We start from the raw sequence: 54,575 nt of genomic DNA on the forward strand, positions 1-54,575 counted from the left end.
CCGGAGGTGGCGCCGAAGGTGGCGATGGCGACGGCGATGGCCAGCTCGAAGTTGTTGCCCGCTGCGGTGAACGCCAGCGTCGCCGACCGCGCGTACCCGAGGCCGAGCGCCTTGCCGGTGAAGAGCCCGACGAACCACATCACGGCGAAGTAGACCAGCAGGGGCAGCGCGATGCGCCCCACATCCCAGGGGCGCGAGGTGACCTGTTCGCCCTGCAGGGCGAACAGCAGCGCGATCGTGAAGAGCAATCCATACAGCGCCCACGGCCCCACCCTCGGCAGGAAGCGCTCCTCGTACCAGGTGCGGCCACGGCGGCGCTCGCCGATGAAGCGGGAGGCGAAGCCGGCCAGCAGCGGGATGCCGAGGAAGATTGCGACGTTCAGGGCGATCTGCCCGATCGACACGTCCACCCCCTGGCTGTCGAGCCCGAGCCAGCCGGGGAGCACGGTGAGGTAGAACCAGCCCAGCAGCGAGAAGGCGACGACCTGGAAGACGGAGTTGATCGCCACGAGCACGGCGGCCGCCTCGCGGTCGCCGCAGGCCAGGTCGTTCCAGATCACGACCATCGCGATGCATCGCGCCAGCCCCACGATGATGAGCCCGGTGCGGTACTCCGGCAGGTCGGGCAGGAACACCCACGCCAGCGCGAACATGAGGGCGGGTCCGGCGACCCAGTTCAGCGCCAGGGAGGCGACCAGCAGCTTCGTGTCGCCGGCCACCGCGCCGACGCGGTCGTAGCGCACCTTCGCGAGAACCGGGTACATCATCACCAGCAGGCCGAGGGCGATGGGCACCGAGATGCCCCCGAGCTCGAGGCTCGCGAGCAGGGTGGACACCCCGGGGACGAACCGGCCGATCAGCAGCCCGGCGGCCATCGCCAGCGCGATCCACGCGGGCAGCCAGCGGTCCAGCGGCGACAGGCGCGGCCCAGCGGCCGTCGTCGGCCGGGCGGCGGTGGAGGCCCTCATGCGGACCGCAGGGCTGCCGCGGCCGACTCCAGTGCGTCGCCGGCCACCGCGAAGTACGCCCACTTCCCGCGCTGCTCGCGGGTCACCAGTCCGGCGTCGGCGAGCAGCTTCATGTGGTGGGAGACCGTGCCCTGGGAGAGCCCGATCGGATCGGTGAGATCGCAGATGCATGCCTCTCCGTCCGCGCCGGCGGCGATGAGCGACAGCAGCTTCACCCGCGCGGGGTCACCCAGCGCCTTGAACACCTTCGCCAGGCTCCGCGCCTCGTCGTCGCTCAAGGTCGAGGTGATGCGCGGACCGCAGCACGCGGCCCCGGCATCGATCGTCGCGGGAAGACTCATGCCCCGATCCTCTCACGTATCGACGTTCATCGATAGGTGAGAGGGGCTGCGGGTGCGGGGCGGGACGGCGTGCGCGACGCGGGAGGATAACGCGCCGCCGCAGGAAGGGGAACCGGCTGAACCGGATCGCGGCGGTGCGGCACGCTCGTTGCACCGGGACACGTCCCGGACCCGACGACGAGAGGAGTTCGGCATGGCCGACCACGACGACCAGAACGCCCAGGGTGGCAGCACCAGCGCCCAGGAGACCGACACGCTCGCCGGTGGCGAGTACTCCGAGGAGCTCGGCGCGGCGACGCAGGACGCTGACGCGGAGGTCACCGAGCCCGACGACCGGTTCGCCGGTGGCGTCGACGACGGGCCCGGCACGGCCGCGCAGGCCGACGAGCGGTTCGGCGACCCCGGGCCGCAGGCGGCGGCTGCGGCAGCCGCCGATGACGTCGGCGCTCCCGCGGTGCTGCAGCCCGAGACCCAGGGGGAGGACCCCGTCGTCGCCGAGCTCGGCGAGGACGGCGAGGGCGATCTCAGCCCTGAAGACCTCTGACCTCGCCCGACGACGACGGCGCCGCACCCCCGCAGGGGCCGGCGCCGTCGTGGTGCGGGTGAGGGGATGACGTCGGGGGTCCGCTCAAGCCTCGCCGAGGATGCTGCGCATGACCTCCACCGAGATCTCGCTGCGCTCGCCGTCGACGCTCTCGTGCAACAAGAAGGGCACGCCGTTGTCCGTGAGGAACGCGACCGCCTTCTCCAACCGGGGCACGGCATGGATGTGGTCGGCGCCGAAGAGACCGCAGGTGTACAGCGGCTCGCCCGCCCCCGCAGCCAGGCGCATCTCGACCGTGGAGCGGCCGGTGATGCGGTACAGCGCCTGCAGGGCGGGCGGGGAGAGCACGCTCACGCCGTCGAGGGTGATCGAGATCGACACGGGGGAATCGGTCATGCTCTCATCGAACCACGTCGGTCGACCGGCTCACGCCGCGCTGCGGCGCACCGCCCGTGCCAGCGGCTCGGTGGCGCGCATCGCAAGGCTCACCGCGGCGAAGCCAGCCACGAAGGTGAGCACCACCACGAGGATGGGAACGGGCGCGATGATCCCTGTCGCCCCCACGATCGGCAGGCTGAGTGCGGTGCCGGCGGCGGCTCCGCCCAGCGCCGCCCAGCGCAGTGGCACCATGACCACGAGACTCCGCGAGCGGCGCAGCTGCTCCTCGGGCATGCCGAGCCGGTCCAGCCCGACGATGAGCTCACGGTCTTCGAGCACCGATGCCGCCTGCGTCACGCCCACCGAGCAGGCCAGCAGCACGAACGCCGCACCGAGCGTCACCAGCACACCGACGCGGATGTCGGACAGCAGCGTGCCCTGCTCGTTCTCGCCGACCGCTTCGAGCAGGCCGATGCCCCCACCGGCCACGACGGCGATGAACGCGATCATCGCGATGCCCGCGACCCGGCGCCATGCCTGCGGTGCGTGTGCGGCGAGTTCGCGACCGGCGATGAGGTTCGCCGCCGATGTCGCGCGGCGCGCCATGATGCGGCCGCTCAGCGCCACCAGCGGCGCCCCGATGAGGTTGACCAGCCCCATCGCGCCGGCGAACATGCCGATGAGGATCATGACCCCGAGGGTGTCGGCGAGCGAGCCGAAGCTGCCCGCCACCACGATGAGGGCGATGAGGAGGACCAGCCCGACGACCAGCAGCACGGTGCGGCGCGGTGCGGCATCCGTGCGTCGGCGCACCCCGAGGGGGCCGAGACGCACCGCGCGCAGGCTGAGCGCGGCGCTGATGGTCGCGAGGGCGGTCACGCCGATGACCGCCCAGAAGACCGCGGGAAGCCCGGCCCACACCGCGCCCATGCCCACCGGCCCGCCGAAGAACGGCAGCAGACCCACGAGCGGCAGCAGCACCAGGTAGAGCACCACGCCCCCGACGGCACCGGCCAGTGCCGTCAGCGCCGCCTCGGCGACCGTCATCGCCGAGACCTCGCCGCTGGTGGCCCCGAGCAGCCGCAGGGTGGCCAGGCGGTCGTTGCGACGGCGGCTCGACAGCCGCGCCGCCGCGGCGCCGAGGGTGAACACCGGCACCGCCAGCAGCACCAGGGCGAGCATGCTCAGCATGGGATAGACCGGGTCGCCTGCCACGCGCGGGTCGGTGTGGAACATCACCGTGCCGCCCACGACCACCAGCAGCAGGGCCGTAGTGACGGCGAAGGCGACGACCGGCAGCAGCAGGGCAGCCCGCCCCTGGCGGGACGGTCGTGACAGCAGCGTGGTGAGGGTGACGATGCGGCGGGCCGAGCCGGCCGTGCCACGGGGTGGGGACTGCGGAGCGCGCAGCACGGCGGTGGCGGCGCTCATCGGGCGGCCCCGTTCGCGTCGGCGCGCGCGGCGGTGCCTGCGGTCTCGCCGACGATGCGGCCGTCGCGCATGTGCAGCACGCGGTCGCAGCGTGCCGCGACGTCGGAGTCGTGCGTGACGACGACGAGGCTGCGGCTCTGGCCGGTGGTGGCCTGCAGCAGCGCCGTCATCACCTCGGTCGAGGTCGCCGAATCGAGGGCGCCGGTCGGCTCGTCGGCGAACACGACGGGTGCGCCCGTGGCCTGGGCGCGCGCGATCGCGACGCGCTGGGCCTGACCTCCCGACAGCTGGCCGATGCGTCGGTCCTCCATGCCCGCGAGCCCCAGAGCGGCCAGCCAGCCGGCGGCGTGCGCCTCTGCCTGGCGCCGGGCCACGCCCGTGACGATCAGCGGCAGCGCGGCGTTCTCGACGGCGGTGAGCTCGGGCAGCAGCAGGTGCTCCTGGAAGACGAACCCCACGTGCGAACGGCGCACCGCCGAGCGCTCCGACTCGGTCATGCCCACGAGCTCCAGCGGGGCGCCGCCGTCGACGGCGAGACGCACGGAGCCGCCGTCGGGGGCCAGCACCGCGGCGAGGCAGTGCAGCAGGGTCGTCTTGCCCGAGCCCGAGGCGCCCATCACCGCGACCGACTGCCCCCGCTCGATCGTGACATCGACGCCGGCGAGGGCGGTGAGGGGGCCGTAGCGCTTGACGAGGCCGGTGGCGGCCAGGGCGGGGGAGATCGGAGAGACGTTCATGGCTCCAGTCTTCGCGCCGGTCGTGCACGTGTCGTCGCCCCCGCGGGGGACACGGGTCCGTCGCGAGGATGATCCGCGCCCCATCGCGACCACCCGAGGTTCTCAGCCGCGCGCGAAGCGCGCGGCGTGATCGGCCCAGCCCCCCTCGGTCGGAAGCGCGCGCAGGCCGCGGCTGGCGACGGCCATCGCGGTGGCCACCCCGCACAGGGCGGCGCAGACGAGCAGGGTGCCCTCGCGCCCGACCCACGTCAGGCCGAAGCCCGCGATCAGCGGCCCGAGCGGCATCGCTCCGATCGCCAGCACGGTGCTGACGCTGTTCACCCGCCCGAGCAGCTCGCTCGGAACGGCGACCATCGTGTACCCCATCAATGCGGCGTTGAGCGCGGGAAGCAGCAGCACGGAGGCCGCGAGCACACCGACGATCGCCCACACCGTCTCCAGCTGGGACAGCGCCAGCACCCCGGCTGTCGCCACGCCGAGCCCCGCGATCGCGATCACCCCGGCCTTCACCCGGGGAATCAGTGCGGGCGCGGCGACCGCTCCGACGAGCATCGCCACGCCCGCCCCCGCCGACAGCCAGCCGATGACGGCGGGAGAGTGGCCCGCCTGCTGCATCGCGTAGAGCACGGTCGTGAGGCCGGCGTTGAACCCGAGGTTGATGATCGTGGCGATGAACAGCACCGCGCGCAGATCGTCGCGGGCCCACAGCCAGAGGAAGGCCGTGCGCATCTCGCCGGCTGCGCTGCTCTTCGTCCGCGCGGTCGGGGCGTCGGACGTCGCCGCCGGCGCCGGCGCGCTCTCGGTCGCGCCGGATCCTCCGCCCCGCAGCAGCCACGCCGAGACCGCGGCGATCAGCTGGGCGAGCGTCATCGCGGCGCCGATCAGCCAGCCGCCGACGGCCAGCAGCGCCCCGCCGAGCGGTCCGCCGGCCAGCTGCAGCGCGGCATCCCTGGCCTGGTTCGCCGCCTGCGCGCGCCCCATCGCCGCGTCGGGCACGACCTGCTTGATCGCGCTCTCGCCGGCCACGTCGAACAGACCGGCACGCGCCCCCAGCAGCAGCGTCAGCACCAGCAGTCCGGCGAAGGTGAGGGAGCCGCCGAACGCCAGCACGGTGAATCCCAGCGACAGCACCACGCCGATGGTGGAGCCGAGGATCATGAGCCCGATGCGCGGATGCCGGTCGGCGAGCACCCCGCCGTAGAGCGTCGTGACCGCGAGCACCGCGCCGCCCACCGCGCCGACGATCCCGGCCTGAGCGGGGTCGTCTGTGACGATCAGCGTCAGCAGCGGCAGGGCGAAGGCATACAGCCCGTCGGCCAGACCCCTGCTCGTGTCGCTGACGAGCCAGGTGAGGTAGCGGCGGTTACGCCAGAGCCGGTGCGGCGCAGAAGTCGTCGTGGTCATGCCGCCAGACTAGATGCACAGGAACTATTGCGCAATAACCATTGCGCAACGTCTCCTGCGGAACAGCATGGATACACTCGGACCATGGTCGACGGCGGTGAGGCTAAGCGCAGCGGGGTGATGACGTCCGCGATGCTCAAGGCGATGTCGCATCCCCTGCGGCGCCGCATCATGCGGATCCTCGCCTCGCGCGACTTCGCCCGGGCCGCGGACATCGCCGCCGAGCTCGACGTGCCGGCGAACAGCGTGAGCTTCCACCTGCGGTCGCTCGCCGATGCCGGGCTCGTGGTCGAGGCTCCCGAGCAGGCACGCGACCGCCGAGACCGGGTGTGGACGGCCGTGGAGGGAGGCTTCGACCTCGGCAGCCCCGATCACCCCGTCGAGGATGAAGCGCTGGGCGGGACGCTTCTCGCCGCGCTGGCCCAGGAGCACACCGACATGCTGCGACGCGTGGTCGTCTGGGCGCCGGAGTACACCGCCGGTCGCAGCCCGGGAGTTCACGGCACGTTCGCCCGCACCATGATCCGGCTGAGCGAGCCGGAGTTCGTCGACCTCATGGAGCGGATCGGCGCGGTGATCGATCAGGCGCGCGAGGCACACGACGCGACCGTCGCCGAGGCACGGGTCTGGGAGCTCGACATCGTCGCGGCAGACGACGTCATCTGAGCCGGCGCCGCGAAGGGCCTGCGATCAGCCGGCGGCGGCGGCGTCCACGGCCTCGCGGAGGCGTGCGGCATCCGAGCCGTCGCCGCGCAGCTCGAACGTCTCGCCGTTGACGACGAGCAGGGGCACGTGGTCGACGGGGGTCTCCGAGCCGACGACCTCGCCGATCCAGTGGTCGTTGCTCTCCTGCACCCACTCGGCCATCGTCAGGTTCTCGACACCGGCGGTGAGGTCTGCGGCGACGCCCGCCTCGGTGGCGTAGGCCAGCAGGTCGGCGTCGGTCGGTGCGCCGTCGGCATCGACCTGGTTCTCCTGCAGCAGGGCGTACAGCGGCAGGACGGCATCGGTCTCGCCCGCGTCGGCGACCAGGCCCAGCAGGTTGGCCGCGCGCGTGGAGTAGTCGGTGGTGTCGCCGCGCTTCTCGCTCACGTAGTTCATCGGGTGCAGCGACAGCGTGATCGTGCCGTCGGCGACCCACTGCTCCAGGTCGCTTCCCGTGGCCTCCTCGAGGACGGCGCAGTATGGGCATGACAGGTCGGTCCACAGCTCCACGGCGACCGGACCGTCGCCGACGACGATGCCGTCGGCTGCCGACAGCGACGTGGTCGCCGCGGAGGGCTCGGGGCTGGTGGCGGGTGCCGCATCCGTGTCGGAGGCGGTGCAGCCGGTGAGTGCGACCAGGGTGGCCGCGAGGACGGCGAGAGGGAGGAGTCGCTGACGGGTCATCCTTCCGTACTACCGCGCGGGCGACGCCCGCGCACATCCGTCGTAGGCCGTCCACGAATCCCTCGGGCATTGTGGTCAGACCACGTGTGGAATCCCTACGAACGGCCATCGAGCGGAGCGGCGGCGATAGCGTGGAGCGCATGCCCACGACACCCTTCCACTCGCTCGACGACTACATCGCCCTCGCCCGCACGGAAGGGCTGACCCTCTCACCGGACGGCACGCGGGTCGTGCTGACCGTCGCGACGCCGACGAAGGATGCCACGGGCTACGAGCGCTCGCTCTGGCAGGTGCCGGCCCACGGCGATGGTGCCCCGCGCCGGCTCACGCGCTCGGCCAAGGGCGAGGCGGGGGCGGCGTTCCTCCCCGGTGGCGACCTGCTGTTCGTCTCGGCGCGGCCCGACACCGAAGCCGCCGACGGCGAGGAGGCGGGTCAGCTGTGGCTCCTGCCCGCCGAGGGCGGGGAGGCCCGCCCGGTGACGCGGCTGCCCGGCGGCGTCTCGGGCATCGCCGCCGTCGCCGGAGCCGCGGAGCGCCTCGTGCTCGCCGCCGGACTGCTGCCGTCGGCCGACACCCTCGAGGACGAGGCGCGGCTGCGGGCCGAGCGCACGAAGCGCAAAGTGTCGGCGATCCTGCACGACACCTATCCGGTGCGCCACTGGGACCACGACCTCGGCCCCGACGAGCCGCACCTGCTCTCGCTCGACCTCGACGGCCTCGTCGACACCCTGGCTGCCGTCGTCGACGAAGAGGCCGCCGAGGCGGACGCCGCCAACGCCGCCGCGGATGCCGACCGGCCGCAGCCCTACCCGGCCTCGCTCCCGCGGCCGCGCGATCTCACCCCCCGGCCCGGGCGCACCGGAGAGAGCGCCGGTGCCGCCCTCACCCCCGACGGCGCGACCCTGATCGCCTCGCTGCTCGTGCCCACGGGCCTCGACGGCCGCTACCGCCTCGTGTCGATCGACGTCGCCACCGGCGCGCACACCCTGCTGCGCGACGAGCCGGGCGTCGACAGCACCGGCCCGGCGATCAGCCACGACGGCCGCACGCTCGCCTACGTGCGCTCGGTCAAGTCCACGCCCGCGGGCCCCACCGAACAGGAACTGTGGATCAGCGGCGTCGACGGCTCATCGCCCCGGCGCATCGCCGCCGAGTGGGATCGCTGGCCGAGCAGCATCCAGTTCGACCACGACGACCGTGCGCTGATCGTGACCGCCGACTCCGACGGGCGCGGCCCCGTCTTCCGCATCGGCCTGGACGGCGGCGCGGTGACGCAGGTCACCGGTGACGACTTCACCTACACCGACGTGCACGTCGACCGGGGCACCGGCGACCTCGTCGCCCTGCGCTCGTCGTGGGTGGCCCCCGCCCACCCCGTGCGCATCGCGCGCGACGGCACGGTCACGGTGCTCGCCACCCCCGCCGCGGCGCCCGAGGTGCCCGGCACGATCACCGAGGTCGAGACCACCGCGGCCGATGGCGCGCGCGTGCGCGGGTGGCTGCTGCTGCCCGAGGGCGCGTCGGCCGAGAAGCCGGCGCCGCTGCTGCTGTGGATCCACGGCGGCCCCCTCAACAGCTGGAACGCATGGAGCTGGCGCTGGAACCCGAACCTCGCGGTCGCCCGCGGTTACGCCGTGCTGCTGCCCGACCCTGCGCTGTCGACGGGCTACGGCCTCGACTTCATCGCGCGCGGCTGGAACAGCTGGGGTGAGGCGCCCTTCACCGACCTCATGTCGATCACGGATGCCGTCGAGGCGCGCCCCGACATCGACGAGACCCGCACAGCGGCGATGGGCGGGTCGTTCGGCGGATACATGGCCAACTGGGTCGCCGGTCACACCGACCGGTTCCGGGCGATCGTGACGCACGCGAGCCTGTGGGCGCTGGACCAGTTCGCCGGCACGACCGACCACGCCGGGTACTGGCAGAGCATCTTCACCCCGGAGGCGATGCTCGAGAACTCGCCGCACCTGTCGGTCGCCGAGATCCGCACCCCGCTGCTGGTCATCCACGGCGACCGTGACTACCGCGTGCCGATCGGCGAGAGCCTGCGGCTGTGGGCCGAGCTCATGGAGCACCACGGCAACGACGACGGCACGACCGTGCACCGGTTCCTGTACTTCCCGGACGAGAACCACTGGGTGCTCAAGCCCCAGCACGCCGTGGTCTGGTACGAGACGGTGTTCGCGTTCCTCGCCGAGCACCTGCGGGGCGAGGCACCCACCCGGCCCGCCGGCCTCGGCTGACCGGCCGGCCGGCCGGGCGCGCGCCGCAGGTCAGCTGCGGCGGTGCGCCCGGTAGTACTCCAGGAGCCCGCGCGTCGAGGCATCCTGCGCCTCGAGCGCGTCCTGGTCGCCTTCCAGCGCCGGCGCGATCTGCAGGGCGAGCTGCTTGCCCAGCTCCACACCCCACTGGTCGAACGAGTTGATGCCCCAGATCACGCCCTGGGTGAAGGTGATGTGCTCGTAGAGCGCGATCAGCTGGCCGAGCACCGCGGGGGTGAGGGCGGGCGCGAAGATCGACGTCGTCGGGCGGTTGCCGGGGAACGTGCGCGCCGCCACGAGCGGGCCGGTGGTGCCCTCGGCCTCGACCTCCGCGGCGGTCTTGCCGAAGGCCAGCGCCTTGGTCTGCGCGAGGAAGTTCGCCAGGAACAGCCCGTGCACGTCGCGCCCGTCGTCCGCGAGCGGATATGCCGGGTTGGCGAACGCGATGAAGTCCGCCGGGATCAACCGGGTGCCCTGGTGGATCAGCTGGTAGAACGCGTGCTGTCCGTTCGTCCCCGGCTCGCCCCAGAAGATCTCTCCGGTGCCCGTCGTGACCGGCGTGCCGTCCCAGCGCACCGACTTGCCGTTGGATTCCATCGTCAGCTGCTGGAGGTACGCCGCGAACCGGTTCAGCTGCTGCGCGTAGGGGAGCACCGCGTGCGACTGGGCGTCGAGGAAGTTCGTGTACCAGACGTTCAGCAGCCCCATCAGCACCGGGACGTTGCGCTCGAGCGGCGTCGTGCGCACGTGCTCGTCGACCGCGTGGAACCCGGCGAGGAACTCGCGGAAGGCATCGGGGCCGAGCTCGATCGCCAGCGACAGCCCGATCGCGGAGTCCACCGAGTAGCGGCCGCCGACCCAGTCCCAGAAGCCGAACGCGTTGGCGGGGTCGATGCCGAACGCGGCGACCTTGTCCAGCGCGGTCGAGACGGCCACGAAGTGGTGCGCGACGGCATCCGTGCGGGCCTCGTCGGTGCCGTCGATCGCGCCCGCCTTCTCCAGCGCAGTCCACAGCCAGTCGCGCGCGAGCCGGGCGTTGGTGAGGGTCTCGAGCGTGGTGAACGTCTTGGATGCCACGATGAACAGCGTCGTCTCGGGGTCGAGGTCGGCGGTGTTCTGTGCGATGTCGGTGGGGTCGATGTTCGACACGAACCGGGCGGAGATGCCGGCGTCGGCATAGGGCGCCAGCGCCTGGGAGACCATGACGGGGCCGAGGTCGGACCCGCCGATGCCGATGTTGACGACCGTCTCGACCTTCTTGCCGGTGACGCCGACCCACTCGCCCGAGCGCACGCGATCGGCGAACGCCGACATGGCCGTGAGCACCTCCTGCACGTCGTGGTCGACCTGCTGCCCGTCGACGACGAGTGCGGGGGACGCGCCGGCGGGGCGACGCAGGGCGGTGTGGAGCACCGCGCGGTCCTCGGTGGTGTTGATGTGCTCGCCGGCCAGCATGGCGGCGTACCGCTCGGCGACGCCGGTCTGCTCGGCCAGCCGCACGAGCGTGGCGAGGATCTCGTCGGTGACGAGGTTCTTCGACAGGTCGACGTGCAGGTCGGCCAGCGGCAGGCTCAGCCGCTCGGCCCGCCGCGGGTCGTCGGCGAACCAGCCGCGCAGGTCGGGGGTGAATCCGTCGCGGAGGGCGACGAGGTCGTTCCAGGCGGACGTGGTCGTGGCGTCGATCGGGGCAGTCACGCCGTCAACGGTAGCCCGCCGAGACGGAGAGCGTCCACGGGAGGAGCCGTGACTACGCGCCGCACGCACGGCGAAGGGCCGGTCGGATTCCTCCGACCGGCCCCGACCCGTGCGCCGGGGTCAGCGACCCGAGCGCAGCGTGACGTCTCCGGCGGAGACGCTGACGGTGATCACACGGGATGCCGACGACGACGTCTCCAGGCGGTTGTCGACACCGCCCGCCGATACGTCGGTGTCGACGCGGTACGCCCCGCTCGGCACGCTCAGATCGAGCGAGCCGGCGCTGACATCGATCGTGACGTCGTCGGGGGCGTCACCGGTGAAGACCGCCTTCAGCCCGCCCGCGCTGACATCCAGGTCGGCGGTGACGACGTCGGCGAGGTCGAGATCGGCGCGGCCGGCGCTCACGGTGGCGGCGACCTGCGCGGCGCCGCCGCCCAGGGTGAGCTCGCCCGCACTGACGTCGAGGTCGAGCACGCCGAAGTCGCCCTCCACATCGAGTGAGCCTGCCGACAGCGACAGTTGCGCGTTCAGGGCCTCGCCCTGCAGCGACTGCGGCAGCTCGAGCACGACCCGGGTCGGCCCGTCGTAGAACCACCAGCCGAAGAACCAGCGCTGCGGGGACCGCACCACCAGCTCGTCGCCCTCGCGCGTCAGGCTCCAGCGGCCGGCGCCGGCTTCGGCCGTGACGTCGAGCACGGCCTCGTCGGTGTCGGTGAACCGCACCCGCACGTCGCCGGCGGACGCTTCGACGTCGAGGCTCTCGACACCGGCGGCATCCACCACGATCCGCTCGTCCGAGACGCCGCCGGCGCGGACCAGCGAGCCGATGACGCCGAAGGCCACGGTCGACAGCAGCAGCAGGCCCCCGAGCACGATCGCGATGATCGCGATCACGCGTCCCGTCGACCGCGACGGCGGCGGCGGAGCGGTGGGAGGGGGCGGCGCCTGGCCCGAAGGGGGCAGCGGCGGCGGGGGGCTGACCGGGGGAGTGAGTGACGTGCTCATCGTGAGGCTCCTGTCTGCGGCTCCTGGCCGCCGTGATCGAGATGGGCGAGGGCTGCGAGCACCCGCCGGTTGCCGTCCTCGTCCTGTTCGAGGCCCAGCTTCTGGAAGAGGGAGGTGATGTACTTCTCGACGCTCGCCTCGCTGACGTGCAGCGTGCGGGCGATGGCCTGGTTGGACTTGCCCTCGGCGATCAGGGCGAGCACGGTGCGCTCCCGGTCGGTCAGCCGCGCCATCCGATCGTCGCGGGTGCGCCGAGTGAGCAGCTGCGAGACGACCTCCGGGTCGAACACCGTGCCACCGGCGCCGATCTGGGCGACGGTGTCGATGAAGTCGGCGACGTCGGCCACCCGGTCCTTCAGCAGGTACCCGAGGGCCCCGCCCCGGCCGGCGATCAGCTCGGAGGCGTAGCGCTCCTCGACGTACTGGCTGAGCACCAGCACCGGGAGGGCCGGGTTCGCGGCCCGCAGCGTGAGTGCGGCGCGGATGCCCTCGTCGGTGAACGTGGGAGGCAGCCGCACGTCGAGGATGCAGAGGTCGGGATCGGTGTCGGCCACCACCTCGTCGAGGTGGTGGGCGTCGGGGAGCGCGGCGACGACGGTGTGTCCGGCGTCTTCGAGCAGGCGCACGAGGCCCTCCCGCAGCAGCGCGGAGTCTTCGCAGATCAGGATGCGCACGGGACACTCACCTCCAGGGAGGTCGGCCCGCCGGCAGGGCTGTCGAGCCGAGCCGTGCCGCGGGCGGCGAGGATGCGGTTGGTGATGCCGTCGAGTCCGCCCCCGGGGATCACGCGGGCGCCACCGGTGCCGTTGTCCTCCACGCGGGCCCAGAGGGTCCCGTCGTCGCGGCGCCGCACGATCACCCGGCAGTCGCCGGCGTGGGAGTGCTTGGCGGCGTTGGTGAGGGACTCTGCGATGGCGAAGTAGACGGCGGCCTCGGCCTCGCGGGTGCACCGGCCGTCGACCCGCACGTCCAGGTGGACGGGAACATGGGACCGGGCGGCGAGGGCAGACAGTGCGGCGTCGAGGCCGCGGTCGTCCAGGACGGACGCGTGGATGCCGCGCGCCAGCTGCCGCAGCTCGGTGATGGCGGCCTTCGTGGAGGTGTGCGCCTCGGTGATGAGTTCGCGCGCAGCCTCGGGGTCGGTGTCGATCTTCTGCCGCGCCAGGCCCAGCGTCATCCCCACCGACACCAGGCGGGGCTGCACACCGTCGTGGAGGTCGCGCTCGATGCGGGTGCGCTCCACCTCGCTGGCACGCACGGCGCCGGCGCGCTGCACGTCGGAGGTGGCGGCCTGCTGGGCCAGCACGGCTTCACGGGAGGGCACCAGGATGGCGCGGGTGAGCACACCGTCGAGCAGGCCGATGCCGAACAGCAGTGCGGCGCTGAGCAGCACGGCGATGCCGCCCGCGACGGCCGCCCAGCCCGGGTCGAGCATGAGGCCGAACCAGGGGGAGGGGATCGTCTCGCCGCCGAAGAAGGGCGAGAACAGCAGTCCCACGCCGGTGGCGACCATCGAGGCGAGGAAGATCACGGCCGACCCGAGCAGAGTGGCGAGGGCCGCGCTGGCGACCCCGCGCCACTGCGGGCCGTCGGTGAACTGCTGCCACACCATGTGCAGCCACCCGCCGAATCCGGGCCGCTGACGGCGCCGCAGTCGCAGCGACGGCAGGCCGTAGCCATAGAGGCCGTCGGCCCGGGCGTACTCGAGCCAGGCGGTGGCGAACAGCAGGTAGACGAAGGCGAGGAGGAACGGGATGCCGAGGCCGATGACGAGCAGCAGGCTCACCCCGAGGCTCAGCAGCACACTGAGGGTCGAGAACAGGAAGGTCCCGGCGACGGCCATGGCCGCCAGCTGCGCGAGTGCGCCGAGGAGGCGCAGCGCGGACGGGCGCGCCGCGGTCGGGGCCGCGGCGGCAGGGGCGGGGGTTGAGGTCATGGCTCCACGCTAGGGGTGGCGGAAGACCCGGCGCCGCCCCGGCATCCGGAGTCTTTTCTTCGGGATATCCCGACGGGGCCGGCTCCCGCTCGGCGGCGGGTGGGGGAGGCGCCCAGATGCGCCTGGGAGGATGGCGGGATGGCTGCTCCCGACATCCGCCTCATCGCCGTCGACATGGATGGCACGCTGCTCGACCCCGCCGGACGCATCCCCGACGGGCTCTGGCCGCTGCTGGACAGGCTGCGCGAGCGCGGCATCGCCTTCGCCCCGGCGAGCGGCCGGCAGCTGGCGACGCTGCAGCGATCGTTCGGCGCGGCGGGGCGCGATCTCGACTACATCGCCGAGAACGGCGCGTACGTCGTGCGGGAGGGGACGGAGGTCAGCTCCGACGCCCTCGACCCCGTCTTCGTGCGGGACGTGATCCTGCGGCTGCGCGGGCACGTCGCCGCGGGTGACCTGCGCATCGGGATCGTGGTGTGCGGCAAGGAATCGGCGTACATCGAGGGCTCCGACCCGGTATTCCGGGCCGAGGTGGAGAAGTACTACGCGCGACTCACCGTCGTCGATGACCTGCGGGCCGTCGACGACCAGGTGCTCAAGCTCGCCGTCTTCGACCACGACGGCGGCGAGGCGCACACCGCGCCGCTGCTGACCGACGTCGCCGCCACGCACCAGGTGGTCGTGTCGGGCCCCCACTGGGTCGACATCATGAACGCCGGGGTGAACAAGGGCGTCGCGCTGCGGAACCTGCAGCAGGCGCTCGGCGTCGACCGCGCGCAGACGGCCGCGTTCGGCGACTACCTCAACGACATCGAGCTGCTGCAGGTCGCCGACTGGAGCTATGCCATGGCCGACGCCCACCCCGACGTCGTCGCCGTCGCGAACCACCGGGCGCCGTCCAACGCCGAGCACGGAGTCATCACCACGATCGAGGCGCTGCTGGGCTGAGACGTGAGGGCTGCCGGCGCAAGCCCCGATCCGTGACCGCCCCCGCGGCGTAGCGTGGGCGCATGATCACGATTCCCACGGTGACGCTCAACGACGGCATGGACTTCCCCGAGCTCGGACTCGGCACATACAACCTGCGCGGCGACGACGGCGTCGACGCGATGCTGGCGGCCATCGACACCGGCTACCGGCTGCTGGACTCGGCGGTGAACTACCAGAACGAGACCGAGGTGGGCGAGGCGGTGCGCCGCAGCGGCATCCGCGAAGAGCTGCTCATCACCACCAAGCTGCCCGGACGCGATCACGGATACGAGCAGACCCTCGCCAGTGCCGCGGGCTCGCTGGAGCGGCTGGGCCTGGACCGCATCGACCTGTACCTGATCCACTGGCCCAACCCGTCGGTCGACGAGTACGTCGAGTCCTGGCGGGCGATGATCGAGCTGCGTGAGCGGGGGGCGGTCCGCAGCATCGGGGTGTCGAACTTCACCGAGACGATGCTCATGCGCCTGGTCGACGAGACCGGCATCCTCCCGGCCGTGAACCAGGTGGAGATGCACCCGTACTTCCCGCAGACCGAGCTGCGCGCGTTCCATGAGGCCCGCGAGATCCGCACCGAGAGCTGGAGCCCGCTGGCCCGGCGCACGGAGCTGCTCTCCGAGCCGGTCATCACCGACATCGCCACCGCGCACGGGGTGACCCCCACGCAGGTCGTGCTGCGCTGGCACACCCAGCTCGGGTCGACGCCGATCCCCAAGTCGGCCAGCCCTGAGCGGCAGCGTGAGAACGCCGACGTGTTCGGCTTCACCCTCACCGACGACGAGGTCGCCGCCGTCAGCGGGCTCGAGCGGGGCCGGCTGTGGGACGGCGACCCCGACACGCACGAAGAGATGTAGCGAGCGGATGCCGGCGCTTCCGGCATCCCCTCACCGGGTCGCGAGCCACTGCGCGAAGGTGACCGTGCCGTGGTCGGCATCGGGGCCGGGCAGCAGTATGCCGTCGCGCTGCGCGCGGCCGAGCGGGCCGGGAAGCGGGACGGCGGGGATCCAGCCGCGGTGACCGGTCGCGCGCGCGTAGGCGCGGATCATCTCGACGAGCGACTCCTCCCGGGGCCCCGCGAGATCGCGAGCCCGCCCCACGGGTGGCGCTTCGGCGAGGTCGACCAGTCGCGTCGCGACCTCGTCGAGGGACACCGGCTGGGTGCGCATCCGCGGCGCCAGGTGAACGGGGCCGACGCGCGCCGAGGCGAACAGCTGCGCCGCGAAGTCGTGGAACTGCGTCGTGCGCAGGATCGTCCACGGCACCTCGCCGGCGGTGATGAGGGACTCCTGCGCCACCTTGCCGGCGTAGTAGCCGTGCGGAGCCCGGTCGCATTCCGGGTCAGCATGAGGGGTCCTCTCGCATCGGCTCCGGATGCGGGTGATCCAGGATTCAGCTGATCCACAGTATTCAGCCGGCGGGCCGCGGCGAGCAAGCGCTGCGTCGTGCTCCCGCCTGCGGGGCTGCGGGGACGGTGGCGGAGGAAGACGAAACGCCTGATCCGAGGGCATCTCCCCTCCCATGGATCCCTCAGCGGCGGCGGAGGGTTCGTCCAGATGCGGGGACGAGAGTGGGAGGACGCCCGACCCGAGGGCGTGCGCCGTCGTGCCGGCGCACCCGACCCGAGCACGTTCACGCATGCAGACCGATCCTCACCCTGCCCTCCTTCGCCGCACCCTGCGTGCCGAGCGCCGCCGCCGTCACCGCACTCGCCTCACGGCCACCCTGGCCGTCGCGTCGGGGGTCGTCCTCGGCGGACTGCTGACCTCCGGCGCGGCCGCCGCGGCCGCGGAGCTTCCCATCGCGGCGGACACCTCCGTCGCTCCCGCGCTGCAGGAGGTGGCCGACGAGGCCCAGGCGGCGGTGGATGCCGCGCAGACGGCGTTGACCGACGCCGACGCCCTCGTCGACGAGGTGGCGCAGTCGGGCCTCGACGTCGGCGGGGATGCCGAGGTCGACACTGCCCTGCTGAGTGCCAGCCTGCAGGAGCTCGACGACGCCGAGGGTGTGCAGCTGCTGCGGCGTACGGAGGTGGTCGAGGCCATCGACGACCACGCCGACGACGTGACAGCCGAAACCGCCCACCTGCGCAGCCGGTTCGGCGAGGCGCAGCAGAAGAAGGCCGAAGCCGACGCCGCTGCCGCGGCAGCACGGGCCGAGGCCGAAGCGGCCGCGGCACTGGCGGCGGGCAACACCGTCGAGGGGGCGAAGTCGACTGCCGCCCATCTGGCCGCGACGCAGTACGGCTGGGGCGGCGACCAGTTCCAGTGCCTCGACTCCCTGTGGCAGAAGGAGTCCGACTGGAACTACCAGGCGGTCAACCCGTCGAGCGGAGCCACCGGCATCCCGCAGTCGCTTCCCGGCGACAAGATGGCGGCGGCCGGACCGGACTGGCAGACCAACGCCACCACCCAGATCCGCTGGGGGCTGGACTACATCTCCCGTGCGTACGGCACGCCCTGCGCGGCGTGGGCCCACTCGCAGGCGACCGACTGGTACTGATCGGCGGCGTCCGCCGCCGACGGTGCGGAGTCAGTGAGGGGCGTGGTACTCGGTCTCGCCGCGCTTCCAGTACCCCTTCGCGACGAACCCGTCGGCGGGCAGCGCCCACCGCTCCTGCAGCAGCGCGCGGGCCGGCTTGACGATCGCCTGCTCGGCGGCCACGAACGCGAACACATCGCCGGCGGGGCGGTCGGCGGCGGTGAGCGCGTCCAGCGTCTGCGCGAGGGCTGCACCGGCCCGATCGGCGCCGCGGTGCACGAACGACACCGCCACCCCCGACGGCGCCGCGATCGACAGCTCGTGCGCCACGTCGGCCACCTCGACGATGATGCGGCCCTGAGCATCGGCATCCATCAGCGCTGCGTACCGGCGCATCGCCGGTACGGCGGTCTCGTCGCCGGCCAGCAGCCAGGAATCGGGCCTGCCGCTGAGCACGAGCGAGCCACGAGGGCCACCGACACCGGCCACGGCCCCGAGCTCGGCGGTCGCCGCCCACTGCGACGCGACGCCGTCGCCGTGGATCGCGAACTCCAGGTCGAGCCGGCCGGCCTCGGCGTCCCAGTCCAGCGGGGTGTACTCGCGGCTCGGCGCCGAGCGCAGCTGCTCGACCGACGCGGGAGGGGCGCCGGGGAAGAAGACGCGGATGTGGTCGTCCGAGCCCAGCGATGAGAAGCCGATCAGGTCCTCGCCCACCAGCCGCAGGCGCACGTAGTGGGGCGTGAGCCACTGTCGCTCCGCCAGCCGCGCCATGCGGAAGCGAAGGTCGAGCGGCTGGCGCTCGAGGCGGAAGGATGCCGGGCTGGTCGACGCGATCACACAGGTTAGGCTAACCTACATTCGCGGCCGTCCTCCGCCTCCGCGGCGGATGCGGGCGGCCCGCTCCCACCCTACCGACGGCGCAGCGAGCCTCGTCTGCCGCGCCCGATGCCGCGCGACCGCGCAGCACCCAGGAGAAGACATGACGCTCACCTCGTCCCGGCCGCTGCTCGCGGCATCCCTCGCCCTCGCGACCGCCGTCGCGCTCACCGGCTGCGCCACCGCCGACGCCGATGCCGATGCCGCGGCCGCCGCCGACCCGGCCGACACCGTCACGTACTCGTGGGACCGCAACACCGCCGGCGAGGATGAGGATCCGCAGTTCGAAGCCACCACGGTCGAGGTGCCCAAGAACCCCGAGACGATCGTCGTGTTCGACATGGCGAGCCTCGACACCATCGGCGCCCTCGGCGGCGAGGTCGCCGGCGCCCCGCTGGACTCGGTCCCCGACTACCTGCAGGACCACCTGGCGGCCGACGCGTTCAACGCCGGCACGCTCTTCGAAGCCGACCTGGTCGCCATCGAGGCGGAGCAGCCTGATCTCATCATCATCGGCGGCCGCTCGACGGCCCTGTACGACGACCTCAGCGAGATCGCCCCGACCGTGGACCTCAGCATCGCCGGCTCCTTCCAGGAGACCCTCGAGCGCAACACGACGTTCCTCGGTGAGGTCCTCGGAGCCGAGGACGCCGCAGCGGAGGCGCTCGCCGAGCTCGAGGCGGGGATCGAAGAGGCACAGGCCGCCACCGCCGGCGCCGGAACGGGCCTGGGGCTCATGGTCTCCGGTGGCCGGCTCAGCGCGATGGCACCCTCGGAGGGCAACGCCACCGGCCGCAACGCCCGCGGCGGGCTGATCTACGACGTCTTCGGCGTCGAGCCCGTCGTCGAGGACGTCAAGGCGGCCACCCACGGCGAGCCGGTCTCGTTCGAGTTCCTCCTCGAGCACAACCCCGACTTCCTCTGGGTCGTCGATCGCGACGCCGCCACCGGCGAGGAGAATGCGCAGGCCGCGGCCGCCGTACTCGACAACGACATCATCAAGCAGACCACCGCATACCAGGAAGACCAGATCGTCTACCTCGACCCCACCGCCTGGTACATCGTCTTCGGCGGGATCGACACCACCCGCATCATGATCGAGGACGTCCTGCAGATCGCCGAATAGGCGCTCGATCAGAGAGATCCGGCACTGAGGTGACTGCGACAGCCGTCGCGACGACGAGCACCCCCGCCCCTGCCCGCCCCCGGCGGACGTGGGTGGGGGTGCTCATCGGCGTGCTCCTGGTGGTGCTCGGCATCGTGAGCCTGTTCGTGGGGGTCTCCGACGTCTCGGTCGCCACCCTGCTCGAGGGCGGTGCCGACGGCACGGCGGCGTTCCTCCTCGTCGCGAGCAGGATGCCGCGCACGGTCGCCGTCGTGCTCGTCGGGGCATCGCTGGGCATCGCCGGGCTCATCCTGCAGATGCTCGTGCGCAACAAGTTTGTCGAGCCGGGCACGACAGGGGTGAGCGAGTTCGCCACCCTCGGCATGCTGGTGACCATCGTGCTGTGGCCGGGCATGGCGATCATGGGCAAGATGGCCGTCGCCGCGGTGTTCGGTCTCATCGGCACCTGGGTGTTCCTGCGGGTGATCCGGGCGGTCCCGGTGCGCCAGCTCGTGCTGGTTCCGCTGGTCGGCATCATGCTGGGCGGCATCGTCGGCGCGGTCACGGCGTTCTTCGCCTATCGGCTCGACCTGCTGCAGTCCCTGGGGCAGTGGTCGCAGGGCAGCTTCGCCTCGGTCATGCAGGGGCGCTACGAGTACGTCTGGGTCGCCGCCGTCATGGTGCTGGTGGCGTGGGTGGCCGCCGATCGGTTCAGCGTCATCGGGCTCGGCGAGGACTTCGCGACCAACCTCGGGCTGAACTACCGGCGCGTGGTCGCCGTCGGCATGGTCGTCGTCGCCGTCATCACCGCCTCGGTGCTCGTGACAGCCGGCATGATCCCGTTCCTCGGTCTCGTCGTTCCCAACATCGTCAGCCTCATCATCGGCGACAACGTGCGCCGCTCGATCCCGTGGGTGGCCGGCCTCGGCGCGACCTTCGTGCTCGCGTGCGACCTCATCGCGCGCACCGTGCGCTTCCCCTACGAGATCCCGCTCTCGGTGGTCGTCGGCATCGTCGGTGCGGGGCTGTTCCTCTGGCTGCTGCTGCGGAAGGGGAGCCGTGCGCACTGACACCGCCCCCGCCCCTGCCGCTGTCGCCGGTGTGCGCCCGCCGTCGCGCCTGGCATCCGCATGGTCGCGACCCGGCGTGCGGCTCGCCGTGCTCGCCGCCGCCGTGCTCGTGCTGGCCGCCCTCTACCTCTTCACGGCGGTGCCCGGCTCGCTCGGCTACGCGGTGAAGATCCGCAGCGTCAGCGTCGCGGGCATGGTCGTCGTCGCCGTGGCGGTCGGGGTGTCGACGGTGGTGTTCCACACCATCACGCAGAACCGCATCCTGACGCCGTCGATCATGGGCTTCGACGCGTTCTTCATGCTCATCTCGACGGTCATCGTGTTCGGCCTCGGCGCGACGACCTTCCTGCGCGCCGACCCGGTGGTGCTGTGGCTCGTGCAGGTGGCCGTCATGACGGCGTTCAGCGTGTTCCTGTTCACCTGGCTGTTCGGCGGCAAGCGTCGGTCGATCCACCTCATGCTGCTGGTCGGCATCGTGCTGGGCACGTTCTTCCGCAGTCTCACCGAGTGGATGCAGCGGATGCTGGACCCGCTGGATTTCCAGGTGCTCACCGACACCGGGTTCGCCTCGCTGACCCGGCCGAACGAGACGCTGCTGCTGCTCACCGGCATCCTCGTCGCCCTCGGGTGCCTGGGGGTCGTGCCGCTCCTGCGCACCCTCGACGTGCTGACCCTCGGCGAACCGACGGCGGTGGGACTCGGGGTGGATCACCGCCGGGTCGTCATGGCCCTGTTCGCGATCGTCTCGGTGATGGTCGCGGCCTCCACCGCCCTCGTCGGCCCGATCCTCTTCTTCGGCCTCATCGTCGCCAACCTGGCCTACAGCTACGCCGGCACCTTCCGCCACCGGTTCACCCTGCCGGCCGCCGCCCTGCTGGGCGTGGTGTGCCTGCTCGGCGGACAGCTGCTGCTTGAGCGGGTGCTCGGGTTCGGCGGGAGTCTGTCGATGGTGATCGAGTTCGCCGGCGGACTGTTCTTCCTCTTCCTCGTGCTGCGAAAGGGGGCGCGATGATCGCGCTCGACGGTGTGACCAAGCGCTACCGCGGACAGGCGGTGCTCGACGACGTCACGCTCACCCTGGGGGATGCCGGGGTGACCGCCCTGATCGGCCCGAACGGTGCGGGCAAGTCGACGCTCTTCGGGTTGATCGGCCGTCTCATCCCCGCCGACGGCGGCACGGTCACTGTCGACGGCGTCGACGTGCGCACCGCCGCCTCGGCCGACCTCGCGAAGGTGCTCGCGGTGCTGCGGCAGGACAACCACATCGCCGCGCGGCTGACGGTGCAGGACCTCGTGGAGTTCGGGCGCTACCCGCATTCGAAGGGCCGGATGAGCGCCGACGACCGCGCGCACGTGGACCGCGCCCTCGCCTATCTCGACCTCGACGCGTTCCGCGGGCGCTTCCTCGACGAGCTGTCGGGCGGGCAGCGGCAGCGCGCGTTCATCGCCATGGTGCTGGCGCAGGACACCAAGTACGTGCTGCTGGACGAGCCGCTGAACAACCTCGATGTGCGGCACATGGGCGAGATCATGAAGCTCGTGCGCCGCATGGCCGACGAACTCGGCAAGATCGTGGTGGTCGTGCTGCACGACATCAACTTCGCCGCCGCCTACGCCGACCGCATTGTGGCGATGCGCGACGGCCGGGTCGTCGCCGACGCCGCGGTCGCCGAGATCATGCGGCCCGAGGTGCTGGCCGAGGTGTACGAGACGCCGGTGGACGTGCGGCAGATCGACGGGCGTCCGGTGGCGCTGTACTACCGCTGACTACAGCTGAGCGCCGTCGTCGTCGCGGTCGTAGATGCCGCTGTTGCGCCCGCGCGACGACTCGTAGGCGATGAGCCAGCCGATCGACACCGCGCCGGCCAGCACCACGCCGAGCCACACATTGCTCATGATGAGGCCGAACAGCACGCCGACCACGAGCAGCAGGGCGGTGCCGGCGATCCAGCCGATGCGACCGCGCGGCCACCCCGGGCCGGTGCGAGAGTCCGTCATGCCGCCAGCCTACGGGCGACGCGGGCGGCCGGCATCGACGGGCAGCCGCGGCGAGGTCAGGACGGCGCGTTCAGCGCCACCATCCAGGGGACGTCGAACCGATCGGTGAGCATGCCGAAGCGACCGCCCCACGGCGGCGGGTCGAACGGCAGGGTGACGGTGCCGCCGCCGGTCAGGGCATCCCAGAACCGCTGCAGCTGCGCCTCGTCGTCCCCGCTGAGGGACACCGCGATGCCCGCGGGGGCGACGTAGGGCAGCGCGCCCGGTGTGTCGGAGCCCATGAGCACGAAGCCGTCGGGGGTGGTGAGCTGGGAGTGCATGACGAGCTCGCGCTCGCTGGGATCCTGCGCCATGCCCTCGAACTCGCCGAAGGTGGAGATCTGCAGGTCGCCCCCGAACACCCCCTGGTAGAAGGTCATGGCGGCGCGCGCCTGAGCGCGGAACGACAGGTAGGGGTTGAGAGCGGCCATCTCGCTTCTTCTCGTGACGGTGGATGCCGCGCCGGCGCGCGACGGGTCCAGTGTGAACCGCGCCGCGACGGCTCACAAGGGCGCCCGTCAGCGGTCGCGGTGGTCCTCGGGGTGCAGTCGAGGACCCCGCCGCTGCTCGCGCACGCCACCGGCGTAGATCAGTCGGATCACCCTCTGGCGGTGACCGGCCCACGGCTCCAGCAGCTCCAGCATCCCGTCGTCGTCGACGCGGTGGCCGGTCAGGGCGTTGCCGACCTCGTGGGCCAGGTGGTAGTCGGCGACGCTCACCGCGTCGGGGTCGCCGAGGGCACGGATGCGCGTCTCAGCGGAGGTCCAGATGCCGATGCCGCGCAGGCTCATCAGCACGCGGTCGACGGCCTCGCCGGCGCCCGCATCCATCACCGCCGCGACGACCGACGCGCCGCGACGTGCTGTCTCGACGATCGTGCGCGCCTGCGGCGGCTCCACGCCGGCGCGATGCCACGCCCAGCTGGGGATGTGCCGCCAGCCGTCGATCGACGGCGGCGCGAACATGGCCTTCGGAGTGGGGCCGGGAGCGCGCTCGCCGAAGCGGGTCACGAGCACCCGCCACGCGCCGAACGCCTGCAGGCCGGTGACCTTCTGCTCGATCACGGCGCTCGCGAGGGCCTCGAAGACGAGGTCGGTGCGGCCGATGCGCAGGTCGGGATGGCGTCGGTGCACCTCGGCGATGAGCGGATGCCGCCCGGCGTCGAACCCGGCCGGGTCGTCGAGGCCGCCGCACAGCGCGGGCAGCTGGTGCAGGGCCCACTCGGCTCCGGGTCCCCACGCCGCCGCCCTGATGCGGCTGCGGTCGGGGCGGATGGCCAGGGTCGCGACGCCTTCGGGGGTGCGGCTTGCGCGCCACAGCACCGATCCGTCGACCGCGAAGGCGGGGTCGTTCGCGCCGTGGCGCTGGTACCGGATGGCCCGCGCGGCGTCGATGGGGACCCGCGGCCGGTACTCGGTCTCGAGTGGGCGCGCGGCCCCGGGCGCGGGGGCGTGTGCGGTTGCGACCGCGGGGGTGTGTGCCGGTGGCGTCGCGGTCGCGGTGGTGCGTGCGGCTGCTGCCGCGGCCGCGGTGGCCGGGGCGAGTGCTGCCGTGCGCGGCATCCTTCCCGCCTGCACCGTGCTCATGCCGCCACCCTACGCTCACCCCGCCGACATCCCGCTGGACGCGGGCGCCGGGGCCGGCGTGCGCAACGCCGCGGATGGTGCGAGTGCGGGTGAGGGTGCGCCGGCCTGCAACGGGCTGGGGGTGTGCACAACGTCGCTGATCCGCGCATCGGGGCGCCCACATCGCGCGTCGGGGCCCCGTCGGCAGGCGGGAAGGCGGCGTGATGCACGCGGTGCGGGTACAGCTCGCCTGCCGGCGCCGCCTCGCAGCGGCGGTGCGGCGTGCACAACGTCGCGGATCCGGCCCGTGCGGACGTCCACGCCGCCCGCCGGCATCTCCCGCGGGACGGGAAGGCGTCGTTGTGCACGCGGCCGCCGGCGCACCGCGCGCGGCTGCCACCGTACGGGGAGGATGCGGGTCAGAAGCGGTCGGGCGAAGGGCTGCCGTGGCCGTAGCGGATCACGACGTCGGCGTGGCGGTCGAACCGGTAGCCGACGCCGCGCACGGTGCGCACGATGTCCTCGTACCGGCCGAGCTTCGCCCGCAGGCGCCGCACGTGCACGTCGATGGTGCGCTCACCCGGCGCCTCGTCGTCGCCGGTGCCCTGCCAGAGCGACGAGACCAGCTCGGCGCGCTCGATCGTGCGTCCCTCCCGCAGCACCAGGTACTGCAGCAGCTCGAACTCCTTGAAGGTGAACGCCGCCGAGGCGCCGTCGATCAGCACGCGCTTGCGCGAGATGTCGACGGTGACGCCGCCGGGGACGGCATCCTCGTCGGGTTCGTCCTCCTGGGTGCGGGCGACGGCGCTCGGCTCGTGCAGAGCGAGTCGCACGACGTCGACGTCGCGGCCGCCGGCGCCGGCCGGAGCCAGCGCCACGGTGGCGTAGGTCTCGGCCTGCGGCGCGAGATCGGCGAGCGTGCGGCGCAGCGCGGCGACGAGCACGGAGAGCGAGACGCCGTCCTGCGCTGCCTTCACCTCGTCGATGCCGACGTACAGGGCGAAGCCGCGGGGGGCGGTGCCTGCCGGCACCGGGCGGGGGGATGCCGGGCGGGCCTCCGCCTCAACGGGTGCGGCGGCGCGTGCAGCGGGAGCGGTGGGCGCGACGTCTTCGACGGCGCGGAGGTGGCGGGCGGTGGCCGGGCGATCGAGGATGGCGATGTTCGACATGGGAGTTGACGTCCTTGCAGGTGGAACCCGGGCGATGCGCCGGAACGGGTTCAGGGTGTGCTGCGAAAGCCCGAGAGTGGGCGATGTGTCGGAGCAGCGGTTGCGCGTTGTGGGCGCATGCCGCAATGCTCGGGGGCCGGCCGCGGCGCTCAGATCAAAGGCGCGGCTCGAGCCCGGCGTGGGGTCGTGGTGTCAACGACACATTCGGCAACACATGACAGCGCGGCCGGGCATCATCATGCCGGCAGTCCCGTTCGCCTCCCAGGCGGACAGAGAGCGTGCGTTGTCAGTCATGAGGCCGATTATGACCCACCGAGTCGGAAAGCGTCAAACCGCTCGGACGCCCCGCCCTGCAGATGACGAAATGTGACAGATTGCTCAGCGTCCGCGCACCGGCGACATCTGGCTGGAGTCGGCCGGTGCCGATAGCCCGCCCGCCCCGCCGCATCCGGGTGCTCGTGACGTCCGGCTCCGGCACGTCGCGACGGGCCGCGCAGCTCTCGGCCGAGCTCGGGCTGCCGCGGCCGCCCGCGCGGCGGAAGGGTGGTCGATCGTGCACCTCCGCGGTCAGCGCGCCGTCGACCGCCGGCTCGCCGACGTCGTCGCGGCATCCCGGCCGCGCTGACGCTTCCCGAACCGCCCCCGGCCTCGGCCCCCGGCCTGTCACACGGGCGTAGCCTGGCGGCATGAAGGACCTGCGCTTCGAGAATCAGACCGACGCGTCCCGATGGGCCCTGCTGCGCGGCGATGAGCTGCTCAGCGTGCTGGACTACCGCGACGACGGCAGCACCATCGCCATGACCCGCGCCTACACGGTGCCCCCGCACCGCGGCCACGGCTACGCGGGCGAGGTCGTCTCGCGCGCCGTCGCCGAGCTGGAGGCCCGCGGCGACCGCACGGTCATCCCGGTCTGCTGGTACGTCGCGGACTGGTTCGACGAGAACCCGGCGCACCGCGGCATCCTGCGCACGCCCCACCCCGCCTGAGCCTCCCGCGCTCCCTACGCGCGGCGGACGCGTTCGTCAAGCCCGCGACGGCCCCCGACCTGACGCCGCAGAGTGGGGGGCAGACGAGAGGAGCGCATCATGACCGACAACCCGGATCGCACGTTGCCCGAGGGAGTGATCGACGCCGACCCGCCCGGTGGCTGGGAGGGCATCGATGACATCGAGTCCCGTGAGCGCAACGCGGATGCCGTCGGCTCGCCCAATCTGACCGACGCGCCCGTCGACGTGGGCGATGTCGAGTCGCCCGAGCCGTCCCGCGGCGCCGACCCCGACCTGGGAGTGGAGGAATCATGACCGAGCGCGAGAACGAGTTCGAGAACACCGGGGGCAACCACCCCGATCAGGGCGGAGCGGATGCCGAGGCGATGCAGCGCACAGCCGCAGCCAGCCCGGCCGACCGCGACCCCGCCAACCCGGTGACCGGTCCCGAGGGCGACTCCACGGCCGCTGCGCCGTCGCAGGGCACCGTCACCGACGCCGAGCGCGAGGCTGAGCCGGTCGACGGCTCGGCGGCTCCTGCCGCGGACCCCACGCACGAGGCGGTCGGCATCGGCGTGCCCGACGTGCCCGACCACCACGGTCAGGACGAGGGGCGCGACACCCTCACGGCCAGCCAATCCCAGCGTGATCTCTCCGGCGCGCAGGAGCAGCGCCTGCCGGCGATGGCGCAGAACAACGCCTCCGAGGTCGACAAGGTCGCGGGCATCGTGGCGCAGACGCGCAACGACCTCGGCACCGAGCCCCACGATCGCATCGTCGAGGTGCTGCACCAGCGCCTCGAGCAGTCCGGCATCCAACTGCCCGACAACGAGGTCTCGGAGCTGGCACGTCAGGTCTCGACGGGCTGAATCCCCACGTTGGCGAGGATCTCGCGGGAGGCCGGCGCCGCGTCGCGGATCATCGTCTCGTGCCCGTGACCGGGCACCTCGACCAGTCGTGCGCGCAACGCCGTCGCCACCTGACGACACCAGGCGCGCGGGCACACGACGTCCTTCTCGCCGCGGATGACGAGGGCCGGCACGTCGATGCGCGGGTACGCCAGCTCCGGGCGGTGCGTGAGCATCGCCCGGGTCTTGCGGCGGAGGTTCGGACCCGCGCGCACATACTCCCGCGCGCCCAGCGCGAGCACCTTGGGGCTCTCGATCACCAGGTCCAGGGCGAGCCGGCCGAGCTGCGGCAGCGCGCCCCGCGCGGCGGGATCCACCGTGGGCGCCACCAGCACGATGCGGTCGACCTGATCGGGATGCCGCGCCGCCAATTCCGCGACGACCTGCGTGCCCATGGAGTGGCCGATCGCGATCGTCTCTCCCGGCGTCACGTCGTAGGCCCGCAGGTAGGCGGCGAGCAGGTCGGCGAGGCGTTCGATCGAGGGCACCCGGGGCGGCTCCGCGGCGGCGCCGTACCCCGGCAGGTCCACCGCGAGCACGCGGCCGTGCGGCTCGAGCCGGCCGACGAGGTCGACGAAGACACGTCGGCCCATGCCGATGCCATGCACCAGCAGGAACGTGCGCGGACCCGAGCCGGTCTCCTCGACGACGAGTTCTGCACCGTCATGGGTGAAGCGTGTGAGGGCGTCGCCGGGGTCGTCGGATGCGGTGTCCACCGTCCGAGACTAGGGTCTGGCCAGGGCGGCATCCTGAGCGTACGGTGACCGCATGTGCCGCAACATCCACACGCTCCACAACTTCGAGCCCGCCGCCACCGACGATGAGGTGCGCGCTGCGGCGCTGCAGTACGTGCGCAAGATCTCGGGCGTCACCAAGCCTTCCCGGGCCAATGCGGCGGCGTTCGACCGGGCCGTGGACGAGATCGAGCACGCCACGCGCCACCTGCTGGCGGACCTCGTCGCCGTGGCGCCCCCGAAGAACCGCGAGGAGGAGGCGGCGAAGGCTCGCGCCCGTGCCGAGAAGTCCGGGCGCTACTCGCCCCGCGTCGCCTGAGGCCGCCGCCGGCGCGGCCGCGGCGCGTCGAGGCCGATGTGGATGCGGGTGCGCTTGCGCTCGACGACGATGAACGCCGTCCCGACGATCCACAGCGGAACCTGCACGAGGAACGCCAGACGGAAAGCGTCGAGCGTGTAGGTCGCGGGCGTGCCCGCGCCCTGCAGGTCGAGTGCCACGCCGATGAGGAAGATCGCGATCAGCGACGCGAGGAAGCCGCCGGAGTTCGTGATCCCGGTCGCCGTGCTGAGCCGGTGCGAGGGGTTGTGGGTGCGGGCGTGGTCGAAGGCGACCATCGATGCCGGTCCGCCCATCGCGAGCGCCACCGCCAGTGCGAGCAGCAGCCACAGGGGTGAGGCGCCGGGCTGTGCGATGACGACGAGCCACACCAGCGCCTGCACGGCGATCGACGGCAGCACGAGGGCGCGCGAGCGCAGCGTCGGCACGCGGCTCGACAGCGACCCCATGACGGGGCCGATGAGGATGCCGGACAGCACGTACACCGTCGTCACGACGGCCGCCTCGCCCTGCGTCAGCCCCTCACCGGCGGTGAGGAAGGGGAAGCCCCAGAGCATGACGAAGGCCGATCCGGCGAACGGCGTGGTGAAGTGCGACCAGAACGCCAGCCGGGTGCCGGGGTGCGACCAGGCGGCACGGATGCCGACGCGGTTGTCCACGGCGGAGGTGACCACCCGGATCGATCCGGTGTCGGTGTCGACGGTGACGTCGGAGTCGAGGTCGGGTGGGTGGTTGCGGATCACCGCGAAGACGAGCACCGCGAAAAGGACGCCGAGCCCGGCGACGCTGCCGAAGGCCACCGACCAGCTCGTGGCGTGCAGGAGCGCCGCCAGCGGCACGACCGCCACGATCTGCCCCAGCTGACCGACGATCCCGGTGACCTGCACCATCACGGGTCCACGCTGCGCGGGGAACCACGTGGCGATGAGCCGCAGCACGCTCGGGAAGATCGCGGCATCCCCTGCGCCCAGCAGCATGCGCGCCGCGATCGCGATGCCCACGTTGGGTGACAGCGCCATCACGAGCTGCCCGACGGCCATGAGCACCATGCCCGCCGTGATGAGGGGTCGGGCGCCGTACCGGTCGAGCATCAGTCCCACGGGGATCTGCATCGCGCCGTACACGCCGAGCTGGATGACGGCGAACATCGACAGGGTCGAGGCGTCGATGTCGAAGCGGTGCGCGGTGTCGACGCCCACCGCCGACAGCGACGTGCGGTTGACCACCGACAGGATGTAGGCCGCGACGCCGACGGCCCAGATCGTCCAGCTGCGCCACGAGGGGGCGGAGGCGGGGAGCACGGCGGTCACGGCGGAACCAGCCTACGCGGGCGATCCTCCAGGAGGATGTCGGAAGCGCCGATTACCGTGAAGGCATGCGCATCCTGCACACCTCCGACTGGCATATCGGGCGCACCTTCCACGGGCACGCGACCCTCGATGCCCTGCGCGTCGTGCTCGACGCGATGGTGACGCAGGTGCGCCAGAACGACGTCGACGTCGTGATCGTCGCCGGCGACGTGTTCGACTCGGCCACCCCGGCCGCCGCCTGCTACGCACTGCTCACCGACACCCTCGTCGCGCTGGCCGACGCCGGCGCTCAGGTCGTCGTGACCAGCGGCAACCACGACTCCGCCGCCCGGCTCGGCTTCCAGTCGGCGCTGCTGCGCGAGGGCATCCACGTCGTCACCGACCCGCAGACCGCCGGCACGCCGCTCACCTTCACCGACGCGCACGGTGCCGTCCACGTCTACGCGCTGCCGTTCCTCGAGCCTGCGCTGCTGCGGCATGTGTGGCCGGGTGTTCGGTCGCAGGCCGATGTCATGACCCACGCGATGCACCTGGTGCGGACTGATCTCGCCGAGCGCGGCGGGCGCTCGGTCGCGGTGGCGCACTGCTTCGCCGCCGGCGTCGAGCCGACGCCGCACCTCGAGCGCGACATCCAGCAGGGCGGGCTCGACGTCGTGCCGCTGTCGGCGTTCGACGGCGTGGACTACATGGCCCTCGGCCACATCCACGGGCGCCAGCGCCTGTCCGATGCGGTCCGCTACGCCGGCGCCCCGCTGCACTACAGCTTCGGCGAGGGCGACAAGCCGCGGGGGTCGTGGCTGGTCGAACTCGGCGCCGCCGGTCTCACCGAGGTCACCTGGCTCGAGCTGCCCGTGCCCCGCCGGCTGGTCACGCTCACCGGTCCTCTCGACGAACTGCTCGCCGACGAGCGCTTCGCCGTGCACGAGGATGCCTGGGTGTCGGTGGAGTACACCGACCCGCTGCCGCAGCGCGATCCGATGCGCCGGCTGCAGCAGCGCTTCGCCCACTGCGCGTGCGTCGCCCACCGACCCGCCGAGACGATGCCCGACGACGGCCGCAGCTACTCGCAGCGGGTGCGCGCCGCGCGCAGCGACCGCGAGCTGCTCGACGTGTTCCTGCGGCACGTGCGGGAGGGGGAGGGCGCGAACGACCGCGAGAGTGCGCTCATCGACGACCTGCTCGACGACCGCACCCTCGCCGAGGCGGCGACGTGAAGCTGCACCGGCTGGAACTGACGGGCTTCGGGCCGTTCCTGGCCACCCAGACGGTCGACTTCGACGCGTTCGACCGTGACGGCATCTTCCTCATCTCGGGTCGCACCGGCGCGGGAAAATCCAGCATCCTCGACGGGGTGAGCTTCGCCCTGTACGGCAGCGTGCCGCGCTACGACTCCGGCGACAAGCGCCTGCGCAGCGATCACTGCACCCCTGACGACCCCACCGAGGTGCGGCTGGAGTTCACGGTCGCCGGCCGTCGGTGGCGGGTCACCAGGGCGCCGGAGTACCAGCGGCCGGCGCGGCGTGGTGGGGGACTGACCACCGAGCCGACCCGCGCGACGCTCGAGGAGCAGGTCGCGGGGGAGTGGGTCGGGCGCGCCGCGAAGCCGCGCGATGTCGGGCTCGCCCTCGACGAGATCCTGGGCCTGAACGCCCAGCAGTTCCAGCAGGTGATCCTGCTGGCGCAGAACAAGTTCTCGCGCTTCCTCCTCGCCTCGGGAGCCGAGCGCCAGCCGCTGCTGCGCACGCTCTTCGGCACCCGGCGATACGAGGAGTACGTGCGCGTCCTCGCCGAGCGCAGCAAGGAGGCCGCGAGGAGTCTCGACACGCTCGGGGAGCACGCCCGCACGCTGCTCGACCAGGCCGAGCGCCTCATCGCCGAGCACGCGCTCGCCGGTGAAGGCGGGGTGCCGACCGATCTCGCCGGGCGCCGCAACGCCGCAGAGCGGGCCGTCCAGCGTGCCGACTACCGGCAGGAGACCCTCACACGCGCGCGGGCGGATGCCGACGCCGCGTTCGCTGCGGCGACGGCGGCTCATGCCGAGCGCGTGGCCCTGGCCAAGGCGCACGCCGACCTCGCGCAGGCCCGCGACCGGCTGGCATCCCTCGAGGGCGATGCGGAGAGCATCGCCTCCGACCGCATCACGATGGAGCGCGCCCGCGCAGCCGAAGCCCTGCGCTCGGTGCTCGACATGGCGACCCGCACGGCGCAGGCCGCTGCCGAGGCGACGTCCGCGGCGACCCAGGCCGACGAGGCATGGGCCCTCCTGGCCTCCGACCCCGAGGCAGACCTCGCCGTCGTCGAGGAACAGCTCACCGGCGACCTGGCGGTGTGGGCCGCCGCCGCGGCCCAGGAGTCCGCGCTCGCCGACCGCGAGGCCGAGCGTGCCGCTGCCCGAAGCCGGGTCGCCGTGCTCGAGCACGAACTCGCGACGCTCGACGAGCAACGTGCTCAGATCCCCGCCGAGCTGACGCGGCTGCGCGACCAGCTCGCCGATGCGCGCACGCGCGCCGCCGTTCTCGCGGGCGCGACCGCTCACCGTGACGGCCTCGCGGCTCGCGTCGCCGCGGCCAGGGAGACAGAGACGCTCGGGGTCGTGCTGCGCGAGGCCGATGCCGCCCATCGCGACGCCGCCGCGCTGTCGGCCGCCGCGGCTGCCGGTGTGGCGGTGCTGCTGCAGCGACGACTCGACGGCTACGCCGGAGAGCTTGCGGCCGCGTTGATCGACGGCGAGCCGTGCGCCGTGTGCGGTGCCACGGCGCACCCGGCCCCCGCCGCGCGCGGCGACGAGCCGGTGACGGATGAGCTGCTGGCCGAAGCAGAAGCGCAGCGCGATGCCGCACTGGCAGCCGAGCGCGCCGCGTCGGACGCTGCGCGCGCCGCGCGTGACGCGCACGCTCACGCGGCCGCGCGAGCCGGCGGCGAGGGCGTCGAGTCCCTCGAGACACAGCTGGCGGCCGCCGAGGCCGCTGTGGGCGCCGCCGCTGCCGCTGCCGGTGAGGGTGACCGCCTCGACGCGCAGTGCCGGCAGCTCGAAGAGCTCGAAGCCGTCTCGCTCACGGCGCGCGACGGCCTGGCCGCCGACCTGAACTCGGCACGTGAAACCGCCGCAGCGCTGGACGCGACCGTGACGGCCATGGGTGAGACCATCGCGGCCGCACGGGGGGACCACCCCACCGTGGCCGACCGTGTCGCCGTGGCCACGGCGCAGCGAGACGCCGCCCGCGCGTGCCGTGCTGCCCGCGCCACCGCTGCTCGCGCCGTGGAAGACCGTGACGCGGCGGTCGCCGAGCGAGACGCCCGCCTCGCGGCATCCGTGTTCACCGACGCCGACGACGCCGCGGCGGCGCTGCGCGACGATCGTGTGGTGCGGGAGCTCGTCGACCGCATCGGCGCTCACGACGCAGCTCTGGCCGCCACGCGCCAGCGCGCCCTCGAACTCGAACTGGAACTGGCCGGGGCGCCCGATGAACCGGTGGATCTCGCGGCGTCTCAGGCCACGGTCGACGCGGCCGACGCCACTCGTTCGACCGCCATCGCCGCCGAGCGCGACGCGCAGAACGTCGCCGCGCGGCTGCGCGACCTGCTCGTGCAGGCCGACGACGCCTATGCCGCCGTCGCCGCCCACGCAGAGGAGGCCGAAGCGGTGCGCCGGCTCGCCGACACGGTGGCCGGGCGTGCGCCGAACACGATGAAGATGGACCTCGAGACGTTCGTGCTCGCCGCCGAGCTCGAGGAGATCGTGGCAGCGGCCAACGTGCGGCTCGGGGAGATGTCGGCGGGGCGCTACACCCTGCACCACACCGACGCCCGCGCGGCCCGGGGTGCCGCGTCCGGGCTGGGCATCGAGGTGCTCGACGCGCACACCGGCCGCCTGCGCCCGCCGCAGTCGCTGTCGGGGGGCGAGACGTTCCTGGCCTCCCTGGCCCTGGCGCTGGGCCTGGCCGAGGTCGTCACCGCGCGCGCCGGGGGACTGCGGTTGGACACGCTGTTCATCGATGAGGGATTCGGCTCACTCGATGCCGACACGCTCGAGCTGGCGATGCGCACCCTCGACGAACTGCGCGCCGGTGGCCGTACCGTCGGCGTCATCAGTCACGTCGAGGCGATGAAGGAGCAGCTGCCCGCTCAGCTGCTCGTCGAAGCGACCCCCCGAGGCCCCAGCGTGATCACCCAGGACGCGCCCGTCCCGGCGGCCTCGTAAGCTGGGGGGATGAACAAGAGCACACTGTGGACCGTCGTCGGTGTCATCGTCGCTGTCGTGATCGCCTGGGTGCTCGTGGAGGTGCTGGGCGCCTTCCTCGTGTTCGCGTTCAAGCTGGCCATCGTCGCCGTCGTCGCGGTGATCGTCTTCCTCGTGCTGCGCGTGGCCTTCTCCGGCTCGCGGCGCTGAGCGGAGGTCCGCGGTGAGTTCGGTCGACCCTGAGAAGAACAAGCCCTCTCCGGCCCGTATCGGCGTCTGGCTCGTCGTGGGCACCATCGGCGTGTACATGCTCACCTCGGGGGTCATCGGGATCCTCTCCGGCGGCAGCTGAGCCGGCGGTATTCACGGCCCGGCCCCGTGGCCCCGGGGCGGGACCTGGGCGAAGATGGTGGACGGCTTCGGCCGGAGAAGAGGAATGACATGGAATCCGTCCTGCTCGAGACGCCTGAGGCGATCACTGCCCGGCTGGGCTGGGACCCCGCCGTCAGCGTGCACGATCGACGGCGCATCCTGACGCGCGAGATCGTCGCGAAGCTGCAGAAGTGCGAGCCCCACGAGATCCGCGTCGAACGCGAGCCCCCGCGAGGCTACGGCTACCACACCCGCCTCATCGCCTCCCGCGACGGCGTCGAGCTGCCGTACGAGGTCAAGACCGCCAGCTATCGCTCCGCCACGGTCGTCGCCGTCGCCGATCCGGCGCTGCCGCTGGGACTGGACGTGCGGGACATGCACCCGGATGCCGCTGACATCCACATGATGCAGAAGCACTCGCACCTGTTCAACGAGGACGACATCCCAGCGCTCCTGGACCACTGGACGAAGGTGCAGGCCGTGCTCGAGGCCGACGGGCGCGGCGTGCGCGTGGCGGCGGAGCGGGTGAAGCTCGACGCGGCCAGGCGCAAGGGATGGCTTCCTGACCGCAAGCTCGGCTACCACCTGCTCGACGCCTCCCGCGATGGGTGGATCATCACCATCGCCTACGGCGCAATGCCCGTCTGACCCTCCCTCACCGCCACGCACCTCGCGGCGCCGCAACGCACCCGGCGGCGCCGGCCGGCGGTGCCGGCCGACCGCTGACTACCTGTCGGTCAGCGCGGCGTCGAGTTCCGCGAGCCAGGCCCGCGCGTTGCCGTCGCTGGGCGCCCGCCAGTCGCCGCGGGGCGAGAGCGAGCCTGCCGCGGCGACCTTGGGGCCGTTCGGGATCGCCGACCGCTTGAACTGCGCGAAGCCGAAGTACCGCTGCAGGAAGACCCGCAGCCACCGCACGATCGTCTCGCGGTCGTAGCCGTACCGCTCTTCGGCGGGGAACCCGGGCGGCCAGGAGCCGGCATCCGGGTCGGCCCACGCGTGCTCGGCGAGGAACGCGATCTTCGAGGGGCGCAAGCCGTAGCGCAGCACGTACGCGAGGGTGAAGTCGTGCAGCGCGTACGGGCCGATCGTGTCCTGCGTCGACTGCACCTTGCCGTCTTCGCCTGCGGGCACCAGCTCGGGGCTGATCTCGGTGTCGAGCACGGAGCGCAGCACGGCGACCGCATCGTCGGACAGCCGGGTCGCAGCGTCGTCGGCGGTGCCGCCGCTGCCGGGCCGGTGCGCGATCACCCAGCGGATGATGTGCTGGATCAGCGTCTTCGGCACACCCGCGTTGACGGCGTAGTGGCTCATGTGGTCGCCGACGCCGTAGGTCGCCCAGCCGAGCGCGAGCTCGGACAGGTCGGACGTGCCGATGACGATGCCGTTCTCGCGGTTGGCGATGCGGAAGAGGAAGTCGGTGCGGACGCCGGCCTGCACGTTCTCGAAGGTGACGTCGTACACCGGCTCGCCGGAGGCGTAGGGGTGCCCGATGCCCTTCAGCAGCTCGTTCGCCGCGGGACGGATGTCGATCGTCTGGATGCTGGCGCCGATCGCCTCGGCGAGGGCGATCGCGTTGGTCTTGGTGTGCTCGCTCGTCGCGAACCCCGGCATCGTGTAGGCGAGGATGTCGCTGCGCGGCCGGCCCATGCGGTCCATCGCGCGCGCGACGACCAGCAGGGCATGGGTGGAGTCCAGCCCGCCGCTCACGCCGATGACAGGGCGCGGCCCGCCGATCGCGCGCAGGCGCTGCTCCAGGCCCGACACCTGGATGTTGAACGCCTCGTAGCAGTCCTGGTCGAGGCGGGCCGGGTCGTCGGGCACGAACGGGAAGCGGTCCAGGGGCCGGCGAAGTCCCACATCGGTCGCCGGCGGGTCGAGGAACAGCTCCACCGTGAGGAACTCGCCGCCGTCGGCGAGACGGTTGTCGTCGAACGTCCCCTGCCGCAGGCGCTCCTGTCGCAGCCGGTCGAGGTCGACGTCGACGACGGTGCGGCGCGGCCCTTCGGGGAAACGCTCGGTCTCCCCCAGCAGCGCGCCTGCCTCGTAGACCATGGTCTGGCCGTCCCACGACACGTCGTTCGTGGACTCGCCCATGCCGGCGGCGGCATACGCGTACGCGGCGAGGCAGCGCAGCGACTGGGACTGGCAGAGGATCTTGCGATCGTCGGCCCGGCCGATCGTGATCGGACTGCCCGAGAGGTTGGCCAGCACCGTCGCGCCGGCCAGCGCGGCCCGTGACGACGGCGGGATGGGCACCCAGACGTCTTCGCAGACCTCGGCGTGCAGCACGAGCCCCGGCACATCGCGCACCTCGAACAGCAGGTTGTTGCCGAACACGGCTTCATGGATGCCGATGCGGATCGGCTCGCCCGACCATGCCTCTCCCGCCGCGTACCAGCGGCGCTCGTAGAACTCCCGGTACGTCGGCAGGTACGACTTCGGCGCGACCCCGACGACCTCGCCGCGGTGGATGACGACGGCGCAGTTGTAGAGGCGGTTGCGATGGCGCAGCGGCGCCCCGACGACGAGCACGGGGAAGAGGTCGACGGATGCCGCGACGAGGCGCTCGATCGCGCGCTCCACGGCATCCAGCACGGCGTCCTGCATCACGAGGTCCTCGATGGCGTACCCGGTGAGGCAGAGCTCGGGGAAGACGGCGACGGCGACGGTGTCGTCGTGGCACCCCCGCCACGACTGCAGCACCGACTCGGCGTTGGTGGCCGGGTCGGCCACAGCCAGGGGGATCGTGCACGCGGCGATGCGGGTGAACCCGTGACGGTAGACGCTCTCGAAGGGGAGGCTCATGGCTCCAGTCTGGCAGGGTGCACGCGCGGTGCACGGAGAGGGTTGCGCGTCGCTGCCGGAGGCGGGCTCGCCGGGATCGTTCGCGACCGCTCCTCAGGCGGCCCGGGGCGCCGCGCTCGGTGTCCGAACCCGCGGCTAGGGTCGAAGGCGAAAGGGGAACATGCGATACATCGAGGACGAAGCCCGAATCGTCTGGAGCGCGAGCGACCTGAAAGCGGCCGCGGAATGCGAGTTCGCCTGGCTGCGCGCCATCGACGCGAAGCTGGGACGCATCGCCGCCGTGGACGAGGTGGAAGACCTCACGCTCGAGCGCGCCGGCCGTCTCGGCATCGCGCACGAGCTGCGCGTGCTCGACGACTACCGCCGCGCGTTCCCCGGCAGGGTCATCGAGATCCCCGAGGCGCGGTCGAGCGATGCCGCGGCGCTCGCCGATGCGGTCGCGCTCACCCGAGAGGCGCTGCGCTCCGACGCCGCCGTCATCTACCAGGCCGCGTTCGCCGCACCCGATTTCGTGGGCTTCGCGGACTTCCTCGTGCGCGACCCCGCCACAGCGGACGCCGACGGCCACGGCCGCTGGGTCGTTCAGGACACCAAGCTCGCCCGGCACGCCCGGGTCACGGCGCTGATGCAGCTCGCGGCCTACGTCGTGCAGCTCGACGCGCTGGGGGTCGCGCGGGCCGACCACGTCGAGCTGCTGCTCGGCGACGGCACCACGTCGCGTCACGCGGTGCGGGACCTGCTGCCGACGTTCCGCCTGCGCCGCGCCCGGCTGCTCGCGCTCATCGCCGACCGCGACGTCGCCGCCGGCGCGGCGGGTGCGCCGATCGCCTGGGGAGACCCGCGTGGTGAGCTGGGCGTCATCGCCTGCGGGCGCTGCGCCACCTGCGACCTGGAGGTCATCGCCCACCGGGATCTGCTGCTCGTGGCCGGCATGCGGCCGGTGCAGCGCGACCGGCTGCGGGCCGCGGGCGTGACCACGATCGACGCGCTCGCCGCCGCCGACGAGGCTCCGCCGCGCATGTCGTGGGACACCTTCGCCAGCCTGCGCACCCAAGCCCGGCTGCAGCTGGAGAGCCCTGCCGGTGTGCCGGACACCGTCGCGGTCATCGAGCGGGCGGAGCGAGACGAGACACCGGTGCCCGCGCCGCTGCCGACCTTCGAGGTCGTCTTCCCGCAGGCGCTGGGCGCCCTGCCGCTTCCCGACGCCGGCGACCTCTTCTTCGACTTCGAGGGCGACCCGCTGTACACGGAGGGCGCAGGCACCACCTGGGGCATCGACTACCTCTTCGGCTGGGTCGATGTGCGGGAGCAGTACAGCGCCCTCTGGGCGCACAGCTTCGCCGAGGAGCGCGCCGCGTTCGAGCGCTTCCTCGATCTCGTCGCGCTGCGCCGCCGCGAGCGCCCCGGCATGCACATCTACCACTACGCGCCCTACGAGCCGACCCACCTGCTGCAGATGGCCGCTCGCTACGGCGTGCGCGAGGGCGAGGTCGACCGGCTGCTGCGCGACGGCGTCTTCGTCGACCTCTACCCGATCGTGCGCCGGGCGCTGCGGGTGGGGTCGCGGTCCTACTCGATCAAGAAGCTCGAACCGCTGTACATGGGCGCTGAGGTGCGCACCAGCGACGTGCAGCGCGGCGACGACTCCATCGTGAAGTACGTGCAGGCGCGGGCCGCTGCCGCCGACGGCGACGCCGCGGCATCCGAGGCCGTGCTCGCCGACCTCGCCGACTACAACCGCTACGACTGCGTCTCCACGCGGCGCCTCCGGGACTGGCTGGTCGAGCGTGCGAAGGACGCCGGCATGCGACCCTCGGTCGAGCCCGACCCCGTCGACGCCGGGTACGAGCCGTCGCCGCGCGCCGAGGCGCTGGGACGCCTCGCCGAAGGGCAGGCGGAGTCCGACGCGCAGGCGCTGCGCCTGGCCGCCGCCGCCATCGACTACTACCCTCGCGAGCGCAAGACGTTCTGGGCGACGCACTTCCTGCGGCTGCGCGAGCCGGTGTCGGTGTGGGCAGACAGTCGCGACGTCGTCGTGTTCGACGCCGAGCGCTCTCGCGTCGTGCAGGACTGGCACCGTCCCGAGGGCGGCCGCGTCGACCGCCGCCTGGTGGAGCTGCGGGGCGAGCTCGCCCCGGGCACGCGCCTGAAGGAGCGCGGCCGGCCCTTCGTCGTCTACGAGCGCCCCGCGCCCTTCCCCGTCGATGCCGGACCCCGCGCCCTGCATGCGGCACGCTCAGCGGAGATCGTCGAGGTGCTCGACGACGGCGTCGTCGTGAGCGAAACGCCCGTCGACGGGTTCACCTGGTCGGAGCTCCCGGTCGCGCTCACTCCCGAGGGGCCGCCCGCCGCCGGCAGCCAGCAGGGCGCCATCGACGAATGGGCCGATGCCGTCATCGCCGCCGCGCCCGCTCTGCCCGCCGATGCCGCGACCGACCTGCTGCGACGAGTGCCGCCGCGCAGCCGGTCGGGCGCGCTCGTCCGCGGCACGGGTGACATCGTGGCGGACATCACCGCCTCGATCGCCGACCTCGACCGCAGCTACCTCGCCGTGCAGGGGCCCCCCGGCACCGGAAAGACCTATGTCGGGTCTCACGTGATCGCGCGCCTCGTCGCCGAGCGCGGCTACCGCGTCGGAGTCGTCGCGCAGTCGCACGCCGTCGTGGAGAACATGCTCGACCGCGTCGTCGCCGCCGGGGTGCCGAAGGCGCAGGTCGCCAAGGCGCTGAAGGATGCGCCGACGGGGGAGGAGTCCTTCACCGTCATCGCGAAGAACGGCGTGCAGGCGTTCACCGCAGAGCAGACGGCCGGGTACGTCATCGGGGGCACCGCCTGGGACTTCTGCCACCCGACCCGGGTGCCACGGCAGAGCCTCGACCTGCTCGTCATCGACGAGGCCGGGCAGTTTTCCCTGGCATCCACCATCGCCGTGTCCGTCGCGGCTTCTCGGCTTCTGCTGCTGGGCGATCCGCAGCAGCTGCCGCAGGTGAGCCAGGGCACGCATCCCGAGCCGGTGGACACCTCCGCCCTCGGCTGGGTGATGGACGGCGCCGAGGTGATCGACGCGGCCCACGGATACTTCCTGGCCCAGACCTGGCGCATGCATCCCGCCGTCGCAGGACCCGTCTCGCAGCTGGCGTACGCCGGCGAGCTGGCATCGCACCCGTCTGCCGCCGAGCGATTGGTCGGCGGCATCGAGCCGGGCGTGCACCCGATCCCCGTGCGCCACCACGGCAATGCCACCCAGTCACCCGAAGAAGCAGACGAGGTCGTGCGGATCGTCCGCGACGTCGTCGGGCGCGCCTGGACCGACGGCGCCGGTGCGCCGCCGAGGCCGCTCACCGCCCGCGACGTCATCGTGGTGACGCCCTACAACGCCCAGCAGGTGGTCGTGGAGGAGGCCCTCGCCGCGGCGGGCTTCGGCGAGGTGCCCGTCGGCACCGTCGACCGGTTCCAAGGGCAGGAGGCGGCGATCGCGATCGTCTCGCTCGCGGCATCCAGCGGACGCGATGCGCCGCGCGGGCTGGAGTTCCTGCTGCTGCAGAACCGCCTCAACGTCGCCGTCTCACGGGCGAAGTACGCCGCCTACATCGTGTACGCGCCCGGCGTGCTCGACGACCTGCCGCGTACACCCGAGGGGGTGGCCCGGCTCAGCGCGTTCGCGCGCCTGGTCGGCGCCTGAGGCCCCGCGCAGCGCCGTCGGCGCATCGCACCGCGCGGCGGGGTCTCAGACGGTGCCGTAGAGGCGGTCGCCGGCGTCGCCGAGACCGGGCACGATGTACCCCTTCTCGTCGAGCCGCTCGTCCAGCGCACCCAGCACCAGGGTCACATCGCGGTCGCCGACCTGGCGCTCGATGGCAGCGACACCCTCGGGTGCGCCCAGGATGCAGATGGCGGTGACGTCCTGCGCGCCGCGCGCGAAGAGGAAGTCGATCGCCGCACCCAGCGAGCCGCCGGTGGCGAGCATGGGGTCCAGCACGAAGCACTGCCGGTCGCTGAGGTCGTCGGGCAGGCGCTCGGCGTAGGTGGCCGGCTGCAGCGTCACCTCGTCGCGGAGCATTCCCAGGAAGCCCACCTCGGCGGTCGGCATGAGCCGGACCATGCCCTCGAGCATGCCGAGACCGGCGCGCAGGATCGGCACGACGAGGGGGCGGGGCTCGCTGAGCTTCACGCCGGTGGTCTCGGTCACGGGCGTGCGGATCGACACCGGGTCCACCCGCACCTGGCGGGTCGCCTCGTAGGCGAGCAGGGTGACGAGTTCCTCCACCAGCTGTCGGAACATCGGCGACGGTGTGCGCTCGTCGCGCAGCACGGTCAGCTTGTGGGTGATGAGGGGGTGGTTGGCCACGTGCACACGCATGAGTCCAGCCTACGCGGTGGGGTCGTCCGCCACCGTCGTCGGCCGCGAGAGCCTGCGCGAGACGCTCGGATCCGACGTCGTCGGCTGCGGCGATGGGCGCAGCTCCCTCTTCGCACGGGTGCGGGGCAATAGCCTGGAGCGCGTGACCCTGCCTGCCCGAGACGCCGACCTGGCGGCGATGGACCGTGCGCTGGCGCTCGCCGCCGAGGCCGCCGCGCACGGCGACATCCCCGTCGGCGCCGTGGTGACCGATGCGACCGGCGCCGTCATCGGCGAGGGCCGCAACCTGCGCGAGGCCACCGGTGACCCGCTGGCGCACGCCGAGGTGGTGGCGATGCGCGCCGCCGCCCAGACGCTCGGCTCGTGGAATCTCTCCCGATGCACCCTCGTGGTGACGCTGGAGCCGTGCCTGATGTGCGCGGGTGCGCTCCTCCAGGCCCACGTGGACCGTCTCGTGTACGGCGCGTGGGACGACAAGGCGGGAGCGGCGGGGTCGATGTACGACGTCGTGCGCGACCGGCGCCTGCCGCACCGCGCCGAGGTCGTCGCCGGGGTGCGCGAGGCGCAGTCGGTGGCGCTGCTGCGCGCCTTCTTCGGCGCCCGTCGCGAATTCTGAACCTGGTCGGCCGGCGGGCGGGGTCCGCCTCGCGACCCTCGGTCCGCGAGGCGGACCCCGCCCGATGGCGTCAGTCCGAGGAGGCGATGACGATCGCCTCGGTGGGCGGTGCGGGGTCGGCGCGACGGCCGATGTAGCCGATGTTCGCCAGCAGAGCCTGGCGGAACTCCGCCGGGCGCTCGAGGTGGGGGGAGTGGCCGACGCCCTCGAGGGCGACCTCGACCACGTCGCCACCGCCCTGGGCATAGGCGCCCAGCACATCGCGGGTCTGCGTGACCATCGCCTGCGCCGGCGCCGCGTCGACGCCCGGCCAGTCCGGCACGATCCCCAGCTGTCCCAGCTGGTTGTAGTCGAAGAACGACGCGTCGGACACGATCGCGTCGGAGGTGCCGTGCACCCAGAGGATCGGCGGCTTCGGGTCGAGGTCGACGACGCCCGACACATCGAAGTAGCGCGGCGCGAGGGCGTTGAGCACGCCGGTGGTCCCCGGGGCGAAGCCCGGCCAGTTGTCACTGTGGGCGGTGTCGCCGGGATAGTTGCCCGACGCGGTGGACGTGGTGAGCATCGAGGCGACCCACAGGTCCTCGTGCTCGGTGCGGTAGCCCGCGGCGACGTAGGAGTTGCGGAAGACGTTGCGCGGCGAGGTGGATGCCTCGTCGCCGGTGTCCCGGTCGTTGAGACGCTGCACGAAGTCGGGGTTGGCCGCTCCCGCCCCGCATCCCGCGTCGTCATCGGTGAGCCTGCTGCCGTCGCGGCGCGTGCCGCCGAAGCCGTAGGGGGAGATGGGGGACTCCAGGGTCAGCGACCGTGCGCCGTGGTCGAGGGCGTACTGCATCACGACCCCGGCCCCCAGCGACCAGCCCACGAGGTGCACGGCGCTCAGCCCCAGGGCATCCAGGGTGGCGTGCAGGTCGTCGCTGAAGTCGCGCACGCCGCGGGTGGCGTCGACGGGGGCGTGGTCGGTGCCGCCGAACCCGCGCAGGTCCACCGCGAGGGCGCGCAGCTCTCCGGGGAGGTCCTGCATGATCTCCTGCCAGAACAGGCTCGACGAGACGTTCCCGTGCACGAACACCACGGTGCGGTCCTCCGGGGTGGCCGGGTCGTCCGCGGCGCGCTCGAGGATGTTCACCGTCAGCCGCGGCGTCTCGATGAGGCGCGACTGGATCCCGTCGAGGAGGGTCTGCATGATGCGTCCTGCGTCCTTCGTCTGCTCGATGCAAGCGGGTGCGGGCCGCGCCCGTGCTCGTCACTATAGCCGCGCGCCCGTTGCGCCGACGGGGCCGGGCATGCGCCGGTGAGTCCCGCCGGTCGTCTGCGAGGATGGCCCCATGACCTCCGCTCTGCCCCCCATCGCGATCCTCGGCGCCGGCTCCATGGGGGGTGCGGTGCTGCACGGTCTCGTGCGCTCGGCATCCGCGCCGCAGGTCACCGTGACCAACCGCACCGGGGCCAAGGCCGCGGCGCTGGAAGGGCTTCCCGGCGTGCGCAGCATCGCCCTCGAGCGGGATCCGCAGGGCAACGTGCGCGCGGCGGAATCCGCCGACATCGTGCTCATCGGGGTGAAGCCCGCCTTGGTGCCCGATCTGCTGCGCGAGATCGCTCCGGCCGTGCGGCCGGGCACGGTCGTGGTGAGCCTGGCGGCCGGCGTCACCGTCGCCACATTCGAGTCGATCCTGGGTCCTCGGGTGCCGGTGCTGCGGTCCATGCCCAACACCCCCGCCCTCGTCGGCAAGGGCGTCACGGGGCTCGCTCCCGGCACCACCGCCGACGCGGACCACGTCGCGCTGGTGCGTCGGCTGTTCGAGACGGTCGGCGCCGTCGTCGAGGTGCCCGAAGAGCAGATCGACGCCCTGTCCACCATCTCGGGCTCGGGCCCCGCCTACGTCTTCCTCCTCATCGAGGAGCTCACCGCCGCCGCCCGGGGCAAGGGCTTCGCCGACGCCGACGCGCGCCTCATGGTGCAGCAGACCTTCCTCGGCGCGACCGCGCTGCTGGAGTCATCCGGTGAGGATCCCGCAGAGCTGCGGCGTCAGGTGACGAGCCCGAAGGGCACCACCGAGCGGGCCGTCGCGGTGCTGCAGCACGCCGATCTGGCGGGACTGTTCGCCCGCGCCACGGATGCCGCGCTCGCACGTGCCCGGGAGCTGGCAGCCGGCGACTGAAGCTTGCGCGGCCTCAGCGGTCGAGGCCGGCGAACCTCTCGATGTCGGAGTTCGTGCCCGACACGATGATGAGGTCGTGGTTGGTGACGACCGTGTTCGCCTCGGCATACCGGAAGGGCTTGCCGGGACTCTTCACCCCGACGACGGTCACCCGGTACTTCGTGCGCACGCCGGATTCGTTCAGCCCGACGCCGCGGATGAACTTCGGCGGATACATCTTCGCCAGCACGAAGTCGTCGTCGAAGCGGATGAAGTCCAGCATGCGGCCGCTGACGAGGTGCGCCACGCGCTCGCCGGCCTCACGCTCGGGGTAGACGACGTGGTTCGCCCCGACGCGGGCCAGGATCTTGCCGTGCGACTGCGAGACGGCCTTCGCCCAGATCTGCGGCACCTTCAGGTCCACGAGGTTCGCGGTGATGAGCACCGACGCCTCGATCGACGAGCCGGTCGCGACGATGGCCACCTGGAAGTCCTGTGCGCCCACCTGCTTGAGGGCGTCGATGTTGCGCGCGTCGGCCTGCACCGTGTGGGTGACGCGCTCGGACCACTTCTGCACGAGCTCGAGGTTCGCGTCGATCGCGAGCACGTCGCGGTCGAGGCGGTCGAGTTCCCCCGCGCAGGCGGCGCCGAAGCGACCGAGTCCGATGACGAGGACGGGAGCGTCTCCCCGGATCTGCTCAACCAACGATCGGCCTTTCCACCGGCATCGAGTACAGCTGCGAACGCGCTGTCGCGGCGATGGCCGCGGCGAGAGTCACTGTACCAACGCGGCCCATGAACATCGTCGCGGCCATGACGTAGATGCCCGAGTCGGGCAGCTCCGCGGTGAGTCCCGTCGACAGCCCGACGGTGGCGAACCCGGAGATCACGTCGAACAGCACGAATTCGATGGGCGCCTTGGTGATCTGCGCGATCGTGATGGTCGACAGCGCGACGATGGTCGCTCCCCACGCCACGACCGAGAGCGCGACGCGCTGCACGTCGCTGGGGATGCGGCGTCCGAAGGCTTCGACCTGCTGGCGCCCCTTGGCCTCCGACCACACCGCCAGCGCCAGCACCGCCAGCGTCGTCACCTTGATGCCGCCCGCCGTGGAAGCCGAGCCGCCGCCGACGAACATGAGCATCGAGCCGACCACGAGCGAGGAGCCGTTGAGTTCTCCGATGTCGATGAGCGAGAAGCCGCCGGACCGGGTCATCGCCGAGAGGAACAGCGATTGGAACGCGGTGTCCCAGGCATCCATCGCCCCGAAGGTCTTCGGATTGGCGTATTCCAGGCTGACCACCGCCACGGCCCCCGCGAAGAAGAGCACCACGGTGGTGATGAGGGTCAGTTTGGTGTGCAGCGACCAGCGGCGCACGTGCCAGGTGTGTCGCCACAGGGTGAAGATCACCGGGAAGCCGATGGAGCCCAGGAAGACGCCGATCATCAGCACGGTCAGGAAGTAGTAGTCGTCGGCGAAGGGAGCCAGACCTTCGGCGTTCGGGACGAATCCGGTATTCGTGAAGGACATCGCCGCGTAGTAGGGGGCCTCCCACAGGGCGCTGAGGGGATCGATGCCGGCTGCGAGCAGGGCGGGATAGATGAGCACCGCGAGCGCGGCCTCGATGATGAGGGTCGACAGCGCCACGGTCGAGAGCATCTGGCCGACTTCACCCAGCCGCACCGTCTGCCCTTCGTTGACGGGCCCGCCGTGGGCGCGCAGCGGATTGGTGTCGCCGGCGGCGATGAGCTTCGCGCGCAGGCCGAGCCGTTTGGAGATCACCAGCCCCAGGATCGAGGCGAGGGTCAGCACGCCCAGTGCCCCGACGTTCACGCCGATGTAGGTGATGACATGGCCCAGCGGCGACCAGTGCGCGTACATGTCGACCGTGGAAAGTCCGGTCACGCAGATCGTGGAGACGGCCGTGAACAGGGCATCCGCCAGCGGGGTCGCCCGACCGTCCGCCGCGGCGGCGGGAAGCGAGTACAGCGCCGTGAACACGAGGATGAGTACGACGAAGACCATCACCGCGAATCGTGCGGGAGAGGAGGTCGTCAAATCGCGGAAGGTGTCGCGGATGCGATTCATTCGCGCGAGGGCGCGGCTACGCAGCCGGGTGCCGACGGTTCGCCCCGTCATGCGGGGTCCTCCTCGCTCTCGGATCCGTGTCATGGTACTCCCGCAGGGGCGCGGCTAACCTATACCCCATGGCGGATATCTTCGACGTGATCGCCGACGGCACCCGTCGGGAGATCCTGCAGCTCCTTCTCGCGCGCACGTCGGGCGGTGAGCACGGTGGCACGAGCGTGTCCCGCATCGTGGCGGATCTCGGTGTCAGTCAGCCGACGGTGTCCAAGCATCTCAAGGTCCTGCGCGAGGCAGGGCTCGTCTCCGTGCGCGAGGAAGGGCAGCATCGCTACTACAGCCTCTCCACGGCGCCGCTGGACATCGTGGACGACTGGCTCATGCCGTTCATGCTGGAAGAGGAGCAGGAGGAGCTCCCCGCCCTCCCCGGATCCGCCGCGCAGGCGGCGGAGGCTGTCGGGCGCGCCGCGGCATCCGCGAAGCATGCCCTCTCGAGCGTGTTCAGCAGGATGCCGGGGCGCTGAGCCCTACACCACAGCCGTCCCAGTGGTCACACCGGTTTACAGCCGTCGCATGCGGACCCTAGAGTGTGGTCATCACGAGGGGGAACCATGGCTGAACTGCCGGATATGCGATTCTTGACGGTCGCCGAGGTCGCCGAGCTCATGCGCGTCTCCAAGATGACGGTCTACCGCCTCGTGCATGCCGGCGAGCTCCCCGCCGTGCGCTTCGGCCGCAGCTACCGCGTGCCCGAGAGTGCCGTCGTGGATGCCTTGCAACGTCCTATCGCCGACGTCGGCTAGACTGATCCGAGGCATTTTTCCGTTTGCCCGATCCCGGGTGTGGTTCCACCACTCCCAGACCCCTGACATAGTGAGGTTTTCCGTGGGTTCAGTCATCAAGAAGCGCCGCAAGCGCATGGCGAAGAAGAAGCACCGCAAGCTGCTTCGCAAGACTCGCCACCAGCGCCGCAACAAGAAGTAAGCGGCATCCCACACAAGCGCCCCCGACCGGTTCACCGCGTCGCAGGGGGCGCTTCGTGTTCTGAAGGCCGGGTGTGAAAGGACCGTCATGAAGTCGATCACCGTCCAGCAGCTGCGCGAGCGCCAGGGCACTCCGCTCATCGATGTGCGCGAAGAGCACGAGTTCGCCGCCGGCCACGTGCCCGGTGCGGTGAACCTGCCGATGTCGCAGCTGGGCGACCTGCTCGATCGTCTGCCCGACGAGCCGTTCGACGTCATCTGCCAGGCCGGCGGCCGCTCCGCGCAGGTGGTGACCGCGCTCGAGCAGCGCGGCTACGACGCCACCAATGTGGCGGGCGGCACCGGGGAGTGGATCGCTTCAGGCTTTCCCGTCGAGCACTGACGTGACCAGGCTCACCCTCATCTCCAAGCCCGACTGCCACCTCTGCGACGTGGCGCGGGAGGTCGTCGAGACCGTCGTCGCCGAGTTGCCCGAAGAGAGCGTCACCGTCGACGAGCTGTCGATCCAGGACGACCAGGCTCTCCACGACCTGTGGTGGGAGAAGATCCCGGTCGTCCTCGTCGACGGTCGGCTGCACGCCCACTGGCGCGTCTCGCCCGACCGGCTGCGCGCCGCACTGACCGAGGAGGTCTCCCGATGATCCGTCACGTCGCGGCGTTCAAGCTCGCCGATGCTGACCCCGCCGTGCGCTCGGCGCAGGCTGCCGAGGCCGCGCGCCGGCTCACCGCGCTCGTGGGCGTGGTGCCGTCGCTGCGCGCCATGAGCGCCGGCGCCGAGGCACTGCACCTTCCCGGCAACTGGGACCTCGTGCTGGTGGCGGACTTCGACGACGCCGCCGGTCTCGACGCCTACCAGGTGCATCCCGCGCACGAAGAGGTCGCGGCCTTCATCGGCGGCCTGCGCTCCGACCGCGCCGCCGTGGACTTCGAGGTCTGAGCCGCCTCAGCCGCGCAGGCGCGCGTTCAGCCCCGCCGATTCGTCCTCGCTGAGTCCCCCGGCACGCAGATACGCTTCCGATCCGCCGCGCTCGTCGACCCAGGCCAGTGCCGCCTCGATGGCGGATGCCGGTGCGCCGGCGATCAGCGTGGTCAGGGCCGGTGTCAGCGGCACGCCCATGCCGGTGACGAGGGAGAACATCTGGTCCGCCCACGCGCCGGACAGGTTGCGCTCGGAGGCGGTGTAGTCCGCCACGATCGCGTCACGCTCCACGCCGACCGTGTCGAGGATGAGGGCCATGGCGACGCCGGTGCGGTCCTTGCCCGCCGTGCAGTGCAGGAGCACCCCCGAGGATTGCTCGACGGGAGCCGCCACCGTGCGGGCGGCCTCGGCGAATGCGGTGGCGCCGTGCTCGAGCATCCGCGCGTAGATCTCCTCCAGGGTGGGGAGCTGCTCCAGGGCGTCGGCGATCGCCTGCTCCGCAGCACCCCGGTCGCCCGATTGCCGTCCCATCTGCATCGCCTGCTGGGCGAGCCCGGTGAGGGCGCCCTCCAGCAGCGGCAGCCGGACGGTGTGGAAGGCGCGGCTGGCGGGCAGCCGGTCGGGAGCCATCTGCTGCTCGAAGGGGGTGCGGAAGTCGACGATCACCTCGATGTCGCTTTCGGCGAGCTGCCCGAGGCCGTCGGCGGTGAGTCCGCCCAGCGCGTCGGAGCGGAACAGGACGCCCGCCGCCGTCGAGCCTCCGCCCCGCAGCGGCATCCCGCCGGCATCGCGGAAGTTGACGGTGCCTTCGAGCCTGTCGATCATGGGCCGAGCCTAACGCGGCGCGCGGGCCCACGCCCTGGCCGCCCCCGGGGAGGAGGCTGCCCGGGGGTCGGTCTAGCGGTGTGCGTCGGCCGTCGGGCCGTCGATGCTCAGGCGGTCGGTCCGGCGATTGCGTACGAAGACGATCGCGATCACGGCCGCCGCCATCATCCCGATCGCAGCGGCGACGAACGTCGCACTGTAGCCTTCGACGAGCACAGCGGGGGAGGGCAGGCCCGACCCGTGGGGTCCCACGACCGAGGCGTACACCGCCGTGAACACCGACAGCCCGATGGAACCGCCGATCTGCATGGCCGAGTTGGCCGTCGCGGACGCGACGCCGGCATCGTGCGCGGGAACGCCGGCGAGTGCCAGGTTCTGCAGGGGCACGAAGATGAACGCCATCCCGACCCCCATCACGATCAGCGCGGGGAGCACCTCCAGCGCGTACGAGCCTCCGGTGATACGGGAGAGCAGCAGCAGGCTCCCAGCCACGACGACGGGACCCGTGATCATGAGCGGCCGCGGGCCGATGCGCCCCAGCAGCGAGGTCACCAGTGGCGCAGTGAGCATCGTCGCGAGGGGCAGGGGCAGGCTCGCCATGCCCGCCGTCAGTGCCGTCATGCCGAGGACGAGCTGCAGGTGGAAGGTGAGATACAGCGTCGCCCCGATCATGACGCTGCCGGCGACGGCCTGGATGAGGAAGGCGCCGGCACGCACACGGTCGGTGACGACGTGCAGCGGCAGCAGGGGGTTGGCGGCGCGCGTCTCGATCCACACGAACAGGGCGATCAGCGCGACACCGGTGACGAGGAAGCCGACGGTCGCCGGATTGCCCCAGCCGAACTCCGCCAGGCTGAAGCCGTAGACGAGCGAGCCGAGCCCCAGGGTCACCGTCACTGCGCCCCGGATATCGTACCGGTTCTCGCCCTCCGCCTTGGACTCGCGCAGGAACAGTGCCGCGCCCACGAGGCCGACGACGACGAAGACGAGGTTCACCAGCAGGCACCAGCGCCAGCTGAAGAACTCCGTGAGCAGGCCGCCGAGCGCGAGCCCGACAGCCGCGCCCGCGCCGGCGACTGTGCCGAACACGGCGAAGGCGGTGTTGCGGTCCCGTCCCGTCGGGAACGTCACCGTCAGCAGGGCCAGGGCCGCCGGCGCCAGAAGTGCGGCGAACACGCCCTGCAGGCCGCGGGCGAGGATCAGCTCGGCGCCGGTCTGGGCCAGCCCGCCCCACAGCGAGGCGATGCCGAAGCCCACCATGCCCACCATGAAGGTGCGCTTGCGGCCCCAGTAGTCGGCGATGCGGCCGCCCAGAAACAGCAGCGCTCCGAACGCGAGGGCGTAGGCGGTGACGACCCACTGGCGTGCGCTGTCGGTGAGGTCGAGGGCGGCCTGGGCCTGGGGCAGCGCGATGTTCACGATCGTGCCGTCGAGGACGACCACGAGCTGTGTGAGCGACAGCACGGCGAGGGCCCACCAGCGGGTGCGCGGGGACAGGGGTGAAGACATGGAAAAACCTCCGGGTGTCTGGGTGAGAGATGCCGGAGGTTTCGAGCCTCGGACCGCAGCGGAAGAGTCGTGCGACCACCTCGCGCAGGGGGCGAGCGAACCTCCAGTTTACCCTCCGCCGGCACCGGCAGGCCGCCACCGACCCCCCTAGTCGCGGTGTCGGGGCGTCACTATGCTCACCGCCATGACGGTCAGAGAGCATGCCACAGACAGCAGACCGCACCACCCCACGCCCGCGTTCGCGCAGCCCAAGCTCATCGCCTTCGTCTTCTTGGGGGGCATGGTCGGGGTGGCCGCACGACTCGGGCTCACCGTCGCGATCCCCGAGCAGCGCGGGGATGAGTGGGCGGTGCTCACAGCCAACCTGCTCGGTCCCTTCCTCCTCGGATTCCTCCTCACGGCGCTGGCCTCCCGCAAGCCCGAGACACCCGGCAGGCGCGATTTCCGCCTCTTCGCCGGCACCGGCATCATGGGCGGCTTCACCACCTACAGCTCGCTGGCGACCAACAGCGCGCTGCTCGTGGAGACCGACGGCTTCATCGGCGTCGCCTATGCGCTCGGCACGCTCATCGGCGGCATCCTGACCGCCTGGCTCGGAGTGTGGCTGGCCGGGGTGGCCTTCCCCGCCAGACCCGCCCCCGCGACGAAGGGTGGCGCGTCATGACCGTCGGAGTCTTCCTCCTCGCGGTCGTCGGCGGTGGCCTGGGAGCGGCCCTGCGGTTCGTCACCGATGGGCTGATCATGCGCCGCGTGTCCTCCGGCTACCCGTGGGGCACCTTCGTCATCAACTCCGTCGGCTCGCTGCTGCTCGGGTTCCTCACCGGTCTGTCGGACTCCTCGGTGCTGGATGCCGCATGGCTCACGATCCTCGGCGGCGGGGTGATGGGCGGGTTCACCACCTTCAGCACCGCCATGGTCGACACCGTGCACATGCTGCAGAAGCGCACGTACGGACGCTTCTTCGCCAACTCGCTGGGGATGCTGATCCTCACGGTGCTGCTGGCCGTCGTCGGACTGGCGATCGGCCGAGCCCTGTGACGCGGCACGGGCGGTGACCCCCGTGCCGTCCGGTCCTGCCACTGCGCCCGCGGCCGCGGCTGACGGTGCGCGGGGACGGGGGCGGGCGCGCACCCTGACCGGGTGCCTGCTGGCGGTGACCTTCGGCACCGGCATCGTCGACGCGCTCAGCTGGGTGGTGCTCAGCGGGGTCTTCACCGCCAACATGACGGGAAACGTGCTGATCGTGGGCATGGGGATCGTCGGCGCCGGAGGCAGCCACTGGTTCCCCTCCCTGTTCGCCCTGGCGTGGTTCCTCATCGGTGCGGGCGTCGTCGGTGCGACGGCCCGCCACGCGGCTCCGGGCTGGGGGCGGCGCACCACCGTGGTGTTCGCCGCCGTCGCCGGCACGCTCACGGCCGTGGCGGTGTTCGCCGCATTCTGGCAGCCCCACCGGCTCGACGCCGGGGCGTTCGCCGCGACCGCCGCGATGGCATTAGCGATGGGGGCGCAGGGCGCCGAGGCGATGCGTCTGGCAGTGCCCGGGCTCATCACCATCGCCGTCAGCAGTGCCACGGTCGGGGTGGGCATGAGCCTGTTCCTCGGTCTGGGTGCCCGGGGCTCCGGAGTGGCGAGGCGCCTGGCAGCCATCGTCCTACTGTGCGCCGGCGCCTTCGTCGGCGCACTGCTCTCGCCGCACGGACTCGCCCCCGGGCTGCTGGTCGCCGCAGCGGTGGCGGGGCTCGCAACGGCGGTCGGGCACCGACAGGTGAGGGAGGCGGCGTGATGGAGGTCGTATGGATCGTCCTGGGCATCGTCGTACTGGCGGCGACGCTGCTCGACGTCTTCCTCAGTGTGCTCAACTACGACGAGGCAGGGCTGTTCGTTCACCGTGTCGTGCGCTGGGAGTGGGTCCTCATCCGCGCGGGAACGCGGCGCATCCGCCGTCGGTGGCGGCCCGTGGTGCTGCGCCAGGTGACCGGCCTGCTCATCGTCTCGTCCATTCTCTGGTGGGTCACCGGCATCATCCTCGGGTTCTCGTTCATCTACTACGGCGCGATGCTGGCCGGAGACCTGCAGATCTCCACCGGCGTGCCGCAGGACTACTGGGGAGCGCTCTACCTCAGCGTCGGCCAGTTCTCGACCGTCGGCGTGGACAACATCTCGCCCGGCGGACCCATCCTGGACCTGCTGACGGTGAGCGAGGCCATGGCGGACGTGCTGCTGCTGTCGTTCATCATCGCCTTCCTCAGCAACATCTACGGCGTCGTCCAGTCGCTGCGGGCGCTCTCGTCGAACTTCTTCCACGCCGGGCATGGGGTCGTCGCACCCGTCGACACCCTCGCGCCGTTCTTCCCCGATGGTCAGGCCCGCGGCCTGGACAGCCAGCTGGGCGCCATCGCCGACTCGCTCGCGGCTTACTCCGACGGCCTGTCGCAGAACCCCGTGGCCTACTACTTCCAGAGCGGCCGCGACCAGTTCTCGCTGCCCTTCTCGCTGTACATGACCTCCGGGGTGATCGGGGCGCTGCGGTGGGGGCTGCCGACGGGCAGCGACCCCGCCAAGGAGCCCGGACTCGCGCGGCTGACCGAGCAGTTCTACGACCTGCGGGCGGCACTGCTGCGGATGCTGGGACGCGTGGCGCCGCAGAACCCCGAGCCGGTGTCGGCAGAGGACTTCGCCGCGGCCATGGCTGTCCTGCAACGTGGCGGCCGCGCCGCCAAGCTCGACCCGTGGGTGGTGCGGTTCTTCACGGTGCAGCAGCGCATCGGCGCACTCGTCGCGCCCGGTGCCGGTGCGGCGCCGACGGATGCCGGTCCCGCCGCGGCCGCGCCGGGTGCGGCGGCGCAGCGCTCTGCCGACCCCGGCACGGCCGACGCCTACCGGCGCTACGTGCAGTGGCTGCCGTTCGAGGTGCAGTCGCAGTGGCTGCTGGCACTCATATCGAGGGACCTCGACTACCAGCCCGTGTACCGGGGCACGGCGGCGACGCCCGACGGCATCCCGTTGGACGACGCGACCCCCGCCGAGCTGTTCGCCGCCTCGGATGTCGGCGCGCGGGTGCCGATCCTGGGGGCGCCGGTCGAGGGTGATCCCGGCCGCAGGCCCTCCCGCCTGACACGCTGGCTGCGCCGGCGCCACCTGTTCATCGACCCCGGCTGGGCACGTCTGATCGACGCGTTGCGCACACTGGCGGCGGTGGCCCTCGCGCTGGCGGTGGTGATCCCGCTATCGCAGGTGCTCGGACCGGGCGACCAGAGTGGTGCGGTGTTCGCCGCGATGGTGGCGCTGTTCACCACGCCCGCTGCCGCTGCGCAGGCCGCGCCCGCCGCGCGCACGGTGAGGGCGCTCGTCTCGATCATCCCGGTGTCCCTCGCCGTCGTGCTCGGTGCCCTGCTGTCGGCGGATCAGCCCGTCATCGTGGTGTCGATGGCGCTCGCCGCGGGACTCGCCGTCTGGCTGCGGCGCTTCGGCCCGCGCGTGGGGGCGATGGGACAGCTGTTCTTCCTGATCTTCTATTTCAGCCTGCTCGTGCACCTGTCGTCGCAGGACATCCTCTTCTCGCTGCTCGCGGCGATCGTCGGGCTGGCGGCGAGTTGGCTGGTGCAGGCGATCCCCGGCGCGCCGCCAGCCAGGCAGGTGCACGCCGGCATCGCGGCCGTGTACGAGCGCATCGAGGACCTTCTCGACACGCTCGTCGATCTCGTGTCCAGCGGCCGGCCCGACCGGCGTCTGGTGCGGGAGCTGCGCTCAGCCCGTACCGCGCTGGAGCATACGGTCGATGACATCAACGGGCCGCTCGAGCGGATGTCGGGGGATCAGATGAATCCGATGCGGGTGCGCGTGCTGCGCATGCGCATCTTCGACGTGCAGCTGGCGGCCGAGAACCTGCTGACGCTGCTGCCGGTCGTCCCCAGCATCGCGATCACGGTCGACGAGCGTGCGCGCCTGGCCGGCGACCTCGTCGCCACGAGCGCCGAGATCTCGGCCTTCCGCGGTTCGGCCGCGCCGCCGGAGCGCTCGCGCAAGGACCTCGAGCTGCCCCCGGGGCTCACCAGCGACGTGCGACGGGTGCTGTTCTCGATCATGCAGCTGCGCTATGCCGTCGAGCGCCTGCGGCGTCT

At 72.0% G+C, this 54,575-nt stretch carries 58 protein-coding genes (2 of these 58 running past the window's edge); 32 read left to right on the plus strand and 26 right to left on the minus strand.

All coding sequences use genetic code 11. From position 1 onward, the window contains the following. Positions 1-968, minus strand: the 5' portion of a protein-coding gene (gene arsB / locus QNO26_RS02525) for an ACR3 family arsenite efflux transporter (protein WP_257526187.1). Its footprint begins 133 nt before the window's first position; 968 of the gene's 1,101 nt are visible here — the first part of the coding sequence; the start codon lies at positions 966-968; the stop codon falls past the left edge of the window. Next, positions 965-1,309, minus strand: coding sequence for an ArsR/SmtB family transcription factor (locus QNO26_RS02530; RefSeq protein WP_257526186.1), 345 nt, complete (start codon positions 1,307-1,309; stop codon positions 965-967). The genes arsB and QNO26_RS02530 overlap by 4 nt, the downstream gene beginning before the upstream one ends. A 193-nt stretch (positions 1,310-1,502) precedes the next feature. Here QNO26_RS02530 and QNO26_RS02535 point away from each other — a divergent pair, with 193 nt between their 5' ends. Then, positions 1,503-1,853 (plus strand): hypothetical protein, encoded by a 351-nt coding sequence (locus QNO26_RS02535; protein WP_257526185.1) that lies wholly within the window; start codon positions 1,503-1,505, stop codon positions 1,851-1,853. A gap of 84 nt (positions 1,854-1,937) precedes the next feature. Here the strand turns inward: QNO26_RS02535 and QNO26_RS02540 are convergent, their stop codons facing one another. The 4 genes from QNO26_RS02540 to QNO26_RS02555 form a co-directional block, all read right to left on the minus strand. After that, the gene (locus QNO26_RS02540) at positions 1,938-2,249 is read right to left on the minus strand and encodes a hypothetical protein (protein ID WP_257526184.1); all 312 of its coding nucleotides are present in this window, start codon (positions 2,247-2,249) and stop codon (positions 1,938-1,940) included. Between the two features lie 30 nt (positions 2,250-2,279). Beyond that, positions 2,280-3,662 (minus strand): FtsX-like permease family protein, encoded by a 1,383-nt coding sequence (locus tag QNO26_RS02545; RefSeq protein ID WP_257526183.1) that lies wholly within the window; start codon positions 3,660-3,662, stop codon positions 2,280-2,282. After that, complete coding sequence (locus QNO26_RS02550) at positions 3,659-4,399, minus strand: ABC transporter ATP-binding protein (protein WP_257526182.1); 741 nt, start codon at positions 4,397-4,399, stop codon at positions 3,659-3,661. Before QNO26_RS02550 ends, QNO26_RS02545 begins: the two co-directional genes overlap by 4 nt. A 102-nt stretch (positions 4,400-4,501) precedes the next feature. Next, a complete protein-coding gene (locus QNO26_RS02555) occupies positions 4,502-5,803 on the minus strand; it encodes an MFS transporter (RefSeq protein WP_257526181.1) in 1,302 nt (433 codons plus the stop codon). Between the two features lie 84 nt (positions 5,804-5,887). Between QNO26_RS02555 and QNO26_RS02560 the strand changes: the two genes are divergently transcribed. Continuing rightward, complete coding sequence (locus QNO26_RS02560; protein ID WP_257526180.1) at positions 5,888-6,469, plus strand: ArsR/SmtB family transcription factor; 582 nt, start codon at positions 5,888-5,890, stop codon at positions 6,467-6,469. A gap of 24 nt (positions 6,470-6,493) precedes the next feature. Here QNO26_RS02560 and QNO26_RS02565 read toward each other — a convergent pair whose 3' ends face one another. After that, on the minus strand, positions 6,494-7,192 hold the full coding sequence (locus QNO26_RS02565) for a DsbA family protein (protein ID WP_257526179.1): 699 nt from the start codon (positions 7,190-7,192) through the stop codon (positions 6,494-6,496). A gap of 140 nt (positions 7,193-7,332) precedes the next feature. On the opposite strand from QNO26_RS02565, the gene QNO26_RS02570 reads away from it, so the two are divergent. Beyond that, a complete protein-coding gene (locus tag QNO26_RS02570; protein ID WP_257526178.1) occupies positions 7,333-9,438 on the plus strand; it encodes a S9 family peptidase in 2,106 nt (701 codons plus the stop codon). A 30-nt stretch (positions 9,439-9,468) separates the two neighbouring features. On the opposite strand, the gene pgi is transcribed toward QNO26_RS02570, so the two are convergent. The 4 genes from pgi to QNO26_RS02590 all read right to left on the minus strand — a co-directional run bounded on the left by pgi (position 9,469) and on the right by QNO26_RS02590 (position 14,095). Beyond that, complete coding sequence (gene pgi, locus QNO26_RS02575; RefSeq protein WP_257526177.1) at positions 9,469-11,151, minus strand: glucose-6-phosphate isomerase; 1,683 nt, start codon at positions 11,149-11,151, stop codon at positions 9,469-9,471. A gap of 120 nt (positions 11,152-11,271) precedes the next feature. Further along, positions 11,272-12,159 carry a DUF4097 family beta strand repeat-containing protein gene (locus tag QNO26_RS02580; RefSeq protein ID WP_257526176.1) on the minus strand — a complete coding sequence of 296 codons (888 nt, stop codon included), beginning with the start codon at positions 12,157-12,159 and terminating at the stop codon, positions 11,272-11,274. Beyond that, positions 12,156-12,833 (minus strand): response regulator, encoded by a 678-nt coding sequence (locus tag QNO26_RS02585; RefSeq protein ID WP_257526175.1) that lies wholly within the window; start codon positions 12,831-12,833, stop codon positions 12,156-12,158. The genes QNO26_RS02580 and QNO26_RS02585 overlap by 4 nt, the downstream gene beginning before the upstream one ends. Then, entirely contained in the window at positions 12,821-14,095 is a 1,275-nt protein-coding gene (locus QNO26_RS02590; protein ID WP_257526174.1) for a sensor histidine kinase, read from the minus strand. The genes QNO26_RS02585 and QNO26_RS02590 overlap by 13 nt, the downstream gene beginning before the upstream one ends. Positions 14,096-14,233: 138 nt before the next feature. Between QNO26_RS02590 and QNO26_RS02595 the strand changes: the two genes are divergently transcribed. Beyond that, positions 14,234-15,043 carry a Cof-type HAD-IIB family hydrolase gene (locus tag QNO26_RS02595; RefSeq protein WP_257526173.1) on the plus strand — a complete coding sequence of 270 codons (810 nt, stop codon included), beginning with the start codon at positions 14,234-14,236 and terminating at the stop codon, positions 15,041-15,043. 62 nt (positions 15,044-15,105) lie between these two features. Beyond that, entirely contained in the window at positions 15,106-15,936 is an 831-nt protein-coding gene (locus QNO26_RS02600; RefSeq protein ID WP_257526172.1) for an aldo/keto reductase, read from the plus strand. Positions 15,937-15,966: 30 nt separating this feature from the next. Here QNO26_RS02600 and QNO26_RS02605 read toward each other — a convergent pair whose 3' ends face one another. Next, positions 15,967-16,377 carry an SDR family oxidoreductase gene (locus QNO26_RS02605; protein WP_257526171.1) on the minus strand — a complete coding sequence of 137 codons (411 nt, stop codon included), beginning with the start codon at positions 16,375-16,377 and terminating at the stop codon, positions 15,967-15,969. 340 nt (positions 16,378-16,717) lie between these two features. Between QNO26_RS02605 and QNO26_RS02610 the strand changes: the two genes are divergently transcribed. Further along, positions 16,718-17,581 carry an aggregation-promoting factor C-terminal-like domain-containing protein gene (locus QNO26_RS02610; protein ID WP_257526170.1) on the plus strand — a complete coding sequence of 288 codons (864 nt, stop codon included), beginning with the start codon at positions 16,718-16,720 and terminating at the stop codon, positions 17,579-17,581. A gap of 30 nt (positions 17,582-17,611) precedes the next feature. On the opposite strand, the gene QNO26_RS02615 is transcribed toward QNO26_RS02610, so the two are convergent. Further along, positions 17,612-18,397 (minus strand): siderophore-interacting protein, encoded by a 786-nt coding sequence (locus tag QNO26_RS02615; RefSeq protein WP_257526169.1) that lies wholly within the window; start codon positions 18,395-18,397, stop codon positions 17,612-17,614. Positions 18,398-18,539: 142 nt separating this feature from the next. On the opposite strand from QNO26_RS02615, the gene QNO26_RS02620 reads away from it, so the two are divergent. From QNO26_RS02620 to QNO26_RS02635, 4 genes are read left to right on the plus strand one after another with little or no spacing between them, the layout of a single operon-like run. Continuing rightward, positions 18,540-19,562: a siderophore ABC transporter substrate-binding protein gene (locus QNO26_RS02620; RefSeq protein WP_257526168.1), complete on the plus strand. Its 1,023-nt coding sequence runs from the start codon at positions 18,540-18,542 to the stop codon at positions 19,560-19,562. A 29-nt stretch (positions 19,563-19,591) separates the two neighbouring features. Next, positions 19,592-20,611: an ABC transporter permease gene (locus QNO26_RS02625; RefSeq protein ID WP_257526167.1), complete on the plus strand. Its 1,020-nt coding sequence runs from the start codon at positions 19,592-19,594 to the stop codon at positions 20,609-20,611. Next, positions 20,601-21,623 (plus strand): iron chelate uptake ABC transporter family permease subunit, encoded by a 1,023-nt coding sequence (locus tag QNO26_RS02630; protein WP_257526166.1) that lies wholly within the window; start codon positions 20,601-20,603, stop codon positions 21,621-21,623. The genes QNO26_RS02625 and QNO26_RS02630 overlap by 11 nt, the downstream gene beginning before the upstream one ends. Continuing rightward, positions 21,620-22,378 (plus strand): iron ABC transporter ATP-binding protein, encoded by a 759-nt coding sequence (locus tag QNO26_RS02635; protein WP_257526165.1) that lies wholly within the window; start codon positions 21,620-21,622, stop codon positions 22,376-22,378. Before QNO26_RS02630 ends, QNO26_RS02635 begins: the two co-directional genes overlap by 4 nt. Here QNO26_RS02635 and QNO26_RS02640 read toward each other — a convergent pair whose 3' ends face one another. The 4 genes from QNO26_RS02640 to QNO26_RS02655 form a co-directional block, all read right to left on the minus strand. Then, positions 22,379-22,609, minus strand: coding sequence for a hypothetical protein (locus QNO26_RS02640; protein ID WP_257526164.1), 231 nt, complete (start codon positions 22,607-22,609; stop codon positions 22,379-22,381). It abuts the gene before it with no gap. A gap of 56 nt (positions 22,610-22,665) precedes the next feature. Further along, positions 22,666-23,079 (minus strand): VOC family protein, encoded by a 414-nt coding sequence (locus QNO26_RS02645; RefSeq protein WP_257526163.1) that lies wholly within the window; start codon positions 23,077-23,079, stop codon positions 22,666-22,668. 87 nt (positions 23,080-23,166) lie between these two features. Beyond that, positions 23,167-24,234: a DNA-3-methyladenine glycosylase family protein gene (locus tag QNO26_RS02650; RefSeq protein ID WP_257526162.1), complete on the minus strand. Its 1,068-nt coding sequence runs from the start codon at positions 24,232-24,234 to the stop codon at positions 23,167-23,169. A 398-nt stretch (positions 24,235-24,632) separates the two neighbouring features. After that, positions 24,633-25,382 (minus strand): winged helix-turn-helix domain-containing protein, encoded by a 750-nt coding sequence (locus QNO26_RS02655; protein ID WP_257526161.1) that lies wholly within the window; start codon positions 25,380-25,382, stop codon positions 24,633-24,635. Between the two features lie 686 nt (positions 25,383-26,068). On the opposite strand from QNO26_RS02655, the gene QNO26_RS02660 reads away from it, so the two are divergent. The 3 genes from QNO26_RS02660 (at position 26,069) to QNO26_RS02670 (ending at position 27,237) form a co-directional block, all read left to right on the plus strand. After that, positions 26,069-26,368 carry a GNAT family N-acetyltransferase gene (locus QNO26_RS02660; RefSeq protein ID WP_257526160.1) on the plus strand — a complete coding sequence of 100 codons (300 nt, stop codon included), beginning with the start codon at positions 26,069-26,071 and terminating at the stop codon, positions 26,366-26,368. 99 nt (positions 26,369-26,467) lie between these two features. Further along, positions 26,468-26,683 (plus strand): hypothetical protein, encoded by a 216-nt coding sequence (locus tag QNO26_RS02665; RefSeq protein WP_257526159.1) that lies wholly within the window; start codon positions 26,468-26,470, stop codon positions 26,681-26,683. Next, positions 26,680-27,237 carry a hypothetical protein gene (locus QNO26_RS02670; protein ID WP_257526158.1) on the plus strand — a complete coding sequence of 186 codons (558 nt, stop codon included), beginning with the start codon at positions 26,680-26,682 and terminating at the stop codon, positions 27,235-27,237. The genes QNO26_RS02665 and QNO26_RS02670 overlap by 4 nt, the downstream gene beginning before the upstream one ends. Here QNO26_RS02670 and QNO26_RS02675 read toward each other — a convergent pair. Further along, on the minus strand, positions 27,219-27,992 hold the full coding sequence (locus QNO26_RS02675) for an alpha/beta fold hydrolase (protein ID WP_257526157.1): 774 nt from the start codon (positions 27,990-27,992) through the stop codon (positions 27,219-27,221). The two genes, QNO26_RS02670 and QNO26_RS02675, sit on opposite strands and share 19 nt — an antisense overlap. 52 nt (positions 27,993-28,044) lie before the next feature. Here QNO26_RS02675 and QNO26_RS02680 point away from each other — a divergent pair, with 52 nt between their 5' ends. After that, entirely contained in the window at positions 28,045-28,329 is a 285-nt protein-coding gene (locus tag QNO26_RS02680) for a DUF2277 domain-containing protein (protein WP_257526156.1), read from the plus strand. Here the strand turns inward: QNO26_RS02680 and QNO26_RS02685 are convergent. After that, entirely contained in the window at positions 28,308-29,657 is a 1,350-nt protein-coding gene (locus QNO26_RS02685) for an MFS transporter (protein ID WP_257526155.1), read from the minus strand. The genes QNO26_RS02680 and QNO26_RS02685 overlap by 22 nt on opposite strands. Before the next feature lie 65 nt (positions 29,658-29,722). On the opposite strand from QNO26_RS02685, the gene QNO26_RS02690 reads away from it, so the two are divergent. From QNO26_RS02690 to QNO26_RS02710, 5 genes are all read left to right on the plus strand, one after another. After that, positions 29,723-30,871 (plus strand): exonuclease SbcCD subunit D, encoded by a 1,149-nt coding sequence (locus QNO26_RS02690; protein ID WP_257526154.1) that lies wholly within the window; start codon positions 29,723-29,725, stop codon positions 30,869-30,871. Continuing rightward, the gene (locus tag QNO26_RS02695; protein WP_257526153.1) at positions 30,868-33,858 is read left to right on the plus strand and encodes an AAA family ATPase; all 2,991 of its coding nucleotides are present in this window, start codon (positions 30,868-30,870) and stop codon (positions 33,856-33,858) included. Before QNO26_RS02690 ends, QNO26_RS02695 begins: the two co-directional genes overlap by 4 nt. A gap of 9 nt (positions 33,859-33,867) precedes the next feature. After that, positions 33,868-34,047, plus strand: coding sequence for a hypothetical protein (locus tag QNO26_RS02700; RefSeq protein WP_257526152.1), 180 nt, complete (start codon positions 33,868-33,870; stop codon positions 34,045-34,047). 13 nt (positions 34,048-34,060) lie between these two features. After that, positions 34,061-34,189 (plus strand): hypothetical protein, encoded by a 129-nt coding sequence (locus QNO26_RS02705; protein ID WP_257526151.1) that lies wholly within the window; start codon positions 34,061-34,063, stop codon positions 34,187-34,189. Between the two features lie 89 nt (positions 34,190-34,278). After that, entirely contained in the window at positions 34,279-34,857 is a 579-nt protein-coding gene (locus tag QNO26_RS02710) for a hypothetical protein (RefSeq protein ID WP_257526150.1), read from the plus strand. A 78-nt stretch (positions 34,858-34,935) separates the two neighbouring features. Here the strand turns inward: QNO26_RS02710 and QNO26_RS02715 are convergent, their stop codons facing one another. Continuing rightward, positions 34,936-37,014: an NAD(+) synthase gene (locus tag QNO26_RS02715; RefSeq protein ID WP_257526149.1), complete on the minus strand. Its 2,079-nt coding sequence runs from the start codon at positions 37,012-37,014 to the stop codon at positions 34,936-34,938. 160 nt (positions 37,015-37,174) lie between these two features. On the opposite strand from QNO26_RS02715, the gene QNO26_RS02720 reads away from it, so the two are divergent. After that, positions 37,175-40,696, plus strand: a complete 3,522-nt coding sequence (locus QNO26_RS02720; RefSeq protein ID WP_257526148.1) for a TM0106 family RecB-like putative nuclease — start codon at positions 37,175-37,177, stop codon at positions 40,694-40,696. 45 nt (positions 40,697-40,741) lie between these two features. Here the strand turns inward: QNO26_RS02720 and upp are convergent, their stop codons facing one another. After that, complete coding sequence (gene upp, locus QNO26_RS02725) at positions 40,742-41,374, minus strand: uracil phosphoribosyltransferase (protein ID WP_257526147.1); 633 nt, start codon at positions 41,372-41,374, stop codon at positions 40,742-40,744. Positions 41,375-41,552: 178 nt separating this feature from the next. Here upp and QNO26_RS02730 point away from each other — a divergent pair, with 178 nt between their 5' ends. Beyond that, positions 41,553-41,990: a nucleoside deaminase gene (locus QNO26_RS02730; protein ID WP_257526332.1), complete on the plus strand. Its 438-nt coding sequence runs from the start codon at positions 41,553-41,555 to the stop codon at positions 41,988-41,990. 70 nt (positions 41,991-42,060) lie between these two features. On the opposite strand, the gene QNO26_RS02735 is transcribed toward QNO26_RS02730, so the two are convergent. Next, a complete protein-coding gene (locus QNO26_RS02735) occupies positions 42,061-43,176 on the minus strand; it encodes an alpha/beta fold hydrolase (RefSeq protein ID WP_257526146.1) in 1,116 nt (371 codons plus the stop codon). A gap of 142 nt (positions 43,177-43,318) precedes the next feature. On the opposite strand from QNO26_RS02735, the gene proC reads away from it, so the two are divergent. Beyond that, complete coding sequence (proC, locus tag QNO26_RS02740; RefSeq protein WP_257526145.1) at positions 43,319-44,152, plus strand: pyrroline-5-carboxylate reductase; 834 nt, start codon at positions 43,319-43,321, stop codon at positions 44,150-44,152. Between the two features lie 13 nt (positions 44,153-44,165). On the opposite strand, the gene QNO26_RS02745 is transcribed toward proC, so the two are convergent. Together QNO26_RS02745 and QNO26_RS02750 are read right to left on the minus strand one after the other, a co-directional pair. Next, positions 44,166-44,837: a potassium channel family protein gene (locus QNO26_RS02745; protein WP_257526144.1), complete on the minus strand. Its 672-nt coding sequence runs from the start codon at positions 44,835-44,837 to the stop codon at positions 44,166-44,168. Beyond that, on the minus strand, positions 44,830-46,272 hold the full coding sequence (locus QNO26_RS02750; protein ID WP_374679341.1) for a TrkH family potassium uptake protein: 1,443 nt from the start codon (positions 46,270-46,272) through the stop codon (positions 44,830-44,832). The genes QNO26_RS02745 and QNO26_RS02750 overlap by 8 nt, the downstream gene beginning before the upstream one ends. A gap of 68 nt (positions 46,273-46,340) precedes the next feature. Between QNO26_RS02750 and QNO26_RS02755 the strand changes: the two genes are divergently transcribed. The 6 genes from QNO26_RS02755 (at position 46,341) to QNO26_RS02780 (ending at position 48,138) form a co-directional block, all read left to right on the plus strand. Further along, positions 46,341-46,742 (plus strand): ArsR/SmtB family transcription factor, encoded by a 402-nt coding sequence (locus QNO26_RS02755; protein ID WP_257526143.1) that lies wholly within the window; start codon positions 46,341-46,343, stop codon positions 46,740-46,742. Between the two features lie 87 nt (positions 46,743-46,829). Further along, positions 46,830-47,021: a helix-turn-helix domain-containing protein gene (locus QNO26_RS02760; RefSeq protein ID WP_257526142.1), complete on the plus strand. Its 192-nt coding sequence runs from the start codon at positions 46,830-46,832 to the stop codon at positions 47,019-47,021. A gap of 82 nt (positions 47,022-47,103) precedes the next feature. Beyond that, complete coding sequence (locus tag QNO26_RS02765) at positions 47,104-47,202, plus strand: 30S ribosomal protein bS22 (protein WP_003792170.1); 99 nt, start codon at positions 47,104-47,106, stop codon at positions 47,200-47,202. A gap of 87 nt (positions 47,203-47,289) precedes the next feature. After that, on the plus strand, positions 47,290-47,583 hold the full coding sequence (locus QNO26_RS02770) for a rhodanese-like domain-containing protein (protein WP_257526141.1): 294 nt from the start codon (positions 47,290-47,292) through the stop codon (positions 47,581-47,583). A gap of 1 nt (position 47,584) precedes the next feature. After that, complete coding sequence (locus QNO26_RS02775; RefSeq protein WP_257526140.1) at positions 47,585-47,842, plus strand: glutaredoxin family protein; 258 nt, start codon at positions 47,585-47,587, stop codon at positions 47,840-47,842. Further along, complete coding sequence (locus QNO26_RS02780; RefSeq protein ID WP_257526139.1) at positions 47,839-48,138, plus strand: Dabb family protein; 300 nt, start codon at positions 47,839-47,841, stop codon at positions 48,136-48,138. Before QNO26_RS02775 ends, QNO26_RS02780 begins: the two co-directional genes overlap by 4 nt. Before the next feature lie 6 nt (positions 48,139-48,144). Here the strand turns inward: QNO26_RS02780 and QNO26_RS02785 are convergent, their stop codons facing one another. Then, positions 48,145-48,945 carry a tyrosine-protein phosphatase gene (locus QNO26_RS02785; RefSeq protein ID WP_257526138.1) on the minus strand — a complete coding sequence of 267 codons (801 nt, stop codon included), beginning with the start codon at positions 48,943-48,945 and terminating at the stop codon, positions 48,145-48,147. Positions 48,946-49,017: 72 nt separating this feature from the next. Beyond that, positions 49,018-50,454 carry an MFS transporter gene (locus QNO26_RS02790; protein ID WP_257526137.1) on the minus strand — a complete coding sequence of 479 codons (1,437 nt, stop codon included), beginning with the start codon at positions 50,452-50,454 and terminating at the stop codon, positions 49,018-49,020. Positions 50,455-50,638: 184 nt separating this feature from the next. On the opposite strand from QNO26_RS02790, the gene QNO26_RS02795 reads away from it, so the two are divergent. The 4 genes from QNO26_RS02795 to QNO26_RS02810 form a co-directional block, all read left to right on the plus strand. After that, positions 50,639-51,118, plus strand: a complete 480-nt coding sequence (locus QNO26_RS02795) for a fluoride efflux transporter FluC (RefSeq protein ID WP_257526136.1) — start codon at positions 50,639-50,641, stop codon at positions 51,116-51,118. Next, complete coding sequence (locus tag QNO26_RS02800; RefSeq protein WP_257526135.1) at positions 51,115-51,492, plus strand: fluoride efflux transporter FluC; 378 nt, start codon at positions 51,115-51,117, stop codon at positions 51,490-51,492. The genes QNO26_RS02795 and QNO26_RS02800 overlap by 4 nt, the downstream gene beginning before the upstream one ends. A gap of 115 nt (positions 51,493-51,607) precedes the next feature. After that, positions 51,608-52,237: a YoaK family protein gene (locus tag QNO26_RS02805; RefSeq protein WP_257526134.1), complete on the plus strand. Its 630-nt coding sequence runs from the start codon at positions 51,608-51,610 to the stop codon at positions 52,235-52,237. Further along, positions 52,237-54,575, plus strand: partial view of an FUSC family protein gene (locus tag QNO26_RS02810; protein ID WP_257526133.1) — the 5' portion only. 1,177 nt of this gene lie beyond the right edge of the window; 2,339 of the gene's 3,516 nt are visible here — the first part of the coding sequence; it begins with the start codon at positions 52,237-52,239; its stop codon lies off the right edge, out of view. The genes QNO26_RS02805 and QNO26_RS02810 overlap by 1 nt, the downstream gene beginning before the upstream one ends.

The organism is Microbacterium sp. zg-Y1090 (assembly GCF_030246945.1).
In the GTDB taxonomy this organism is placed as follows: domain Bacteria; phylum Actinomycetota; class Actinomycetes; order Actinomycetales; family Microbacteriaceae; genus Microbacterium; species Microbacterium wangruii.

Excerpts from the sequence above, each read along its gene's own strand:
- QNO26_RS02665 (WP_257526159.1), top strand. The coding sequence starts at position 26,468 with ATGACCGACAACCCGGATCGCACGTTGCCCGAGGGAGTGATCGACGCC.
- QNO26_RS02730 (WP_257526332.1), top strand. The coding sequence starts at position 41,553 with ATGGACCGTGCGCTGGCGCTCGCCGCCGAGGCCGCCGCGCACGGCGAC.
- QNO26_RS02795 (WP_257526136.1), top strand. The coding sequence starts at position 50,639 with ATGACGGTCAGAGAGCATGCCACAGACAGCAGACCGCACCACCCCACG.
- QNO26_RS02545 (WP_257526183.1), bottom strand. The coding sequence starts at position 3,662 with ATGAGCGCCGCCACCGCCGTGCTGCGCGCTCCGCAGTCCCCACCCCGT.
- QNO26_RS02700 (WP_257526152.1), top strand. The coding sequence starts at position 33,868 with ATGAACAAGAGCACACTGTGGACCGTCGTCGGTGTCATCGTCGCTGTC.
- QNO26_RS02770 (WP_257526141.1), top strand. The coding sequence starts at position 47,290 with ATGAAGTCGATCACCGTCCAGCAGCTGCGCGAGCGCCAGGGCACTCCG.
- QNO26_RS02560 (WP_257526180.1), top strand. The coding sequence starts at position 5,888 with ATGGTCGACGGCGGTGAGGCTAAGCGCAGCGGGGTGATGACGTCCGCG.
- QNO26_RS02565 (WP_257526179.1), bottom strand. The coding sequence starts at position 7,192 with ATGACCCGTCAGCGACTCCTCCCTCTCGCCGTCCTCGCGGCCACCCTG.
- QNO26_RS02660 (WP_257526160.1), top strand. The coding sequence starts at position 26,069 with ATGAAGGACCTGCGCTTCGAGAATCAGACCGACGCGTCCCGATGGGCC.
- QNO26_RS02640 (WP_257526164.1), bottom strand. The coding sequence starts at position 22,609 with ATGACGGACTCTCGCACCGGCCCGGGGTGGCCGCGCGGTCGCATCGGC.
- QNO26_RS02580 (WP_257526176.1), bottom strand. The coding sequence starts at position 12,159 with ATGAGCACGTCACTCACTCCCCCGGTCAGCCCCCCGCCGCCGCTGCCC.
- QNO26_RS02715 (WP_257526149.1), bottom strand. The coding sequence starts at position 37,014 with ATGAGCCTCCCCTTCGAGAGCGTCTACCGTCACGGGTTCACCCGCATC.
- QNO26_RS02595 (WP_257526173.1), top strand. The coding sequence starts at position 14,234 with ATGGCTGCTCCCGACATCCGCCTCATCGCCGTCGACATGGATGGCACG.
- QNO26_RS02735 (WP_257526146.1), bottom strand. The coding sequence starts at position 43,176 with ATGCAGACCCTCCTCGACGGGATCCAGTCGCGCCTCATCGAGACGCCG.
- QNO26_RS02535 (WP_257526185.1), top strand. The coding sequence starts at position 1,503 with ATGGCCGACCACGACGACCAGAACGCCCAGGGTGGCAGCACCAGCGCC.
- QNO26_RS02530 (WP_257526186.1), bottom strand. The coding sequence starts at position 1,309 with ATGAGTCTTCCCGCGACGATCGATGCCGGGGCCGCGTGCTGCGGTCCG.
- proC (WP_257526145.1), top strand. The coding sequence starts at position 43,319 with ATGACCTCCGCTCTGCCCCCCATCGCGATCCTCGGCGCCGGCTCCATG.
- QNO26_RS02670 (WP_257526158.1), top strand. The coding sequence starts at position 26,680 with ATGACCGAGCGCGAGAACGAGTTCGAGAACACCGGGGGCAACCACCCC.
- QNO26_RS02555 (WP_257526181.1), bottom strand. The coding sequence starts at position 5,803 with ATGACCACGACGACTTCTGCGCCGCACCGGCTCTGGCGTAACCGCCGC.
- QNO26_RS02645 (WP_257526163.1), bottom strand. The coding sequence starts at position 23,079 with ATGGCCGCTCTCAACCCCTACCTGTCGTTCCGCGCTCAGGCGCGCGCC.
- QNO26_RS02655 (WP_257526161.1), bottom strand. The coding sequence starts at position 25,382 with ATGTCGAACATCGCCATCCTCGATCGCCCGGCCACCGCCCGCCACCTC.
- QNO26_RS02610 (WP_257526170.1), top strand. The coding sequence starts at position 16,718 with ATGCAGACCGATCCTCACCCTGCCCTCCTTCGCCGCACCCTGCGTGCC.
- QNO26_RS02750 (WP_374679341.1), bottom strand. The coding sequence starts at position 46,272 with ATGACGGGGCGAACCGTCGGCACCCGGCTGCGTAGCCGCGCCCTCGCG.
- upp (WP_257526147.1), bottom strand. The coding sequence starts at position 41,374 with ATGCGTGTGCACGTGGCCAACCACCCCCTCATCACCCACAAGCTGACC.
- QNO26_RS02600 (WP_257526172.1), top strand. The coding sequence starts at position 15,106 with ATGATCACGATTCCCACGGTGACGCTCAACGACGGCATGGACTTCCCC.
- QNO26_RS02590 (WP_257526174.1), bottom strand. The coding sequence starts at position 14,095 with ATGACCTCAACCCCCGCCCCTGCCGCCGCGGCCCCGACCGCGGCGCGC.
- QNO26_RS02690 (WP_257526154.1), top strand. The coding sequence starts at position 29,723 with ATGCGCATCCTGCACACCTCCGACTGGCATATCGGGCGCACCTTCCAC.
- QNO26_RS02720 (WP_257526148.1), top strand. The coding sequence starts at position 37,175 with ATGCGATACATCGAGGACGAAGCCCGAATCGTCTGGAGCGCGAGCGAC.
- QNO26_RS02650 (WP_257526162.1), bottom strand. The coding sequence starts at position 24,234 with ATGAGCACGGTGCAGGCGGGAAGGATGCCGCGCACGGCAGCACTCGCC.
- QNO26_RS02680 (WP_257526156.1), top strand. The coding sequence starts at position 28,045 with ATGTGCCGCAACATCCACACGCTCCACAACTTCGAGCCCGCCGCCACC.
- QNO26_RS02800 (WP_257526135.1), top strand. The coding sequence starts at position 51,115 with ATGACCGTCGGAGTCTTCCTCCTCGCGGTCGTCGGCGGTGGCCTGGGA.
- QNO26_RS02710 (WP_257526150.1), top strand. The coding sequence starts at position 34,279 with ATGGAATCCGTCCTGCTCGAGACGCCTGAGGCGATCACTGCCCGGCTG.
- QNO26_RS02760 (WP_257526142.1), top strand. The coding sequence starts at position 46,830 with ATGGCTGAACTGCCGGATATGCGATTCTTGACGGTCGCCGAGGTCGCC.
- QNO26_RS02755 (WP_257526143.1), top strand. The coding sequence starts at position 46,341 with ATGGCGGATATCTTCGACGTGATCGCCGACGGCACCCGTCGGGAGATC.
- QNO26_RS02635 (WP_257526165.1), top strand. The coding sequence starts at position 21,620 with ATGATCGCGCTCGACGGTGTGACCAAGCGCTACCGCGGACAGGCGGTG.
- QNO26_RS02785 (WP_257526138.1), bottom strand. The coding sequence starts at position 48,945 with ATGATCGACAGGCTCGAAGGCACCGTCAACTTCCGCGATGCCGGCGGG.
- QNO26_RS02570 (WP_257526178.1), top strand. The coding sequence starts at position 7,333 with ATGCCCACGACACCCTTCCACTCGCTCGACGACTACATCGCCCTCGCC.
- QNO26_RS02540 (WP_257526184.1), bottom strand. The coding sequence starts at position 2,249 with ATGACCGATTCCCCCGTGTCGATCTCGATCACCCTCGACGGCGTGAGC.
- QNO26_RS02780 (WP_257526139.1), top strand. The coding sequence starts at position 47,839 with ATGATCCGTCACGTCGCGGCGTTCAAGCTCGCCGATGCTGACCCCGCC.
- QNO26_RS02790 (WP_257526137.1), bottom strand. The coding sequence starts at position 50,454 with ATGTCTTCACCCCTGTCCCCGCGCACCCGCTGGTGGGCCCTCGCCGTG.
- QNO26_RS02620 (WP_257526168.1), top strand. The coding sequence starts at position 18,540 with ATGACGCTCACCTCGTCCCGGCCGCTGCTCGCGGCATCCCTCGCCCTC.
- QNO26_RS02550 (WP_257526182.1), bottom strand. The coding sequence starts at position 4,399 with ATGAACGTCTCTCCGATCTCCCCCGCCCTGGCCGCCACCGGCCTCGTC.